At 70.8% G+C, this 56,320-nt stretch carries 52 protein-coding genes and 1 pseudogene (2 of these 53 only partly in view); 32 read left to right on the top strand and 21 right to left on the bottom strand.

Going from position 1 to position 56,320, the window contains the following annotated elements; all coding sequences use genetic code 11:
- A protein-coding gene (locus tag ACIO3O_RS12895; RefSeq protein ID WP_401744884.1) for a SpoIIE family protein phosphatase crosses the window boundary here: on the bottom strand, window positions 1-802 show its beginning. The gene continues 1,193 nt to the left of window position 1, outside the view; only the first 802 of its 1,995 coding nucleotides appear in the window; its start codon is at window positions 800-802; its stop codon lies beyond the left edge, outside the window.
- A 320-nt stretch (window positions 803-1,122) separates the two neighbouring features.
- Window positions 1,123-1,809: a DUF402 domain-containing protein gene (locus tag ACIO3O_RS12890; protein WP_401744883.1), complete on the bottom strand. Its 687-nt coding sequence runs from the start codon at window positions 1,807-1,809 to the stop codon at window positions 1,123-1,125.
- A gap of 127 nt (window positions 1,810-1,936) precedes the next feature.
- Here ACIO3O_RS12890 and ACIO3O_RS12885 point away from each other — a divergent pair, with 127 nt between their 5' ends.
- Window positions 1,937-2,110: a hypothetical protein gene (locus ACIO3O_RS12885; protein WP_401744882.1), complete on the top strand. Its 174-nt coding sequence runs from the start codon at window positions 1,937-1,939 to the stop codon at window positions 2,108-2,110.
- A 4-nt stretch (window positions 2,111-2,114) separates the two neighbouring features.
- Window positions 2,115-3,443: a hypothetical protein gene (locus tag ACIO3O_RS12880; protein WP_401744881.1), complete on the top strand. Its 1,329-nt coding sequence runs from the start codon at window positions 2,115-2,117 to the stop codon at window positions 3,441-3,443.
- A gap of 52 nt (window positions 3,444-3,495) precedes the next feature.
- Here ACIO3O_RS12880 and ACIO3O_RS12875 read toward each other — a convergent pair whose 3' ends face one another.
- Entirely contained in the window at window positions 3,496-4,401 is a 906-nt protein-coding gene (locus ACIO3O_RS12875; RefSeq protein WP_401744880.1) for an NAD(P)-dependent oxidoreductase, read from the bottom strand.
- Window positions 4,402-4,455: 54 nt separating this feature from the next.
- On the opposite strand from ACIO3O_RS12875, the gene ACIO3O_RS12870 reads away from it, so the two are divergent.
- A complete protein-coding gene (locus tag ACIO3O_RS12870; RefSeq protein WP_401744879.1) occupies window positions 4,456-4,806 on the top strand; it encodes a winged helix-turn-helix transcriptional regulator in 351 nt (116 codons plus the stop codon).
- 74 nt (window positions 4,807-4,880) lie between these two features.
- Here ACIO3O_RS12870 and ACIO3O_RS12865 read toward each other — a convergent pair whose 3' ends face one another.
- Window positions 4,881-5,780: a trypsin-like serine peptidase gene (locus ACIO3O_RS12865; protein WP_401744878.1), complete on the bottom strand. Its 900-nt coding sequence runs from the start codon at window positions 5,778-5,780 to the stop codon at window positions 4,881-4,883.
- A 16-nt stretch (window positions 5,781-5,796) separates the two neighbouring features.
- On the bottom strand, window positions 5,797-7,344 hold the full coding sequence (locus tag ACIO3O_RS12860; RefSeq protein ID WP_401744877.1) for a ricin-type beta-trefoil lectin domain protein: 1,548 nt from the start codon (window positions 7,342-7,344) through the stop codon (window positions 5,797-5,799).
- Window positions 7,345-7,449: 105 nt separating this feature from the next.
- On the opposite strand from ACIO3O_RS12860, the gene ACIO3O_RS12855 reads away from it, so the two are divergent.
- Entirely contained in the window at window positions 7,450-8,856 is a 1,407-nt protein-coding gene (locus ACIO3O_RS12855; RefSeq protein WP_401744876.1) for a class II fumarate hydratase, read from the top strand.
- Between the two features lie 739 nt (window positions 8,857-9,595).
- Here the strand turns inward: ACIO3O_RS12855 and ACIO3O_RS12850 are convergent.
- Window positions 9,596-11,266: a fumarate hydratase gene (locus ACIO3O_RS12850; protein ID WP_401744875.1), complete on the bottom strand. Its 1,671-nt coding sequence runs from the start codon at window positions 11,264-11,266 to the stop codon at window positions 9,596-9,598.
- A 176-nt stretch (window positions 11,267-11,442) separates the two neighbouring features.
- Here ACIO3O_RS12850 and ACIO3O_RS12845 point away from each other — a divergent pair, with 176 nt between their 5' ends.
- On the top strand, window positions 11,443-12,132 hold the full coding sequence (locus tag ACIO3O_RS12845; RefSeq protein WP_401744874.1) for a DUF1707 domain-containing protein: 690 nt from the start codon (window positions 11,443-11,445) through the stop codon (window positions 12,130-12,132).
- 138 nt (window positions 12,133-12,270) lie between these two features.
- The gene (locus ACIO3O_RS12840; RefSeq protein ID WP_189820779.1) at window positions 12,271-12,654 is read left to right on the top strand and encodes a WhiB family transcriptional regulator; all 384 of its coding nucleotides are present in this window, start codon (window positions 12,271-12,273) and stop codon (window positions 12,652-12,654) included.
- A gap of 83 nt (window positions 12,655-12,737) precedes the next feature.
- Here the strand turns inward: ACIO3O_RS12840 and glpX are convergent, their stop codons facing one another.
- A complete protein-coding gene (glpX, locus tag ACIO3O_RS12835) occupies window positions 12,738-13,769 on the bottom strand; it encodes a class II fructose-bisphosphatase (protein ID WP_401744873.1) in 1,032 nt (343 codons plus the stop codon).
- A gap of 174 nt (window positions 13,770-13,943) precedes the next feature.
- Between glpX and ACIO3O_RS12830 the strand changes: the two genes are divergently transcribed.
- Window positions 13,944-14,504, top strand: a complete 561-nt coding sequence (locus ACIO3O_RS12830; protein WP_401744872.1) for a DUF4245 domain-containing protein — start codon at window positions 13,944-13,946, stop codon at window positions 14,502-14,504.
- 91 nt (window positions 14,505-14,595) lie between these two features.
- Here ACIO3O_RS12830 and ACIO3O_RS12825 read toward each other — a convergent pair whose 3' ends face one another.
- Window positions 14,596-15,186: a malonic semialdehyde reductase gene (locus ACIO3O_RS12825; RefSeq protein WP_401744871.1), complete on the bottom strand. Its 591-nt coding sequence runs from the start codon at window positions 15,184-15,186 to the stop codon at window positions 14,596-14,598.
- Window positions 15,187-15,360: 174 nt separating this feature from the next.
- Window positions 15,361-16,275 (bottom strand): LysR family transcriptional regulator, encoded by a 915-nt coding sequence (locus tag ACIO3O_RS12820; RefSeq protein WP_401744870.1) that lies wholly within the window; start codon window positions 16,273-16,275, stop codon window positions 15,361-15,363.
- A 183-nt stretch (window positions 16,276-16,458) separates the two neighbouring features.
- Between ACIO3O_RS12820 and ACIO3O_RS12815 the strand changes: the two genes are divergently transcribed.
- The 10 genes and pseudogenes from ACIO3O_RS12815 (at window position 16,459) to ACIO3O_RS12770 (ending at window position 24,729) form a co-directional block, all read left to right on the top strand.
- Window positions 16,459-18,225 (top strand): amidohydrolase family protein, encoded by a 1,767-nt coding sequence (locus ACIO3O_RS12815; RefSeq protein ID WP_401744869.1) that lies wholly within the window; start codon window positions 16,459-16,461, stop codon window positions 18,223-18,225.
- Between the two features lie 40 nt (window positions 18,226-18,265).
- Complete coding sequence (locus tag ACIO3O_RS12810) at window positions 18,266-18,946, top strand: YitT family protein (protein ID WP_401744868.1); 681 nt, start codon at window positions 18,266-18,268, stop codon at window positions 18,944-18,946.
- A gap of 285 nt (window positions 18,947-19,231) precedes the next feature.
- The gene (locus ACIO3O_RS12805) at window positions 19,232-19,459 is read left to right on the top strand and encodes a type II toxin-antitoxin system VapB family antitoxin (RefSeq protein WP_401744867.1); all 228 of its coding nucleotides are present in this window, start codon (window positions 19,232-19,234) and stop codon (window positions 19,457-19,459) included.
- A complete protein-coding gene (locus ACIO3O_RS12800) occupies window positions 19,460-19,876 on the top strand; it encodes a PIN domain nuclease (protein WP_401744866.1) in 417 nt (138 codons plus the stop codon).
- A gap of 406 nt (window positions 19,877-20,282) precedes the next feature.
- On the top strand, window positions 20,283-21,566 hold the full coding sequence (locus ACIO3O_RS12795) for a DNA sulfur modification protein DndB (protein ID WP_401744865.1): 1,284 nt from the start codon (window positions 20,283-20,285) through the stop codon (window positions 21,564-21,566).
- Window positions 21,567-22,233: 667 nt separating this feature from the next.
- Complete coding sequence (locus ACIO3O_RS12790) at window positions 22,234-22,650, top strand: hypothetical protein (RefSeq protein WP_401744864.1); 417 nt, start codon at window positions 22,234-22,236, stop codon at window positions 22,648-22,650.
- 72 nt (window positions 22,651-22,722) lie between these two features.
- A complete protein-coding gene (locus tag ACIO3O_RS12785; RefSeq protein ID WP_401744863.1) occupies window positions 22,723-23,217 on the top strand; it encodes a hypothetical protein in 495 nt (164 codons plus the stop codon).
- 605 nt (window positions 23,218-23,822) lie between these two features.
- Window positions 23,823-24,035 (top strand): hypothetical protein, encoded by a 213-nt coding sequence (locus tag ACIO3O_RS12780; protein WP_401744862.1) that lies wholly within the window; start codon window positions 23,823-23,825, stop codon window positions 24,033-24,035.
- Between the two features lie 49 nt (window positions 24,036-24,084).
- Window positions 24,085-24,259: pseudogene (locus tag ACIO3O_RS12775) on the top strand (XRE family transcriptional regulator); the annotation flags it as partial.
- The gene (locus ACIO3O_RS12770; protein ID WP_401744861.1) at window positions 24,259-24,729 is read left to right on the top strand and encodes an NUDIX domain-containing protein; all 471 of its coding nucleotides are present in this window, start codon (window positions 24,259-24,261) and stop codon (window positions 24,727-24,729) included. The pseudogene ACIO3O_RS12775 and the gene ACIO3O_RS12770, both read left to right, overlap by 1 nt.
- A 154-nt stretch (window positions 24,730-24,883) precedes the next feature.
- On the opposite strand, the gene ychF is transcribed toward ACIO3O_RS12770, so the two are convergent.
- Window positions 24,884-25,972 (bottom strand): redox-regulated ATPase YchF, encoded by a 1,089-nt coding sequence (gene ychF / locus ACIO3O_RS12765; protein WP_401744860.1) that lies wholly within the window; start codon window positions 25,970-25,972, stop codon window positions 24,884-24,886.
- A 251-nt stretch (window positions 25,973-26,223) separates the two neighbouring features.
- On the opposite strand from ychF, the gene ACIO3O_RS12760 reads away from it, so the two are divergent.
- The gene (locus ACIO3O_RS12760; RefSeq protein WP_401744859.1) at window positions 26,224-26,856 is read left to right on the top strand and encodes a DUF6542 domain-containing protein; all 633 of its coding nucleotides are present in this window, start codon (window positions 26,224-26,226) and stop codon (window positions 26,854-26,856) included.
- Window positions 26,857-26,897: 41 nt separating this feature from the next.
- Here the strand turns inward: ACIO3O_RS12760 and ppgK are convergent, their stop codons facing one another.
- Both ppgK and ACIO3O_RS12750 read right to left on the bottom strand, forming a co-directional pair.
- On the bottom strand, window positions 26,898-27,635 hold the full coding sequence (gene ppgK / locus ACIO3O_RS12755; RefSeq protein WP_401744858.1) for a polyphosphate--glucose phosphotransferase: 738 nt from the start codon (window positions 27,633-27,635) through the stop codon (window positions 26,898-26,900).
- Between the two features lie 56 nt (window positions 27,636-27,691).
- A complete protein-coding gene (locus tag ACIO3O_RS12750; RefSeq protein ID WP_401744857.1) occupies window positions 27,692-28,681 on the bottom strand; it encodes a 4-hydroxy-3-methylbut-2-enyl diphosphate reductase in 990 nt (329 codons plus the stop codon).
- A gap of 80 nt (window positions 28,682-28,761) precedes the next feature.
- Between ACIO3O_RS12750 and ACIO3O_RS12745 the strand changes: the two genes are divergently transcribed.
- The 4 genes from ACIO3O_RS12745 (at window position 28,762) to ACIO3O_RS12730 (ending at window position 34,168) form a co-directional block, all read left to right on the top strand.
- Window positions 28,762-30,156 carry an APC family permease gene (locus ACIO3O_RS12745; RefSeq protein ID WP_401744856.1) on the top strand — a complete coding sequence of 465 codons (1,395 nt, stop codon included), beginning with the start codon at window positions 28,762-28,764 and terminating at the stop codon, window positions 30,154-30,156.
- A gap of 9 nt (window positions 30,157-30,165) precedes the next feature.
- Complete coding sequence (gene xseA, locus ACIO3O_RS12740) at window positions 30,166-31,386, top strand: exodeoxyribonuclease VII large subunit (protein ID WP_401744855.1); 1,221 nt, start codon at window positions 30,166-30,168, stop codon at window positions 31,384-31,386.
- 48 nt (window positions 31,387-31,434) lie between these two features.
- Entirely contained in the window at window positions 31,435-31,662 is a 228-nt protein-coding gene (locus ACIO3O_RS12735; RefSeq protein WP_401744854.1) for an exodeoxyribonuclease VII small subunit, read from the top strand.
- 790 nt (window positions 31,663-32,452) lie between these two features.
- On the top strand, window positions 32,453-34,168 hold the full coding sequence (locus tag ACIO3O_RS12730) for a sigma-70 family RNA polymerase sigma factor (RefSeq protein ID WP_401744853.1): 1,716 nt from the start codon (window positions 32,453-32,455) through the stop codon (window positions 34,166-34,168).
- A gap of 12 nt (window positions 34,169-34,180) precedes the next feature.
- Here ACIO3O_RS12730 and ACIO3O_RS12725 read toward each other — a convergent pair whose 3' ends face one another.
- Window positions 34,181-34,996 carry an isocitrate lyase/phosphoenolpyruvate mutase family protein gene (locus tag ACIO3O_RS12725; protein WP_401744852.1) on the bottom strand — a complete coding sequence of 272 codons (816 nt, stop codon included), beginning with the start codon at window positions 34,994-34,996 and terminating at the stop codon, window positions 34,181-34,183.
- 299 nt (window positions 34,997-35,295) lie between these two features.
- On the opposite strand from ACIO3O_RS12725, the gene ACIO3O_RS12720 reads away from it, so the two are divergent.
- The 6 genes from ACIO3O_RS12720 (at window position 35,296) to ACIO3O_RS12695 (ending at window position 42,713) form a co-directional block, all read left to right on the top strand.
- Entirely contained in the window at window positions 35,296-36,237 is a 942-nt protein-coding gene (locus ACIO3O_RS12720; RefSeq protein ID WP_401744851.1) for a DUF4190 domain-containing protein, read from the top strand.
- Window positions 36,238-36,376: 139 nt separating this feature from the next.
- Window positions 36,377-37,129, top strand: a complete 753-nt coding sequence (locus tag ACIO3O_RS12715; protein WP_401744850.1) for a GntR family transcriptional regulator — start codon at window positions 36,377-36,379, stop codon at window positions 37,127-37,129.
- Window positions 37,130-37,367: 238 nt separating this feature from the next.
- Window positions 37,368-37,547 carry an SPOR domain-containing protein gene (locus tag ACIO3O_RS12710; RefSeq protein ID WP_189820762.1) on the top strand — a complete coding sequence of 60 codons (180 nt, stop codon included), beginning with the start codon at window positions 37,368-37,370 and terminating at the stop codon, window positions 37,545-37,547.
- Between the two features lie 124 nt (window positions 37,548-37,671).
- Window positions 37,672-38,076, top strand: coding sequence for a (deoxy)nucleoside triphosphate pyrophosphohydrolase (locus ACIO3O_RS12705; RefSeq protein WP_401744849.1), 405 nt, complete (start codon window positions 37,672-37,674; stop codon window positions 38,074-38,076).
- A 284-nt stretch (window positions 38,077-38,360) separates the two neighbouring features.
- The gene (locus tag ACIO3O_RS12700) at window positions 38,361-38,798 is read left to right on the top strand and encodes an ATP-binding protein (RefSeq protein WP_401744908.1); all 438 of its coding nucleotides are present in this window, start codon (window positions 38,361-38,363) and stop codon (window positions 38,796-38,798) included.
- A gap of 1,383 nt (window positions 38,799-40,181) precedes the next feature.
- Window positions 40,182-42,713 carry a SpoIIE family protein phosphatase gene (locus ACIO3O_RS12695; protein ID WP_401744907.1) on the top strand — a complete coding sequence of 844 codons (2,532 nt, stop codon included), beginning with the start codon at window positions 40,182-40,184 and terminating at the stop codon, window positions 42,711-42,713.
- A 3-nt stretch (window positions 42,714-42,716) separates the two neighbouring features.
- On the opposite strand, the gene ACIO3O_RS12690 is transcribed toward ACIO3O_RS12695, so the two are convergent.
- A complete protein-coding gene (locus tag ACIO3O_RS12690) occupies window positions 42,717-43,427 on the bottom strand; it encodes a PspA/IM30 family protein (protein ID WP_401744848.1) in 711 nt (236 codons plus the stop codon).
- Window positions 43,428-43,545: 118 nt separating this feature from the next.
- On the bottom strand, window positions 43,546-45,507 hold the full coding sequence (locus tag ACIO3O_RS12685) for a TPM domain-containing protein (RefSeq protein ID WP_401744906.1): 1,962 nt from the start codon (window positions 45,505-45,507) through the stop codon (window positions 43,546-43,548).
- A 328-nt stretch (window positions 45,508-45,835) separates the two neighbouring features.
- Here ACIO3O_RS12685 and ACIO3O_RS12680 point away from each other — a divergent pair, with 328 nt between their 5' ends.
- Together ACIO3O_RS12680 and ACIO3O_RS12675 are read left to right on the top strand one after the other, a co-directional pair.
- Entirely contained in the window at window positions 45,836-46,072 is a 237-nt protein-coding gene (locus ACIO3O_RS12680; protein ID WP_401744847.1) for a type II toxin-antitoxin system VapB family antitoxin, read from the top strand.
- Entirely contained in the window at window positions 46,069-46,473 is a 405-nt protein-coding gene (locus ACIO3O_RS12675; RefSeq protein ID WP_401744846.1) for a PIN domain-containing protein, read from the top strand. Before ACIO3O_RS12680 ends, ACIO3O_RS12675 begins: the two co-directional genes overlap by 4 nt.
- A 43-nt stretch (window positions 46,474-46,516) precedes the next feature.
- On the opposite strand, the gene ACIO3O_RS12670 is transcribed toward ACIO3O_RS12675, so the two are convergent.
- The 6 genes from ACIO3O_RS12670 to ACIO3O_RS12645 all read right to left on the bottom strand — a co-directional run bounded on the left by ACIO3O_RS12670 (window position 46,517) and on the right by ACIO3O_RS12645 (window position 53,243).
- A complete protein-coding gene (locus ACIO3O_RS12670; RefSeq protein ID WP_401744905.1) occupies window positions 46,517-47,575 on the bottom strand; it encodes a LacI family DNA-binding transcriptional regulator in 1,059 nt (352 codons plus the stop codon).
- A gap of 107 nt (window positions 47,576-47,682) precedes the next feature.
- Window positions 47,683-48,621: an arylamine N-acetyltransferase gene (locus ACIO3O_RS12665; RefSeq protein WP_401744845.1), complete on the bottom strand. Its 939-nt coding sequence runs from the start codon at window positions 48,619-48,621 to the stop codon at window positions 47,683-47,685.
- Window positions 48,622-48,649: 28 nt separating this feature from the next.
- On the bottom strand, window positions 48,650-49,435 hold the full coding sequence (locus ACIO3O_RS12660; RefSeq protein ID WP_401744844.1) for a succinate dehydrogenase/fumarate reductase iron-sulfur subunit: 786 nt from the start codon (window positions 49,433-49,435) through the stop codon (window positions 48,650-48,652).
- Window positions 49,432-51,381, bottom strand: a complete 1,950-nt coding sequence (locus tag ACIO3O_RS12655) for a fumarate reductase/succinate dehydrogenase flavoprotein subunit (RefSeq protein WP_401744843.1) — start codon at window positions 51,379-51,381, stop codon at window positions 49,432-49,434. The genes ACIO3O_RS12660 and ACIO3O_RS12655 overlap by 4 nt, the downstream gene beginning before the upstream one ends.
- 2 nt (window positions 51,382-51,383) lie before the next feature.
- Window positions 51,384-52,217 carry a hypothetical protein gene (locus ACIO3O_RS12650; protein ID WP_401744842.1) on the bottom strand — a complete coding sequence of 278 codons (834 nt, stop codon included), beginning with the start codon at window positions 52,215-52,217 and terminating at the stop codon, window positions 51,384-51,386.
- A 711-nt stretch (window positions 52,218-52,928) separates the two neighbouring features.
- On the bottom strand, window positions 52,929-53,243 hold the full coding sequence (locus tag ACIO3O_RS12645; protein ID WP_401744841.1) for a hypothetical protein: 315 nt from the start codon (window positions 53,241-53,243) through the stop codon (window positions 52,929-52,931).
- Window positions 53,244-53,558: 315 nt separating this feature from the next.
- Between ACIO3O_RS12645 and ACIO3O_RS12640 the strand changes: the two genes are divergently transcribed.
- Complete coding sequence (locus ACIO3O_RS12640) at window positions 53,559-55,862, top strand: ABC transporter family substrate-binding protein (protein WP_401744840.1); 2,304 nt, start codon at window positions 53,559-53,561, stop codon at window positions 55,860-55,862.
- A gap of 327 nt (window positions 55,863-56,189) precedes the next feature.
- Window positions 56,190-56,320 carry the start of a translational GTPase TypA gene (gene typA, locus ACIO3O_RS12635; protein ID WP_401744839.1) on the top strand. The gene runs 1,774 nt beyond the window's last position, so only the first 131 of its 1,905 coding nucleotides appear in the window; it begins with the start codon at window positions 56,190-56,192; the stop codon falls past the right edge of the window.

The following is a 56,320-nucleotide window of genomic DNA, read 5'->3' as shown; positions in this document are numbered from 1 at the left end:
CGACCAGCAGGTCATTGGCCTCGAACGCGCCGCGCTCGGGCCTGCGCAGGAAGACGGCCGCACCGATCACCCGGCGGCGGCCCCGGAGCGGGGCGAGTATCGCCCGCCGCCCGTCGGGCAGCCCGCAGTCCGCGCCCAGCAGGTCCGGCAGGGCGACCCGCGCGGACGGTGCGTCGCCGAACACCGGCCGCACCCCGCGCAGCACCTCCGCCAGCGCGCCCCCGGACTCCACCTCGCACAGCTGCTTCGCCGGGGAGCCGTCGCCGACCACCGCGTCCAGCTCCTCACCGGCCGGGCCCTCGGCGGTGGTCCGCAGCCGGTCGGTGCGCCGCAGCCGCAGCACGAACGGCACGGCGGGCCGCTCGTCGCCGACCGGCAGCGGGTCGCGCAGATAGACCAGGATCGCGTCGGAAAACGTTGGCACGGTGGCCCGGCACAGGCCGAGCACGATCTCGTCCAGGTCGATGCCGCGCGCGATCCGCCGGGTCGCCGCGCCGACGAACCGCAGCCGGTCGCCCTCGGTACGGGCGGGCGGGCCCCCGGGACCACCGCCCGGCGGCCCGGCGGGCGGCGGCACGGTCGGTCCGCCCGGGGGCGGCACGACGGGCCCGCCCGGCGGGGGCACCGCCGTCTGCGTCTGCGGCTGCTCCGGGACCTGCGGCTGGGCCTGCGACGGAGCCTGGGACTGGGCCTGCGGGCGCGGCCCGGGGTCGTCCGGCTCCTGCCGCGGCCGGGTGCGTTCGTGCTGCCCGGCGGCCAGGGGCCGCCGGCCTTCGTGCGAGGTGGACTGCTGCTCCGTCACGCGTGGGGTTCCGTCCGTCCGGGGAGCTTGTGCGATGCAATCGCTTGGTGCGATATACCCGCTCTGCGGGCGGCGTCGACAGAACGGTGGCCTGCGAACGTTACAGAATCGTCCGCACCCGCGTGCGTATTCGACGTCATCCCCGACATCGTGCCCGACGTCTTCGCGCGACTCTTCACAGATCCACCCCCCTGTGGTGACATACGGTCAGGTCCAGCTCCGCGCCCGGTAGTTACCGCATTCTGCTCTGTGTGATCACGGGGTGCGCAGCCTTCCGGAGGACGATCCTACGTTTGGACCCAGGGGGCGCATCAAGAGTCTCACGTCGTCATGTGCGCCGGGGTGCGGTCCCAGTCATCCGGCAGCTCCGGTACGCCCCAGCGCGGGTCCGGACGCCAGTTCTCCCACCCGTCGGCGAACGGGGTGGCCCACGACTCGACCTCCCGGACCGCCGCGAGACCGGCCGCGCGGACCCGCCCGGCCTGCTCCTCGTCCAGCAGGCCGACCCGGCGGGCCTCGGCGAACTCGTCCTCGTCCAGCCACTGCCAGTGCCGGTCGGGGGCCACCGCGATGTCCAGGAAGTGGTCCCGGGAGTCCACGCCGTGCTCCCAACGGGCCCTGGGCTCCTCCAGATTCACGTACCAGTTCTTGAACCGCCAGCCGCGCTCCCAGAACAGCCACACCGACCAGGGGTCGCCGGGGCGGGCCAGCTTCAGCACCCCCGTGCCGAACCACCGCGAGGTGGTCGTCGTCCGTGGCTTCGTGTACCGGGTGGCGAGGGGCTCCTGGTGCACCGAAGTGCCGTCCGCCAGAACGGGCTTGACGCACCGCGTCCCGGGCGCCATCCACACGGCGAGCAGCTCGGGCGTGTCCTGGACGACGGTGACGGGCCGGCAGATGTGGAAGCTCTCCGAGGCGTTGTCCCGGTACCGCCACAGGATGTGCTCCCCGGGGGCCCATCTGTCCTCCCGGCTCCCGCCGGTCTCACTGGTCATCTGCTCTGTCATGACCAAATGTTAGAAGCACCCCCCTCCCGCCCCCTCCTCCCTTCCGCACGCCGCTCCCTACGGCATTCGGGGGCACCCCCCGCGCCGCCTCACCACCCCGCGCCCCCCGGGGTCCCAGTGTGGGCGGATGACCTCACGCCTCCCCCTCCTCGCCGCCGCCCTCCTCGCCGGGGCCTTCGCCCTGGCCCTCGCCCCGGCGGCGTACGCCCACGCCGACACCACCGAGCCCCACGCCCCAGGCGGCCGGGGGCCCGTCGTCGACCACAAGCTGGACAACCTCCTCGCCCTGATCCCGGGCTGACCGCATGGCGACGTCCGCCCCCCGCTGGGCCCGCACCGCCGCCCGGACGACGTACGCCCTGCTCGGACTGTCGCTCCTGGCCACGGCCTTCTTCGCGTACCTCTACCTGCACCGCGACCGGCCCCACCCCGGCCACACCGAGCGGGCCGGCTGGGCGCCGCTGCTCCTGGCCTGCTGCGCCACCGCGCTCTTCACCGCCGCCGCGGTGTTCAAGCCGTACCTGCTGACCGTCCGCCGCTGCGCCCTCATGGCGACGGCGGCCACCCTCGTCTTCGCCACCGGCATCGGCGTGACCTGGCACGTCGTGGCCCACGACCGGATCACGGACACGATCGTCGGCACCCCGCTGCTCACCCGGCGCGACGCGAGCGACTTCCTGACGAAGACCCTCCCCGGGGTGCCGCTGCGGCAGATCCCCACCGGCGTCTTCGTCCAGAGCTCGAAGTTCACCTCGCCGGAGGAGGTCGAGGTCAGCGGCTACGTGTGGCAGCGGTACGGCAAGGACATCCCCGAATCCAGCATGGGCGTCGTCTTCCCCGAGGCCACCGACGGGTACGACGAGGTCCAGGAGGCGTACGACACCAAGAGCACGGACGGCCGCCGCCTCAAGGGCTGGCACTTCAAGGTGACCCTGCGCCAGGACTTCAACTACAAGCACTACCCGCTGGACAAGCAGAACGTCTGGCTGCGGATGTGGTCGAAGGCCACCTTCACCAACGACGTCCTGGTCCCCGACTTCGCCGCCTACCCGCCCTGGGAGTACGGCCGCATCGGCCTCGACCAGGACACCGTGACCTCCGGCTGGACCCCGTACTACACGGGCTGGAGCTTCGGGATGCACGACTACACGATGACCCAGGGCCTCACCGACTGGGACAAACCGTTCAAGTCCGCGCCCGAGCTGTACTTCAACGTCGGCATGGAGCGGCAGTGGGCCGGGCCGATGGTGGGGCGGCTGATCCAGTCGTTCTTCATCTCCGCGGTGATGTTCCTGGCGCTGTTCGTGTTCACGAAGGACGACGGCAAGAACCCGCGCTTCGGCTTCTCCGCGTGGACGGCGATCTCGTTCGCGGTGACGCTGCTGCTGGTGGTCGTCGTCGACCAGCAGCAGATCCGGGAGATCGCGGGGGACACCTCGCTGACGTACCTCGAATACCTGGCGATCTCGCAGTACATCGTCATCACGGGGATCTTCGCCAACGCCATCCTGCTCGGCACCGACACCAACCGCCGCCTGCTGGAATGGCGGGACAACATGCTGGCGACGCTGCTGTACTGGCCGGTGCTGGTGGGGCTGTTCTTCGCGTTCACGGTGATGGTCTTCGCGGGCTGACGTTACGTGGAAGGGGGCGCCCGGCATCCGTGCCGGGCGCCCCCTCCTGCTGCTACTTCGCGCCCGCCGCGATGGTGGCGAGCATCCCGAGGGTGTTCTCGTGGCCGTGACCCGCCGCGATCGCGCGGTCGGCGACGGCCTGGGCGGCGCGCAGCACCGAGGCGTCGAGACCGGCCTCCTCGGAGGCGTGGGCGACGTGGGCGAGGGCGGTGGCGGCCGAGTTCAGGTCGGAGTCCGTGCCGGGGTGGACGCCCGCGTCGGCCTCGGCGGCGAACTCGTCGACGACGCTGGTCAGCAGGTTGCCGATGTTCTTGGCGAAGGGGGCCAGGTCGGTGGCGGAGACGCCCTGGGAGCGGGCCAGCGCGATGCTGTGCACCAGTCCGCTGACGGAGGTCCACCACAGGTCGAGGAGGGCGACCTCGTAGGAGGCGGAGCGGGCGGGGTCCTCGCCGAGGTAAGTGGCCGTTCCCGCGAGGGAGGCGAGGGTGGTGCGGTGGGTCTCGTACGCCTCCTGGGGGCCGCTGTGCAGGAAGACGGCGTGCGGGGTGCCGATGGTGGTGTTGGGGGAGAGGATCGAACCGTCGAGGTACGTGATGCCGTGCTGCTCCGCCCAGGCGGCGGCCTCGCGGGCGCGGCCGGGGGTGTCGGCGGTGAGGTTGACGACGGTGCGGCCCTTGAGGGCGTCCTGGGCCTGCCCGAGGACGTCGAGGGCGGCGTCGTAGTTGAGGACGCAGACGACGACCAGGTCGGAGGCCTGTGCGGCGTCGGCGGGGGAGGGGGCGAGGACGGCTCCTTCGGCGACCAGGGAATCGGCGCGGGAGGCGGTGCGGTTCCACACGGTGGTGGGGTGGCCCGCCGCGAGGAAGGTCCGGGCCAGGGCCTGGCCCATGGGGCCGAGGCCGAGGACGGTCACGGGCAGTTTCGGCGCGGAAGCGGTGTTGTCAGTGGGGGAGGTCATGATGGGCTCCAGGCGTGATGAAGGCATGCGGAAACGAGGGGCGGGTGTGCTGAGTTGAGGAACGTGCCGTACCAGTGCGGGCTCGACGCGGCCGTCGACGTCATCGACGGCAAGTGGAAGGTGCTGATCCTGTGGGCGCTGCACGAGCGCCCGCGCCGCTTCGGGGCGACGAGGCGGGAGCTGCCCGGGATCAGCGAGAAGGTCCTCGCGCAGCAACTGCGCGAACTGGAGGCCGACTTGGTCGTGCACCGCGAGGTGTACGAGGACGCGGCGGTGCCCCGCGTCGAGTATTCACTGACGGAGCTGGGCCGCGAACTGCATGACGCACTGGCCCCGTTGGGGGCGTGGGGGCGCCGGCGGATACAGATGCTTCAGGAAGGGGAGGACACCTCTCTGGCCGGGTAGGGGGAGCGGTTCGGGACGGCTCCAGCCTCCACCCGGCGAGAGGGGTGCTCAAGTACCCACTTTTTAGTGGGTGGTTACTTCTTGGTCAGTGCTTCCTGGGACGTGAAGAGGGCCTTCGCGGTCTTGTTGAACACCGCCCCCCAGGCCACGTCCTTGAACTTCTCGCCCCGGGGGCGGGCGCTGGTGACCGCGACCTGGACGTCCTCGCCGTCGGGCAGCGGGGCGTACCAGGGCCCGCCGCTGGCACCGTTGGTCATCCGGCAGGGCTTGAGCTGGGAGCCCCCCGCCAGGCGGTCGTCCTTGACCGGGGTCGCGTTGCCCGCACAGTACTGGAGCGCCTTGCCGTCGTACGGCGGCAGGAACGGGTAGCCGAGCGCGGTGCGCGTCCCGCCGGGCCGCGCGGTGAACACGGCCCGTGCGGAGCCCACCACGTCCTGGACGTGCCGCCCCCGGTCGTCGGTGTCCAGGGCGACGAAGGCGAAGTCGGCGGTGTGGTCCTCCCGCTCGGTCCAGGCGGGGGCGACGGCCACCGAGCGGGCCGGATAGCTGCCGTACGGGGCGTTCCCGTTGTCGTACCCGGGGACGAAGAGCAGCGACTTCATCGCCCCGCCCGCCGCCTCCAGGTGGACGCAGTGCCCGGCGGTGGCGACGACGTCGCGGTTGGCGGCGGTGACGACGGCGGCGGTGCAGGTGGCCTTCTGCCCGCCGGGCAGCACCATGAAGAGCCGCCCGATGTGCGAGACGCTGTCGGCGCTGCCCCGCCAGGGGACCCCGGCGGGCGGCCCGTCGTCGAAGGCCCGGTCGCGGCGTCCCTGGGTGTCCCGCGCGTCGGTCGCGGCGACCGCCTCGCGCATCCGCTCGGCGGTCCAGTAGGTGCGTACGGCATCGGCGTCCTCCCCCGTGGGGGCCGGGGAGGACGCCGGAGCCAGGGTCGCGGCGAGTGCCGCGACGGTGACGGAGAGTGCTGTGATCATGCTCCGAACGTAAGGGTTACGCGAACTGCTGGCTCGCCGAGCCGTCGCAGGCCCGCAGCTTCAGCGGGTCCCTGGCCGCCGACAGGGTGACGCACAGCCCGCTCGCGGCGGCCGGACGCAGGGTGCCCGCCTGCCGTACGAACTGCTGATTGGCCGCCCCGGAGCAGTTCCACAGCACGAGAGCGGCCCCCGCCTCGTACTTCGCGCCCGGCACGTCCAGGCACCGGTCGTGGCTCAGCTCGGTGCGGACCGACTTCTGCGCGGTGTCGTACCACCAGCCCTGATTGCGGCCCCCGTGGCAGTCCCAGCCGCCGACGGCGGTCCCGTTGCGGGTCACGGACCCCGGGGCGTCCACGCAGGTCCCCGTCGCGCCGTTCCTGAGCGGCCTGTATACGTCGTCCCAGGCGACCGGCGTCAGGACGGGCGTGCCGGTGGAGGCCGGATCGGCGCAACCGGCCTCCCTCAGGCCGGAGTTGTAGATCTGGGTCAGGCAGGAGGCGAAGGCGCGGTGGCCCTGGATGTTGGGGTGGAAGGACTGCCGGACGGAGTTCTCGTCGGGCGGGCCAGGCTTGCTCAGGTCGATGTACAGACCGCGCGCCCAGGTGTCCTCCGAGCAGACCTCGTGACCGTGGAAGAGCCGCGAGTTGTCGAGGTACGTGGCCCCGGTGGAGGCCGCCGCCTTCCGCATCCCGCGCTCGAAGGCGGGCACGGCGACGTTGCGCCCCCAGGCGGTGTCGGAGTCGTAGCCGAGACCGCCGCAGGCGAGCTTGCCGGGGAAGTTCGGGTTGTCCTTGAAGTCGGGCCCTATCGGGCTCGGGTACCCCATCACCACGAGCTTGTAGTCGGAGTCGGCGTACCCGGCTCCCGTCATCGTCGTCCGCAGGTCGCGGATCGTCTGCTCGACCTTCGGCACCAGAGCGTCCACCCGGGCCTGCCACCCGCCGGCGTACTTCGACTCGCACGGGCCCTGGAGCGTGAGATAGCGCGTCACGCAGTCCGTCATCACCGGCCCGAACTGGAGGTCGTCATTGGCCCCGGCGACCAGTACCACCATCTTGATCTTCGTGTTCCGCGCCTTGATCGCGAGGCTGTCGCTCTGCACCAGCTCGTCGGCGTACTGCTTGCTGCCGCCGATCCGGATGTTTCCGGTGTAGCCGCCGGAGCAGGAGACGTTGTACGTCACGTCCGCGCCGATGGAGGTCTTGTGGATCGCGGCATCCGGCGACCGGTGGCACCAGTTCGTCGGCCCGTTGGTCGGAGCCTCGTACGTCCCCGTGCCCTCCCCGGATATCTCGCTGTCCCCGAGCGAGATGAGCCCGGTCTTGCGCTGGGCCACGGGCCGTTCCTCGGGCGACCCGTACAGCTTGGTCGCCTCGGCGGCGCGGATGGCCTCCAGCTCGGGCGGCAGGGGGGTGGCCGCGGCCTTCGCCGGGGCGTCGGGGACTGCTGCCGAGGCCGTCGCGGTCATGCCGCCGACGGCCGCCGCGAGGGCGGCGGCCACGGCGAGGGTGCTGCGACAACTGCTGCGAAAGGTCCTGCGGGATCTGTGCCTGGTGCGCGTCATTGCGCCTCCCCGGTTGGTTGTTACCCGAGGTATTTACTGGCCGGTAGCGGACTTGGGAATAGCCAGAACCAGACAACTGCTCACCTTCCACAGGAGGTAGTGACGATGACCGAGAACGACGCCCCCGAGGGCTACCGGACCGAACACGACTCAATGGGAGAGGTGAGGGTCCCCTCCCACGCCAAGTGGCGTGCCCAGACCCAACGGGCCGTGGAGAACTTCCCGATCTCCGGGCAGCACCTGGAGCGCGCCCACATCGAGGCCCTGGCCCGCATCAAGGCGGCCGCCGCGAAGGTCAACGCCGAACTGGGCGTGCTGGACAAGGACATCGCGGAGGCGATCGCCCACGCCGCGGACGAGGTGGCCCGGGGCGACTGGGACGAGCACTTCCCGGTGGACGTCTTCCAGACCGGCTCCGGCACGTCCTCCAACATGAACATGAACGAGGTCGTCGCGACCCTGGCCACCGAACGGCTGGCGGACACCCCGGTCCACCCCAACGACCACGTCAACGCCTCCCAGTCCTCCAACGACGTCTTCCCGTCCTCCATCCACATCGCGGCGACCGCGGCCGTCACCCACGACCTCGTCCCCGCCCTGGACCACCTGGCGCAGTCCCTCACCCGCAAGTCAGAGGCCTTCGCCGACGTGGTCAAGTCCGGCCGCACCCACCTCATGGACGCGACGCCGGTCACGCTGGGCCAGGAGTTCGGCGGCTATGCGGCCCAGATCCGTTACGGCATCGAACGCCTCCGCGCCTCCCTGCCCCGCCTGGCCGAACTCCCCCTCGGCGGCACCGCTGTCGGCACCGGCATCAACACCCCGCCCGGCTTCTCCGCCGCCGTCATCGCCGAGGTCGCCCGCACGACCGGCCTCCCGCTCACCGAGGCCCGCGACCACTTCGAGGCGCAGGGTGCCCGCGACGGCCTGGTGGAGACCTCCGGCCAGCTCCGCACGATCGCCGTCTCCCTCACGAAGATCGCCAACGACCTCCGCTGGATGTCGAGCGGCCCCCGCACGGGCCTGGCCGAAATCAACCTCCCCGACCTCCAGCCGGGCTCCTCGATCATGCCGGGCAAGGTCAATCCGGTGATCCCGGAGGCGGTGCTGATGGTCGCGGCCCAAGTCACGGGCAACGACACCACCGTCGCCGTCGCGGGCGCGGCAGGCAACTTCGAGCTCAACGTCATGCTCCCGGTCATCGCCAAGAACCTCCTCGAATCCATCCGCCTGCTCTCCACCGCCACCCGCCTCCTCGCCGACCGCACGGTCGACGGCATCACGGCGAACGTGGAACGCGCCCTGGAATACGCGGAGTCCTCCCCCTCCGTGGTCACCCCCCTCAACAAGTACATCGGCTACGAGGAGGCCGCGAAGGTCGCCAAGAAGGCCATCGCCGAACGCAAGACGATCCGCGAGGTCGTGATCGAGGGCGGCTACGTCGAACGGGGCGACCTGACGGAGCCCCAACTGGACGCGGCCCTGGACGTCCTGAGCATGACCCACCCCTAACCCCCTGCGCGGGGCGCCCCTTTAGGGGCGCGGGACTGTACCGATCTGCGGCTCCGCCGCGCGGGCGCGTCCACTCTTCGTGCCGGGCTGCTCATCCGCGCCCCGTCAGGGGCGCGGGGAACTGCGCGACCAGCCACGACGCTCCCGCACGGGAACCGTGTGCAGCCGCGCGGCGAGCGCTTTAGGGAAAGGGGCGGGTCCGGGGCCTCTCCTGCCCGAGCCGGGCGGGGCTGACGTGTCCGGTACGGGGGCGGGCCGGGGCCCCTTTGGACGCGCGTCCGGTGTCGGGGCTGGGCCATGGGGCGGTACCCGGGTGGGCCGGGAGCGGGAGGGGCCGCCCCCTTGCCCGCCCGTTCCGCCCCCGGGGGGCGGCCCCGCCGCCCAAGGGGGCTAGGGGGAAGAGGGGGAGGGCGCCCCGCCGCCCAAGGGGGCTGGGGAAGCGGGGGGAAGGCGGCCCCGCCGCCCAAGGGAGCTAGGAGGAAGGGGCCCGGAGCCCATGGAGGCCGGGCGAGTGCAGGCTGCGCTGCTTCCGGTGCCCGCAGCGGAGACGACGGTCCGTCATCGAGGGAACCCCTCAGGCCAACCCCGCCCCCCGGAGGGAATCCCTCAGGCCATTCCCGCCCCCCCCCGAGGGGAACCCCCTCAGGCCATCCCCCCGAAGGGAAACCCTTCAGGCCAACCCCCGCCCCCCGGGGAGGGAACCCCCTCAGCCAACCCCCGCCCCCCAGAGGGAACCCCCTCAGACCATCCCCGGCCCCCGCACCGGAATGCTCGTGACCAGCGGAGCCCCCGCCGGCGCCGTGAAGAAGTCGTTGCCCTTGTCGTCGACCACGACAAACGCCGGGAAGTCCTCGACCTCGATCTTCCAGACCGCCTCCATGCCGAGCTCCTCGTACTCGACGACCTCGACCTTCTTGATGCAGTCCTGCGCCAGCCGGGCCGCAGGCCCGCCGATCGACCCGAGGTAGAACCCCCCGTGCGCGGCGCACGCGTCCGTGACCTGCTGGGACCGGTTCCCCTTCGCCAGCATCACCTTCGACCCGCCCGCCGCCTGGAACTGCTCGACGTACGAGTCCATCCGCCCGGCCGTGGTCGGGCCGAACGACCCCGAGGCGTACCCCTCGGGCGTCTTCGCCGGACCGGCGTAGTACACCGGGTGGTCCTTGAGGTACTGCGGCATCTCCTCACCCGCGTCCAGCCGCTCCTTGATCTTCGCGTGTGCGATGTCACGGGCGACGACCAGCGGTCCGGTCAGCGAGAGCCGGGTCTTCACGGGGTACTTCGTCAGCTCGGCCAGGACCTCGTCCATGGGCCGGTTGAGGTCGATCCGTACAACGTCCTCGTCGGACGACGAGAGGTGCTCGTCCGTCGTGTCCGGCAGGAACCGCGCCGGGTCCTTCTCCAGCTCCTCCAGGAACACGCCCTCGGCGGTGATCTTGGCAGTGGCCTGCCGGTCCGCCGAGCAGGACACCGCGATGGCCACCGGCAGCGACGCCCCGTGCCGCGGCAGCCGCACCACCCGCACGTCGTGGCAGAAGTACTTGCCGCCGAACTGCGCCCCGATCCCGATCTTCTGCGTCAGCTCGAAGACCTTCTGCTCCAGCTCCTGGTCCCGGAAGCCGTGCCCGGTCGGCGAGCCCTCGGACGGCAGCTCGTCCAGGTAGTGCGCGGAGGCGTACTTCGCCGTCTTCAGCGCGAACTCCGCCGACGTACCGCCGACCACGATCGCCAGGTGGTACGGCGGACAGGCGGCCGTCCCCAGCGAGCGGATCTTCTCCTCCAGGAACTTCATCATGGAGGCCTCGTTGAGGACCGCCTTCGTCTCCTGGAAGAGGAAGGACTTGTTGGCGGAGCCGCCGCCCTTCGCCATGAAGAGGAACTTGTACGCACCGCCGTCGGTCGCGTACAGCTCGATCTGGGCGGGGAGGTTGGAGCCGGTGTTCTTCTCCTCCCACATGTTCAGCGGGGCCATCTGCGAGTAGCGCAGGTTCAGCTTGGTGTACGCGTCGAAGATGCCGTGGGAGAGGGCCTTCTCGTCCTCGCCCTCCGTGAGCACGTTCTGCCCGCGCTTGCCCATGACGATCGCCGTGCCCGTGTCCTGGCACATCGGCAGCACGCCCGCCGCCGCGATGTTCGCGTTCTTCAGCAGGTCCAGGGCGACGAACTTGTCGTTCCCCGAAGCCTCCGGGTCGTCGATGATGCGGCGCAGCTGCGCGAGGTGCGCGGGGCGCAGGTAGTGCGAGATGTCGTGCATGGCCTCGGCGGCCAGCGTGCGCAGCGCCTCGGGCTCCACCGTCAGGAACGTACGCCCGTCGGCCTCGAAGGTGGAGACACCCTCGGCGGTCACCAGCCGGTAGGGCGTGGTGTCCTCTCCCAGTGGCAGCAGATCGGAGTACGCAAAATCTGGCATTTCGGCCATTCCTCACTAGGCAGGCAGACGGCGACGCATGCCTCCATTGGCAGCGCACCTCTCAGCGTATGACGCGGCCGTCCCGCCCCGCGGGTGAGGTCCGCCTCACCTGAAGCGGTCCGGAGAGCGCGCTCCGCCCCCTGTCGCGATCTATCGCGTTTCGGTACGGTGTTCTGGTGGACCTCGAGAAGAAGCCCCAGCAGCCCCTCCCGTACGCGGAGCCCGCGGACGCGGCCCCCGCCCTGCGCGCCTCCGACGCCGACCGCGACCGCGTCGCGGACATCCTGCGCGAGGCGCTGGCCGAGGGGCGGCTCGACGCCGAGGAGCACGGCGAGCGGATCGACGCCGTCTACCGCGCCAAGACCGTGGCCGAACTGGAGCCCCTGGTACGGGACTTGCCCGTGCCCGGCGGTGCTGCGGCTCCCGCGTCGGCGCCCCAGGCCGCTCCGTACGCGTACGACGCGAGTCAGACGGCCGAGCCCACCGAGAGCCTGGTGGCCGTCCTCAGCAGCACCACCCGCAAGGGCCGCTGGCGCATCGGCGCCCGGACGAACGCCTTCGCACTGTTCGGCAACATCGAGATCGACCTGACCGAGGCCCTCTTCTCGCAGCGCCTCACCACCATCAACGCGACCTCCGTCTTCGGCAACGTCGAGATCACCGTCCCGGAGAACATCACCCTGCGCGGCAACGGGAACGGCATCCTCGGCAACTTCGAGATCCGCACCCTGGAGGCCACCGACCCCGAGGCCCCGGTGGTCGTCATCAACGGCATGGCGGTGCTCGGCAACATCGAGGCGAAGCCCAAGCGCGGCAAGCTCATCGCCGACCTGCACGATCGCCTGCGCAAACACCTCGGGAGCTGACCTCCCGGCGCCCCGGCCGCCGACACGCCGGGGTGACGCGTACTGGACATGGTTCGAAACCCTGTGCATAGGCGTCGGCACAGCGGGTAGGGACTGCGCATCGTCGCTCGCTCGCGAAGCCGTCGTCAGGAGTAGACCGTGCTGCAACCGCCGCATCAGTCCTTGCAGGTCGCGTCCGTGCCCGCACAACGTGTTCCGGCACCGGTCCGTGATCAGCGGGACCAGGCCGGCCCCTGGCACACGGAGGCGGTGTGCCGCCGGGACGAAGCCGGGCTGTTCTTCGCCCCGTCGAAGGAGCCGACCGCATCCAGGCTGGCCCGCGAGGAGGCCGCGAAGCGGGTCTGCGCCCGCTGTCCGGTGATGATCGCGTGCCGCGAGCACGCCCTCCTCCAGCCCGAGCCGTACGGCGTCTGGGGCGGCCTGACCGCCGCCGAGCGCCGGGTGGTGCTGGCCAGGCGCCGCCGCCGCGAGATGGAGCTGAAGTCCGCGCCGGGGGCGGGGGACCACCGCATCGCGGGTTGATCCGTACGTCGAAGGGGCGGCCACCTCTCAGCAGGTGGCCGCCCCTTCGACGTACGGTTTCGACGTATGCGTCGTACGAGGAGCTACTTCGCGCGGTCGAAGTCGATCGCGCTGTACGCGCGCAGCTTCGACAGGCGGTGGGTCGAGTCGATCTGGCGGATCGTGCCCGACTTGGAGCGCATCACGAGCGACTGCGTGGTCGCGGTCGCCGAGCGGTAGCGGACACCGCGGAGCAGCTCGCCGTCGGTGATGCCGGTGGCGACGAAGAACACGTTCTCGCCGCTGACCAGGTCGTTCGTGTGCAGGACGCGGTCCAGGTCGTGACCGGCGTCGATGGCGCGCTGGCGCTCGGCGTCGTCCTTGGGCCACAGCTTGCCCTGGATCGTGCCGCCCAGGCACTTGATCGCGCAGGCGCTGATGATGCCCTCGGGGGTGCCGCCGATGCCCATCAGGAGGTCGACGCCGGTGCCCTCGCGCACCGCCATGACCGAACCGGCGACGTCGCCGTCGGAGATGAACCGGATGCGGGCGCCGGTCTCCCGGATCTCCTTGACTATCCCCTCGTGGCGGGGACGGTCCAGGATCATCACGGTGACGTCCTCGGGCGTGGAGTTCTTGGCCTTGGCGACGCGGCGGATGTTCACCGCGACGGGGGCGTTGATGTCGACGAAGTCGGCCGCCTCCGGGCCGGTGACCAGCTTGTCCATGTAGAAGACGGCCGACGGGTCGAACATCGTCCCCCGGTCGGCGGCGGCCAGTACGGCGATGGCGTTGGGCATGCCCTTGGCGTTGAGCGTGGTGCCGTCGATCGGGTCGACCGCGATGTCGACCTCGGCGCCGGTGCCGTCGCCGATGTGCTCCCCGTTGTAGAGCATCGGGGCTTCGTCCTTCTCGCCCTCGCCGATGACGACGACGCCGTTCATCGACACGGTCGACACGAGGGTGCGCATGGCGTTGACCGCCGCGCCGTCCGCACCGTTCTTGTCGCCGCGGCCCACCCAGCGGCCGGCGGCCATCGCGGCGGCCTCCGTGACGCGTACGAGCTCAAGGGCGAGGTTGCGGTCGGGAGCCTCGGCGGGGACTTCGAGCTGCGACGGGAGCTGGTGCTCGGTCATCGGTGAGCAACCCTTTCTGTTCTGCCTGTGTGGCTGCACGGGTGCGGTGGCGGTAGTGCGACTCTATCCGTACATCGACAAAATGAGCAGAGGGGGTGCACGTATGAGCGGCATATCGGTTACGTCCCCGCGGCGCCGGGGTCGCGACCGAGCCCGTGAACCCCATGAGGGACCATGGAGGGCGTGGCAGCGAAGCGTGGCAATCAGAAGATCCGGGACATGGTGCTCTCGATGGTGGTCATCGGGGCCGTGGTCGCCCTCGTCTACACCGTCATCCCGCACGACGAGGACGCCGACCCGATCAAGCCGGTCGACTACCGGGTCGAGCTCAGCACGGCCCAGCGGTCCGCCCCCTACCCGGTGCTGGCCCCGCAGGGCCTGCCGAAGGAGTGGCGCGCGACCTCGGTGACGTACCGCGGGAACGAGGGCAAGGCCTGGCACCTGGGCTTCCTCGACCCCGAGAAGGAGTACGTGGCGGTCGAGCAGTCGACGAAGGACCCGGCGAAGTACGTGCCCGAGGTCACCCTCCAGGCGAAGAACACGGGTACGACGCAGGCGGTCGGCGGCGCGGACTGGCAGGTCTGGAAGGGCGAGAAGTACGACGCCCTGGTGCGCACCGACAAGGGCGCGACGACGGTCGTCCTCGGTACGGCGAAGGACGAGCGGCTGACGGAGATGGCGAAGGCCCTGAAGCCGAAGGCGGCGGAGCCGTCGGACCAGCCCTCGGCGAAGTAGCTTCCCGCGTGCATGCGGAATTCCCCCGTGCATGCGGAAGGGGCCGTCGCACCTGCCCGGTGCGACGGCCCCTTCTTCCTGCCCTTTTGGCTCAGACGGTCGTGATGACCTCGTCCAGCGCCAGACGCGGGGAGCGCGGGAACCAGGCGTCCTCGCCCGGCTTGCCGATGTTGATGACCATCAGCGGGGTGTGGTCGTCGTCCAGGAACTCCTTCTGGACGGCAGCGAAGTCGAAGCCCGTCATCGGACCGGCGGCCAGACCGGCGGCGCGGACGCCGACGATGAAGTAACCGGCCTGGAGGGTGGCGTTGACCAGCGCGGCCTGCTCGCGGACCGGGCGCTCCGAGAAGAAGAGGTCCTTGGCCTGCGGGAAGTGCGGGAGCAGCGCCGGGAGCTCGTCGTGGAACTCGTTGTCGGCGGAGAGGATCGCGACCAGCGGAGCGGTGCGGGTCTTCGGCTGGTTGCCCTCGGCCATCAGGTTGACGAGGCGCTCGCGGGCCTCCTCGGAGCGGACCAGCGTGATGCGCAGCGGCGACTGGTTGAACGCGGTCGGGCCGAACTTGACCAGGTCGTAGATCGCCTGGACCTGCTCCTCGGTCACCGGCTCGTCGGTGAACGTGTTGGCGGTGCGGGCCTCGCGGAAGAGGAGGTCCTGGGCGGCGGGGTCAAGAACGAGGGACATGCGTCGTGCCTTCCAAACGTGCGGAGGATCAAGCGATGACCTCACCGTAGAACAGCTTTAGGTTAAGTTTCAACTAAACCGGTGTGATCGTGGCGGGGCTCACATCCTCCCACCGGTCCGAAAGGGCTGGTGCGCAGGGGGCACCGGGCGACGCGGGGGGCGGTCACGGCGGTCTCATGCGGCCGGGCGGGACACGACGGACTCCAGGGTGCGCAGGACCTCCTCGGCGAAGAGCAGCCCCGCCGGGCCGTGGCCGTGCTTCTCGCGGCGGACCAGGGAGAGGATGTTGTTGCTGAACGCGCGGTCGCTCACCGGCCGGAAGGCAAGCGTTCCGCTCTGCCGTTCCTCGGCGATGTCGAATTTGCTGAGGAAGGCGATGGCGTCGCCCGACACGGCGAGCCGTTTCATCGTCTCGATGGAATTGGTGTGGAAAGCGGGCTCGATCTTGATCCCGGCCTCGACGAAGGTGTCCGCGATGATTCCGTGAATCACCATCGACCGGTCCGCGAAAACCAGCGGGTGCGCCGCACAATGGGCCAGCGGAATGGACTCCATGGCGGCCAGCGGATGCGTCGGCGCGAGGACGGCGCCCAGCCGGGTCGCGAACTGCCAGCAGATTTCCAGCTGCATCGAGGAAGGGACGTTGAACCCCAGCCCGAGATCGGCCTCACCGTCCAGTACGGCCCGCAGAATGTCGTGCCCCGACATCGCCCGTATCGAAATCCGCACCTCGGGATAACGGGCGGAGAAATCCGCCGTCGCGGCGGCGACGATGCCGCTCGCCAGACCGGTCATCGTGGCGATCACCACCTCCCCGCTCGGCAGCGCGTGGAGATCGCGCATCGCGGCCACGGCCTCGCGGTAGTCCTGCATGGTCCGGCGCGCGTGCGCCAGCAGCACCTCACCGGCGGGCGTCAGCCGCATGCCGCGCGGCATGCGCTCGAACAACGCCTCGCCCAGCTCCTTCTCCAGCAGCAGGAGTTGCCTGTTGATGGCCGACGGGGCGACGTGCAGCCGCGCCCCCGCCGCCCGGATGGACCCGCAGCGGGCCACCTCGTCGATGTAGTGCAGCAAGCGTGAGTGCAGCATGACGGCCTCCCGGTCCGGACCGTATCGGACCGTGCACAAAATGAGTACGGTCCGTGCGAAAACGGCTGCTTGTCAGCAACGGTCTCCTGCAATTCCATGTTCTCGACGCACAGGAACACATACGGCCGACTGCCTTCTGCGGAACGGCAGTTGACGCCGTACGAGCGACGGAACGAGGAAATCATGGCCCAGGTGGACCAGGCGAACCGGCCCAGCGGCACGGACACCGTACCGATGCACGACGAACACGTCCGCACCATCTTCGGAATCCTGCACGGGGAAAAGACGGCCGATCTCCTCCTGCGGAATCTGCACATTCTGGATGTCCACAGCGAGACGGTGTTCGAGGGCTCCATCCTGGTCCACGGACAGCGCATCATCGCCCTGAATCCCGACGAGTCGATCGTACGGACCCGCGAAGTCTTCGACGGCCAGGGCCTGTACGCGATTCCCGGACTCATCGACGCACACCTGCACTTCGACGCCCAACTCGCCCACCCCGCCGCTTTCGGCGAAGCAATCGTCCCCAGCGGTACGACGACGATATTCGCCGAAACCCTGGATTTCGCGAGCGCGGCCGGCGACGAGGCGATCGAGGCGGCCCGGGCCCTCTTCAAGGACCACGAGAAACTCCCGTACCGGATCTACGCCTTCGCCCCCGGCAAGAAGACCTCGGTCGAGGTGACCGAGGCCATGCTGGAGATGGACCCGGTGATCGGTCTCGGCGAGCTCGCCCACCTCTCGTACATGACGGGCAACGACGACGACTTCCGCCGCTCCGCCCTCGGCCGTGCCAACGGCGGCTGGGTGAACAGCCATTGGGGCGTCACCGCACTCTCGGACATGCTCCTCAACTACATGCCCGCGATCGGCGCGCACAACAACCACGACGTCTGGAACGAGGACGACATCGAGCGGAGCGTCCGCTACGGCCTGAACACCCAGATCAAATTCGGCGTCGGCAGCCCCGAGGTCATCAAGACGATGCTGCGCGCCATCGTCAAGCGCCGCTGGCCCGCCGAGAACTTCCAGCTCTGCGCGGACAACATCTCCGTCGACCGCGTCCTGACCAAGGGCCACATCGACTGGGTGATCTCCCTGGCCGTCGAGATGGGCATGAACCCCCTCCACGCCATCAAGATGGGCACCCTCTACGCCGCCCGGTCCTTCGGCATGGACAACGAGTTCGGCTCCCTCGCCCCCGGCCGCTACGCCGACATCGTCCTCACCGACAGCCTCTCCACCATCAACCCCCGGTACGTCTTCAAGGGCGGCCAACTCGTCGCCCAGGACCGCAAGCTGCTCACCACCACCTCCGACCTCGACTACTCCGGCATGGTCAAGCAGCCCCACCCGGGCCTCACCGACCTCACCCCCGCCCAGCTGGACCTCACCCCGATCGAGATCTCGGCCGACGGCAGCCGCGCCAAGGTCCTCCTCTTCGACGTCTACGGCCGCGGCCACCTCAAGTTCGCCCAGGAGATCTGGGTCCCCTTCCGCGACGGACGCGTCGTGCCCGAGGCGGACGGCACCCCCCTCAACCGGATCTCCGTCGTCCAGCGCTACGCGAAGGACGGCGAACGCCACGTCGTCAACGGCCTCTTCAAGGGCGTCTCGATCTCCCGCGGTGCGGTCTCCACCTTCTGGCCCGCGCCGTACCCCTACTTCGTCGTCGTCGGCTCCGACAGCACCGAGATGCACGCCAACCTCACCCGGCTGGACACCCGCGTCGGCGGCTGCCTGGTCACCGAGGACGGCCGCCCCCGGGCCGAACTGGACCTGCCCATCTACGGCGTCATGGCCGACACGGACCTCACGGGCCTGGTCACCGCCACCCGTGACATCGACGCGGCCCTGGCCGACCTCGGCCACCACAACGAGGGCGAGCCGGTCGTCAACAAGCTCCTGACCCTCTTCATCTCCCTCGACCGCTTCGGGTTCATGGTCTGACGACCGCTTCCCGTCCGGTCAGTAGCCACAGGAGAAGCCCGTGTTGCAGAACGAAGCGGAAACAGGAGTCGTCGACACCGGAAGCCTGACGCGACGGTGGATCACCTACGCCGCCGGAATCTACCTGCTGACGTTCGGTGTCAGCCTGGCCATCAGGGCCGGCATCGGCATCTCACCGCAGAGCAGCCTCACCCGCACCATGACCCTGGTGTTCCCCGGGATGAGCCAGGGGACGTTCAACTTCCTCCTCGAACTCCTCATGCTCCTCCTCACCTACCTGGCCATGCCGAAGGCCTTCAAGCTCAGGAACTTCCTCTCCCTGATCCCGGCCCTCGCCCTGGCCTCCTTCCTCGACCTGAACCTCAAGCTGACGCAGTGGATCGCACCGGACGCCTACGCCGCCAAGTTCGCCCTGCTGGTCCTCGCGGACGCGACGCTCGCCTTCGGCCTCTTCCTGATGATCCGCGCCAACCTCGTCCTCATGCCGGTCGACATGTTCGTCAACACCGTCTTCCACCGCACCGGCTGGAAGTGGGGCAACCTCAAGACGTCCTTCGACTGCACCCTGCTGCTCATCTCGGCCGCCGTCGGCCTGCTCTGCCTCGGCTCCCCGCACTTCATCCGCGAGGGCACCATCATCAACGGCATCCTCGTCGGCCAGTACATCCGCCTCTACTTCTTCCTCTTCCAGCGCTTCTCTCCTCAACCCGACCGGGCGTGACCCCGCTGCCCGACCCCCGAAAATGCCCCGGGCCCCGTGCACTCAGTGCACGGGACCCGGGGCGTTTCCGGTTCCGACGTTGAAGCGGAACACCGGAACCGGATTTTGGCCAGCCGAATGCCGGAGCAGCGGTGTAGATCCAGCCAGGATCCAGCTGCCGGGAACGGTGGAGCGACCAGCCGCCCCCGGCCGCTGCCGCGCCCTCCAGTAGCAGGACTCCCAACGAGAACGACACCATTCAGTGCTACCGTTTGGTGTCGTTTGTTTCGCTGAGAGGAGTTGTGGATGTCCCGGACAATGATCGACCTGGACGACGAGATGGTCGCGCAGGCCAAGGAGATATACGGCACGAAGACCAAGGCGGCCGCCGTGCGTGCGGCTGTGGAGGATGCCGTGAAGCGCCGTCTCCGTCAGCAGTTCATCGACGCCGTCAAGTCGGGTGAACTCGACTTCGGTGAGATCGTCGAGAACACGAAGGTGACGGACCCCGACCGGGGCACGAGGGCAGTCTGAGTGAGCGCTCCGTTCCTGGTCGACAAGTCCGCCCTCGCCCGCTGGCACCTGCCCCTGGTCGCGGCAATCCTCGATCCGCTGCACGAGCGAGGACTGCTGGCGATCTGCCCTGCCGTCGAGTACGAACTCATATACAGCATTCGCGGAAAGAGCGAGGCCCCCGCCGTCGCGGCGTGGCTCCGGGGCTTCGACTACCTCTATGGCGACGACCGGGTCTTCGATCGCGCCCTGGAGATTCAGCGTGCCGCTGTCGAGCGCGGCTTCCACCGCGCACTGTCCCTCCCGGACCTGCTCGTCGCCGCGACTGCCGAACTGAGCGGCGCAATCGTCCTCCACCACGACGCCGACTACGACATGATCGTCGGCATCACCGGGCAGCGCTGCCAGTGGGTCGTGGAGCCGGGAACAGCCGACTGACGCACGGCACTTCGTCGTTGTGCCCCACGCGCGAGTAGAGGTCTCCGCCGTTGTGGCCTGGCTGCCAGCAACCCGCGGCCCGTCATTGAGTGAACCGGCGGGGGCGGGCAAACCCGTGCGGCGCGGCTGCGTCGCACGGCGTGATGCCGCACGCGGGCAGCGAGGCCGACCGCCCCCTCCCGGCCGCAGAATGCCACCACCCACGAAGATCAGTGGTCACTCGGACGGTTGGTCAGTGGCAGTCAGCCGGATGGTCGGCGCGCACCTCAATTGCCGGGCACTGCGGACACTTATCGGCTACGCCGTGAAATTAGCGCACTAATTTGACGATCGGGATGCAATGTGGGTAGCTTTCGGGCTTGCGTGGGCCGAGTGGCGGCCTAGCTCGCCGAAAAGGATGCTATCTGTGGCCATCACTGTCGACTCGTCGCGCCTCTCCCTGGTGCGTGAGGAGTCCACCTACCTTGCGCTCCGCACTAGCCAGGGCGGCCGGATCGTTTACACGACGCGCATCCCGCTCGCGGACCTCTCAACCATCCTCACCATCCCTGACCCGGCCAAGCCCGACCCGGATAACCGCAAGGTGGACATCAACCATGCCAAGGGATTCGGCCAGTATCTCGCCGATAACCCCGGCTGGGTGGCCCCGACGCTCCTCATCCGAGACACCGGCGGCTGTCGCTTCGAGCCGATCAGTGAAGATGGCTCGGTCGGCTACCTCACCGTCCCGTGGTCCATCGGCGGCATCGGTCGCCTGATCACGATCGACGGCCAGCACCGCATCCTCGGGGTCCACCTGGAAAAGAAGCGCATTACGGACGAGGTTTCCCGCATCGACCGGGAGATCCACCGTGCCAACGAGGCCAAGCGGGCGAAGCTGGAGCAGGAACGCGAGGCCATGATCGCCCGAATGCAACGGCTCAAGGACGAGTTCGTCGGCATCGACATCTACGTGGAGCCCGACGGTGTCAGTGGCCAACAGATGTTCGTCGATGTCGCGGACAACGCCAAGGGCATTTCCGGTGCTGTACGGGCACGCTTCGACACCTCACGCATCGCCAACCGCACACTCACGGATATCGTCCAGCACCCCCTCTTCCTGGGCAAGGTTGACGTCGAACGGGACCGGATGACCCTGACCAACCGCAACTTGATGGGCGCCAAGCACGTCGCCGATATCACGCGGGCCGTCATCGCTGGTCCTGGTGGCCGCGTCAGCAAGAAGGTCGAGTCACTCACCGACAACGAAGTCATCGAGAGCGTCCGCGGCTTCCTGGATGTCATCTCCGTCGCCTTCACCGCGCTCGCGGAGATCACCGAAGAGGACGTGGACAATTACGACCCTTCGCTCTCGGACAAGAAGAAGAACGAGATGCCTGCGCCCCCCACCAAGGCCATGCAACTGCGCGAGTCTTCTCTCCTGGGTTCAGTGGGCATGCTCCGCGTCTTGGGTGGCGTCTACCGAAATCTGCGGGAGGACGGAGCCGAGGACGGTGACGTCCAGGAGTTCTTCAAGCGGCTTGACCGGCACATGGTCGCCCCAGTCACCGAGGACAGCATCTGGCGCACTACGGCCGCGAACGCGGACTTCGAGCCGAACGCCTCCGCCCCGATCATGCGTCAGCAGAACGTCGTGCACCTGACCAAGGTGATCACGGACTGGTACAAGAAGGCCCCGGCCGCTATCTGATCCACCAGCAACGCCGGAGCCTCCTCCCAGTCTTATGCGGAGGGGGCTCGTTGCGTGCCCCCTCGATCCGCACTACTGGGCCCGAATGCCGCGCCTGGTACGTGCGTGAACGTCGTCTGCTACGCGGTGGCGGATGTGCCTCACGTGGCCGTCGGGACCGTCGGGGATCGCGCCTGCGGTGGTGTGGCTGCGGACTACCTAGCGAGTGTAGAGAGATCCACGCAGCACGAGGGCGGGAGCAAGGTTCGGCAGGGCCAGAGATCGGTGCCGATCGAAACGCCCCCGCAGCGAACTTCGATCGATCGTGTAGACCCAGTCGGTTGGGCGGGGCCGCACTGGGTCGATGTCGGCCCAGTGCGTGCTGCGCATCAGCATGGATGCCAAATCGGCCCCGGTGGCCACGCTGTTCGCATCGAAGCCGACGTGGGGGGAGCGTGAGAGTGATCCGTGATGTGCTTCTTCGGGAGAGGTGGATACGACCGCCTCAGACCAGAGCCGAGCTCCGGCGCGGGCCGCCTCGTAGATCTGGGTATGTTGCGACTTGCCTGAACGCCGTTGAAGGTGCAACTGAGTCTGCTTCATGCGGAGTTGTGGCCGACCGCTCTATAGTCGCGACTGTAGCGATTGGCTGTGATGAAGTGTCTGGCCGCCTTCTCCAGGAGGAAGAATGGACCCGCAGATCGTCGCCATTGCCGGTACGGCCGGAACAGCCATCGTGACCGCGATGGCCACGGACAGCTGGGAACGGGCGCGCGAGGGGGTTGTCACGGTATGGCGTCGCTTCCGCCCCGAGGCGGCCGATACGGTCGTCCAAGACTTCGACAGCGCGCGTGACACCCTCGCCGACGCACTTCGTGACGAAGACCATCAGACAGAGTCCGCTCTGGTTTCCGCCTGGCAGGGCCATGCCCTCTCCCTGCTTCTCGCTCAACCTGGGGCAGCCGAGGCGATACGGGAGCTGTCCGACGTGCTCTGCGCCGAAGCGGCCCGCGAAGACCGCCCCCGGATAAGCCTGCATGCCTCCGCAACAGGCCACGGGCGCATCTATCAGGCGGGACGCGACCAGCAGATCACTGAGCGATGAGCGATGAGCCCTGAGCCTCACGAGTCCGAGGAATCATGGCTCCTGTATGGGAGCGCCTCGGACCAAGCGTCCGTGACGCAAGCCGGCCGTGACCAGTACATCGAGCATCATTACCACTTCACTGGGACGTATTCCCCGGAGGATGGTGCAGGTCCCAGCGATGATGACGCAGACGAGGACGACGGCGGCGACTACGGTTACACGTACACGGTCGGGCCGTGGTATACCCCCCTCACCTACGTGCTCTTCCTCCTCGCACCTCTTCCGCTGCTCATCGGAGGAACCAGCCTGCAGATGGTCTTCAAGGCGGATCCCGGGCCGTCGGTCTGGTGGGAGATCGTCTACGCGGTCTGCGTGATGGGCGTCAGCCTCTACCTTGAGTACCGCATACTCTTCCAGGCTCTCGCCCGAACCCCGTGGTCGTACGGCACCGAACGGGTCGCAGCGGTACTCCATTTCCTAGCCGCAGCCGCCCTGTTCATCTACGCGCTCAGCCGCGACCCCATGAACGCTGGCTCTGTCGGACGCCTCGCCCTGGACTTCGCCGAGATCCTGGGCCCGCTGTAGTACCAGCCTGTGCGACGGCACCCGGCCGACGGTACCTGGAAGCGCGGTGTGAGATAGCGAGTAGGAGATCCTCGCCGGGCAGACGTATGCAGATTGGGGCACCTGCCTGGTGTCGGTATGGGGCCTGTCCCGGTCCGTCGGAACAGAACTCGGCCCGGCCGCTACCAGACTTTCGACCTGTGGAACGGCGGGTCGGCGACCGGCTGTTCACGCGGGGTCCAGCGGGCTGCCGGGGGTTCCTGGCGTCCCGCTGGGCGGAGTGCCCGGCCGTAGGGCGTTCTGCATGATCGTGCGGCAGCGGTCCCAGGAGGCGGGGACGAGGTGTCCGTAGACGTCGACGGTGGTCTTGATGGAGCAGTGGCCGAGCCAGCGGAGACCTCGTGGAGGGGGGTGCCGTGGGCGAGGGCGGTGGAGGCGAAGAAGCGCCGTAGGCCGTGGGGGGTGTACTTGGGTCTGCCGTCGGGCTTGGTGATGCATGCGTCTTTGAGGGCTTTGCGGAAATGGTGGCTGTAGGTGTTGGCGGTGGGCATGATTCCCTTGCCGCGTTCGCGCGGGGCGAAGAGGGCCTGGATGTCGCCGACCGCCGTGGTGCCCCAGTCGCGCAGATGGGTGTCGATCTCTTCGGCGAGGAAGGCTGGGGTGGGGACGTCGCGGTACCTACCTTCGGCCCGGTGCTTGAGTGGGATGAACCGGGTGATGCAGTCATCGCGGTGCGCTTTGGTACTGACCTGTCGGCGGATGCGGGCGAAGCCGTCGCGGTGGCAGTCGGCGGGGAAGGCGAGGGTCTCGCTGATGCGCAGGCCGAGTCCGGCCTGTAGGTAGATCGTGAGCCGGTACTGCGGGGAGATCTTTTTTGCGATGAGGTTGCTCTACAACAACTTGTACCGGGTCGATGATCAAGTGTTGGTGGATGCCCACGTTTGGGGCGTGAATGCCTACGCGGCCCTTGTGGCACCTTCGCCGGGCGGAGGGTGGCCGGATGTTCGACGGGTACGCGGGCAGCTTCGACGCAGTGTGGGCAACCGGCCAGGAGGTCACCTGATGGCACGGACTGAGTTCTACGACGATCCCGATGCACCTGAGCCGAACAGTCTCGTGGTGGCGGTCTCTGCTGTGGTCACGGATGACCAGGGCCGCATCCTGCTACAGCGGCGCTCTGACTCTGGTCTGTGGGCTCTGCCGGGTGGTGGCATAGAGATGACGGACTCCCTACCGGGGACGGCCGTCCGGGAGGTGAAGGAAGAGACCGGCCTAGACGTGGAGATCACGGGTCTCGTCGGCACGTACACCGACCCCCGGCATGTCATCGCGTACACCGATGGGGAGGTACGCCGACAGTTCAACGTGTGCTTTCGGGCCCGACTTGTCGGCGGGACCCTCGCTATCTCGGATGAGTCGACAGAGCTTCGCTGGGTTGCCCCTGCGGACGTCGAGAAGCTGGACATGCATCACACGCAACGGCTCAGGCTGCAGCACGCGACGGAGTGGCGGGAAGCCCCGTACCTGGGCTGAGTGCCTGTCAGGTGGGTCACCACCAAGTCACCACCAGGGCCTGTAAGACGCAGAAACGGCCCGAACCACTCCGAAGAGTAGCCGGGCCGTTAGTGCTCTGACCTGGGAGTTTGTTCCTATCTACCTGGGGCGATAGAAGCCCCCGGATTCAGGGCTACACGTTGAAGCGGAACTCCACCACGTCGCCGTCCTGCATGACGTACTCCTTGCCCTCCATGCGGGCCTTGCCCTTGGCGCGGGCCTCGGCGACGGAGCCGGTTTCGACCAGGTCGGCGAAGGAGATGATCTCGGCCTTGATGAAGCCCTTCTGGAAGTCGGTGTGGATGACACCGGCCGCCTCGGGGGCCGTGGCGCCCTGGGGGATCGTCCAGGCGCGGGTCTCCTTGGGGCCTGCCGTGAGGTAGGTCTGGAGGCCGAGGGTCGCGAAGCCGACGCGGCCGAGGGTGGCGAGGCCGGGCTCTTCCTGGCCCATGGACTGGAGGAGTTCCAGGGCCTCGTCGTCGTCGAGCTCGATGAGCTCGGACTCGATCTTGGCGTTGAGGAAGATGGCCTCGGCGGGGGCGACCAGGGCGCGCTGCTCGTTCTTGAAGTCCTCGTCGACCAGCTCGTCCTCGTCCACGTTGAAGACGTAGAGGAAGGGCTTGGTGGTGAGGAGGTGCAGCTCGTGGAGGAGGTCGCCCTGCTCGGTTCCCTTGGTGATGCCGGCGGAGAAGAGGGTTTCGCCGGATTCCAGGATCTTCTGGGCCTTCTCGACGGCCGCGAGGACGGCGACCTTCTCCTTCTGGAGGCGGGACTCCTTCGTGAGGCGGGGGACCGCCTTCTCGACGGACTGCAGGTCGGCGAGGATCAGCTCGGTGTTGATCGTCTCGATGTCGTCCTTGGGGGACACCTTGCCGTCGACGTGGACGACGTTCTCGTCCTTGAAGGCGCGGATGACCTGGCAGATCGCGTCGGACTCGCGGATGTTCGCGAGGAACTTGTTGCCCAGGCCCTCGCCCTCCGAGGCGCCGCGGACGATGCCCGCGATGTCGACGAAGTCGACCGTGGCCGGGAGGATCTTCTGGGAGTCGAAGATCCCGGCGAGGACCGTCAGGCGTGGGTCCGGGACGCCGACGACGCCCACGTTCGGCTCGATGGTGGCGAACGGGTAGTTGGCCGCCAGCACGTCGTTCTTGGTCAGGGCGTTGAACAGGGTCGACTTGCCGACATTCGGCAGACCGACGATTCCGATCGTGAGCGACACGTTGGCGACTTCCCGTAGCGGAGAGAGGAGAGCTGGTTGCGGCCCGGGGCGGGCCGACCGATCTCCCAGTTTACGGGCGGGTGGGCAGGGGTGTCGTACGGGGAGGAGAGCGGGAGGGGAGGGGGAGGAGCGGGGGAGGAGGTGCCCGGGGGGTGGTCGGGGTGTGTGGATGCGTCGAACTCAGTGCCAAGGTCGGCCAAAGGGCGTGTCCAAGCCCGGAATCCGCCAGTCCGGCGACCTACGTTGGTCCGGTGGAGCAACCCAGGACCCGACCCCGTCCCCCGCAGCGCAGGCCGCACGTCGCCGCGCAGGGGGTCACAGCCGAGACCTCGGCCGTTTACCGGAGTGCCGGGGGAGGCAGGACCGCGCGGCCCGTCGCGCCCGTGGTCCTCGCGCTGCGCAGGCTGCCCAACCCCCGGCTGACCGGGCTCGGCGGCGGGCTCTTCGCCGTGGCGGCCATGGTGCTGGTGGGGATCCTGGACCAGGTGCTGGTGGGCGGCTCGCCCGTCGTGTACGGGGTGCTGTTCCTGCCGGTCAGCCTGTTGACGGCGCTGTGGGTGCGGCCTGCCGACCTGGTGACCGCGCCGATCAGCGTGCCGATCGCCTTCGCGTGCGGTCTGGTGCCCATCGCCGGGGGATCGGACGGGTTCGGGAGCCGGCTGATGGCCGTCGTCACCGCGCTGGCCGTCCATGCCGGATGGCTGTACGGGGGGACGCTCGTCGCCGGCCTGGTCGCCAGCGTCCGCAAGGTGCGGCGGATGGCGCGCAGGCAGGCGGAGCGGGCCGCCGCGGCCGTCGCCCCCGCCGCCGTACGACCGCAGACACCGGCGCGGGCGGGCGCCGGCGGTGGCGGCGTACGACGGCAGCGGCCGCGCGCCGAGTAGCCGGGGCCGAGCAGCCGGGGGCGCGGGGGGCGCAGGCGCGCTCAGCGTTTGGCGGCGGCCATGGCGGCTCCGACGATTCCCGCGTTGTTCTGCAACTGGGCCGGGACGATCTCCGCGCGGATGCCCTCGATCAGCGGGAGGAACTTCTCGGCCTTGCGGCTGACGCCGCCGCCGATGATGAAGAGGGACGGGGAGAAGAGCATCTCCACGTGCGCCAGGTACTTCGTCACGCGCTTGGCCCAGTGTTCCCAGCTCAGGTCCTCGTCCTCCTTGGCCTTCGTGGAGGCGTGCTTCTCGGCGTCCTGGCCGTGCAGCTCCAGATGGCCCAGTTCGGTGTTGGGGACCAGCTTGCCGTCGAGGAAGAGGGCGGAGCCGATGCCCGTACCGAAGGTGAGCAGGAAGACCGTGCCCTTGCGGCCCGCGCCCGCGCCGAAGGTCATCTCGGCGACGCCCGCGGCGTCCGCGTCGTTCAGCACGGTGACCCGCGTGCCCAGGCGTTCGCAGAGCAGGTCCTGCGCGTTCAGGTCCACCCAGCCCTTGTCGACGTTGGCGGCCGTGCGGGTGATGCCGTCCGTGACGACGCCCGGGAAGGTGATCCCGACCGGGCCCGACCAGCCGAAGTTGTCGACGACTTCCTTGACGCCGTCGATCACGCTGTCCGGCGTCGCGGGATGCGGGGTCAGTACCTTGTGCCGCGGCTCGGCAAGGTCGCCCCGCTCCAGGTCCACGGGAGCACCCTTGATGCCCGAACCGCCGATGTCCACTCCGAACACGTTCATGGACACCACGGTACGACGCACCACCGACAGTGGTGCGTCGTCACGCTGCGAGAGCCCTACTTGCTGCCCAGTGCCGCGGCCTCCGCGCGCAGGTCGCGGCGGAGCTCCTTGGGGAGGGAGAAGGTGATCGACTCGTCGGCGGTCTTGACCGTCTCGACGTCCGCGTAGCCGCGCTCGGCCAGCCATTCCAGTACGCCGTCGACCAGGACGTCGGGGACGGAGGCGCCGGAGGTCAGGCCGACCGTGGTGACGCCCTCCAGCCAGGCCTCGTCGATCTCGGAGGCGAAGTCCACCAGGTGGGCGGCGGGCGCACCGGCGTCCAGGGCGACCTCGACCATCCGGATCGAGTTCGAGGAGTTCTTGGAGCCCACGACGATGACCAGCTCGGCGTCCTCGGCCAGCTTCTTCACCGCGATCTGGCGGTTCTGGGTGGCGTAGCAGATGTCGTCGCTGGGCGGGGAGAGGAGGTTGGGGAACTTCGACTTCAGGGCGTCGACCGTCTCCATCGTCTCGTCGACGGAGAGCGTGGTCTGGGAGAGCCAGACGACCTTCGACTCGTCGCGCACGGTGACGTTGGCGACGTCCTCGGGACCGTCGACCAGGGTGATGTGGTCGGGGGCCTCGCCGGAGGTGCCGATGACCTCTTCGTGGCCCTCGTGGCCGATCAGGAGGATGTCGTAGTCGTCCTTGGCGTAGCGGACGGCCTCCTTGTGCACCTTGGTGACCAGGGGGCAGGTCGCGTCGATGGTGGCGAGGTTGCGCTCGGCGGCCTCGGCGTGGACGGTCGGGGCGACGCCGTGCGCGGAGAACATCACGATGGAGCCCTCGGGGACCTCCGCCGTCTGCTCGACGAAGATCGCGCCCTTCTTCTCCAGGGTCTGCACGACGTACTTGTTGTGGACGATCTCGTGCCGGACGTAGATCGGCGCACCGTACTGCTCCAGGGCCTTCTCGACGGCGATGACGGCGCGGTCCACGCCCGCGCAGTAGCCACGGGGGGCGGCAAGCAGGACACGGCGGGCGGAGGTGGAAGTCATGTCTCCCATCGTAAGGCCGTGCTCAAGAGGCTAAAGATCGCGCTCGGGGCAACACTGGGAGGGTTGATCGACATGCGTACGGAGGAACGATGGCGGGGAGTGCTGACGGGGCGACAGTGACGGCGGGGGAGGGGACGGGGCTGAAGAGGAGCCTCGGGTTCCGGGACCTGGTCGTGTACGGGCTGCTGTTCATCGCGCCCATGGCCCCGGTCGGCGTCTTCGGCACCCTCGACGCCAAGTCGCACGGCTCCGTCGCGCTCGTCTACCTCGTCGCGACGGTGGCCATGGGGTTCACCGCTTTCAGTTACGCGCAGATGGTGCGGGTCGTCCCGAGGGCCGGTTCCGTCTTCGCGTACGCGCGGGCCGCGCTGGGGGAGGGGCCGGGGTTCGTCGCCGGGTGGATGGCGATGCTGGACTACCTGCTGATCCCGGCGGTGGCGTACCTGTTCTCCGGGATCGCGCTGCACGCACTGGTGCCGTCGGTGTCGCAGTGGGTGTGGACGGCGCTGGCGGTCGTGGTGACCACCGCCCTCAACATGTGGGGCGTGCGCACGGCCGCCAAGGTCGGCTTCGCCGTGCTGGCGCTGGAGATCGCCGTGCTGGTGGTGTTCGTGGTGGCCGCCCTGGTGGTGCTCGTACGGGACGGGGCGCACCGGGACTGGCTGTCGCCGCTCACCGGCGACGGGTCGATGGGCTCCTTCTCGCTCGCGGCGGTGCTGGGGGCGGTGTCGGTGGCCGTGCTGTCGTACCTGGGCTTCGACGCCATCGCCTCCTTCGCGGAGGAGGTGACCGGGGGTTCGGCGAAGGTGGCCAGGGCGGTGCTGCTGTGCCTGGCGATGGTGGGTGTGCTCTTTGTCGTACAGACGTATCTGGTGGCACTTCTGTCACCGGTGTCGGCGGCTGATCTGGCGGCCGATCCGTCGCAACAGGGGACTGCTTTCTACAACGCCGTCGACGGGTCGGTCGGGCAGTGGCTGCACGACCTGGTCGCGGTGAGCAAGGCGATCGGGGCGGCCTTCGCGGCGCTCGCGGGACAGGCGGCGGCCGGGCGGCTGCTGTTCGCGATGGCCCGGGAGCGGCGGCTGCCGAAGCTGCTGGCCCGGGTGGACGAGAAGTCCGGGGTGCCGAGGGTGGCGCTCGGGCTCGCGGCCGCGGTGACGCTGGTGGCGGCCGTGTGGGCGGCGTCGCGGGGTGACGGGATGGACCACCTGGTGTCGGTCGTCGACATCGGTGCGCTGACCGCGTTCGTGCTGCTGCACGCGTCGGTGGTGGGCTGGTTCGCCGTACGGAGGATGGAGGGGCCGCCGGTGTGGGGGAAGCACCTGGTGGTGCCGGTGCTGGGTGCGGTGATCGCGGTGGCGGTCATCGTGGAGGCCAGCCGGACCGCGCAGGTGGTGGGGGTGGTGTGGCTGCTGGTGGGATTGATGGTGCTGGTCGCCCAGCGGGGGCGGCGGGCGGGGGTCGATGTCGGACCCTCCCGTTAGCCTCGGGACATGGCTCTCAATACGTCAGCGGACGCGCCTTTGCCGGTCGGGCAGGTTTCCCGGTTGATCGGGGGATGGATCGACCGGCTCGGCGCCGTGTGGGTCGAGGGACAGATCACGCAGTTGTCGCGGCGGCCGGGGGCGGGGGTCGTCTTCCTGACGCTGCGCGATCCGTCGAACGACATCTCGGTGGCGGTGACCTGCTACCGGCAGGTCTTCGACGCGGTGGCCGACGTGGTCGCGGAGGGCGCCCGGGTCGTCGTCCACGCGAAACCGGAGTGGTACGCGCCGCGTGGACAGCTGTCGCTGGGGGCGAGCGAGATCAAGCCGGTCGGCATCGGGGAGCTGCTGGCGCGGCTGGAGCAGCTGAAGAAGTCGCTGGCGGCGGAGGGGCTCTTCGCGCTGGACCGGAAGCGGAGTCTGCCGTTCCTGCCGCAGTTGATCGGGCTGGTGACCGGGCGTGCGAGCGCCGCCGAGCGGGACGTGCTGGAGAACGCGCGGCGGCGCTGGCCCGCGGTGCGCTTCGAGGTGCGCAACGTCGCGGTGCAGGGGGTGCACGCGGTGCCGCAGGTCGTCCAGGCCGTGAAGGAGCTGGACGCGCTGCCCGAGGTGGACGTGATCATCGTGGCGCGGGGCGGGGGGAGCGTGGAGGACCTGCTGCCGTTCTCCGACGAGTCGTTGGTGAGGGCGGTGGGGGAGGCGCGGACGCCCGTCGTCTCCGCCATCGGGCATGAGCCGGATTCACCGTTGCTGGATCTGGTGGCGGACGTGCGGGCGTCGACGCCGACGGACGCGGCGAAGAAGGTGGTGCCCGACGTGGGGGAGGAACTCGACCGGGTGCAGGGGCTGCGCGACCGGGCGCTGCGGACGGTGCAGGGGCTGCTGGACCGGGAGGAACGGGGGCTGGCGTACGCACTGGCCCGGCCGGTGATGGAGCGGCCGCAGCGGATGGTCGAGGACCGGGAGGACGAGGTGGACGCGCTCGTGGCGCGCAGCCGTCGCACGCTGAGGCATCTGCTGGACCGGGCGGACTCCGAGCTGTCGCACACGCGGGCGCGGGTGGTGTCGCTGTCGCCCGCGGCGACGTTGGAGCGGGGGTATGCGGTGTTGCAGAAGGGGGACGGGGCCGTGGTGCGGTCTGCGGAGGATGTGGGGGAGGGGGACGTGCTGCGGGCGAGGGTGGCGGAGGGGGAGTTCGAGGTGCGTGTCGCTGGTGGGGGTGGCCGGTGAACCGCGTCTGAGTCGGAGTTGTCGGACCTCGTACATAGGGTGGAACGCATGGCCAAGACGGATGAAGCGGCGACGGCATCGGGTGCCGAGGTCGGGTACGAGCAGGCGCGGGACGAGCTGATCGAGGTGGTGCGGCGGCTGGAGGCGGGGGGCACGTCGCTGGAGGAGTCGCTGGCGTTGTGGGAGCGGGGGGAGGCGTTGGCGAAGGTGTGCAGGGGGTGGTTGGAGGGGGCCAGGGCGCGGTTGAACGCGGCGTTGGAGGCGGAGGGGGAGTAGGTCCCTGCGGGGCGGCTGTCGTGGCCCTGGGCTTGTTGGGTCCTCCGTGCTCTTGGGGGACAGCACGTGCCGTCCGCTGGTTGCGCCTCTCTGCTCCGGCCCCTCTCCGCCGAACCTGCTTGGGGCAACGCCCCGCTTTTCCCTTAGCCCTGTTGGGCTCTGCCTTCTCCTCCGCCCCCTCGGGCTCCGCCCCCTCCCCAGCCCTCTCGGGCTCCGCCCCCTCCCCAGCCCCCTCGGGCTCCGCCCCCTCCCCAGCCCCCTGAGGCTCCGCCCCCCCCACCCTCCCCCGTAGCCCCCTTGGGCGGCGGGGCCGCCCCCCGGGGGCGGGACGGGCGGGCAAGGGGGCGGCCCCTCCCGCTCCCGGCCCACCCGGGTGCCGCCCCTGGCCCAGCCCTGGTACCGGGTGCGCGTCCAAAGGGGCCCTGGCCCGCCCCCGTGCCGGGCACGTCAGCCCCGTCCGGCTCGGGCAGGAGAGGCCCCGGACCCGCCCCTTTCCCTAAAGCGCTCGCCGCGCGGCTGCCCAGGGTTCCCGTGCGGGAGCGTCGTGGCTGGTCGCGCAGTTCCCCGCGCCCCTGACGGGGCGCCCGGCGCGGCGGAGCCGCACGTGCAGCACAGCGCCGCGCCCCTGGTAGGGGCGTTTTCGGAGAGGTGGGGAAGTTGGGGGTGGGGTTTTTGTTATGGCGGGGGGTGGGGGCGGTCTCCTGGGTGTGGAGCAAGATGCGTGTGCGTGCGGCGCGTGCGTGTGCGTAGACGCGTATCGGGCAAACCGGCGGAGAAGGGGCGGGGAACCGTGAACAGGGAACACGGAGTCGCGAGGGTTCTTGCCGCGCAGAGTGGGGACCCCCAGGCGCAGGACGCCCTCGTCGCCGCGTATCTGCCGCTCGTGTACAACATCGTGGGCCGGGCCCTGCACGGGCGGCCCGCGGATGTTGACGACGTGGTGCAGGAGACCATGCTGCGAGCCCTGGACGGGCTGCCCGGCCTGCGGATACCCGAGGGCTTTCGGTCGTGGCTGGTGGCCATCGCCATGAACGAGGTGCGCCGGTACTGGCAGCGGGGGCAGGTGGAGAGCGGGCCGGTGGAGCGGGAGGTCGCCGATCCGGCGGCCGATTTTGTCGGGTTGACCCTGGTGCGCATGGGGCTGTCGGGGCAGCGCAGGGAGACCGTCGAGGCGACGCGCTGGCTCGATGACGACGACCGGGCGCTGTTGTCGCTGTGGTGGCTGGAGGCCGCGGGGGAGCTGACCCGGGCCGAGGTGGCGACCGCGTTGGAGTTGCCGCCCGACCACACCGCCGTCCGCGTGCAGCGCATGAAGGCGCAGTTGGAGACGTCCCGGGTGGTGGTGCGGGCGTTGGCCGCCGTGCCCCTGTGCGGGGTGCTGCGGGACGTGGTCGGGGCGTGGGACGGCGTTCCCTCCGCGCTGTGGCGCAAGCGGATCGCCCGGCACGCCAAGGAGTGCCCCGCCTGTTCCGGGCACCGTGCCGGGCTGGTGCCCGCCGAGGGGCTGCTCGCCGGGTTCGGGCTCGTCCCGGTGGGGGCCGCACTGGCCGCCGCCGTGAGTTCCGCCGTGCAGCGGGGGAGCGGCGGGGGCGGGTTCGTACCGGTCGGGTACGGGACGCAAGCGGGACAAGCAGGACAAGCAGGGCAAGCGGGAGAGGCCCCGATGGTCGGGGCGTACACATCAGAGCAGGGGACGCAGGAGCACGACGTGGCGTACGGCGACGCAGCAGACGGTCAGCAGCACAGCGGCAGCATCCCGCACCAGCCCTCCCGGGCCGAGCGGCGGCAGCGGGAGCGCACCCGCAGGAAGCGGCAGGTCGTGGGCGGCGTTGTCGTGCTGGCGGTGATAGGCGGGGGGTTCGGGGCGTTCCGGATGTTCTCCGGCGGGGAGCAGGGCGGTGCCAGTACGAGCGTCGCCGACGCCCCGCGGACCGGTGCGCCGGTCGTACCGGCCGACCCCGCCACCAGCCCCGCCGTACCGACCCCCACCCCCACCGCTTCGGCCAGTGCCACCGCCAAGCCCAGGCCGACGAAGACCGCCGTCACCAAGCCGCCCCGGCCCAGCAGGAGTTCGTCGAAGCCCGCGCCGCCGCCGAAGCCGCCCCGTACCACCAGGCCCGCCCCGCCCGCACCGCCCGCCGGACCCGCGCAGGAGGTCGTGCGGCTGCTCAACGCCGAGCGGGCCAAGGCCGGTTGCTCGGCGCTGAGCACCAACTCCCAGCTCCGTACGGCCGCCCAGCGGCACTCCGCGGACATGGTCGCCCGCGGCTTCTTCGACCACACCAACCCCGACGGCGACGGCCCCGGCGAGCGCGTCACCGCCGCCGGGTACCGATGGTCGACGTACGGCGAGAACATCGCGGCGGGTCAGCAGACCCCCGCCGCCGTCATGGAGGCCTGGATGAACAGTTCCGGGCACCGCGCCAACATCCTCAACTGCGCCTTCAAGGAAGTCGGGATCGGGATCGCCGACAACCACTGGACCCAGGTGTTCGGGGCCCGGTAGTCCCCGGGCGGATCAGCGGGGGAGCAGGCCGTTCAGGTCGCCGTACGGGATGGCGTCCTTCACCGCGTCGTACGTTCCCTGCTCCAGCAGCTCGCGGGTCGCCCGGCGGGCCACCGCGTACGCCGCGGCCGCCACGTCCGAGCCCAGGCTGATCCGCGCCACGCCCAGCTCCGCCAGCTCGGCGACGCTCGGGGCGCCCGGGCCCACCAGGACGTTCAGCGGGGCGTCGACGGCGGCGACCAGCGCGGCGACCGTCTCCGGGTCGGTCACTCCGGGGACGAAGAGGCCGGACGCGCCCGCGTCCAGGTACGCCCGCATCCGCCCGATCGTCTCCTGGAGGCGGCCGGACTCCTCGCCGAGCCCGAAGAGGAACGTGTCGATGCGGGCGTTGAGGTAGAGGGGGACGCCGGTCTTGTCGGCGGCGGCCCGCGCGGCGGCGATCCGGGCGGTCTGCTCCGCCGGGGCGCGGTTGCCGTCCTCCAGGTTGACGCCGACCGCGCCCGCCTCGATCACCTTCGTGACGGTCTCGCCGACGCCCTCGGCGGTCTCGGCGAACCCGCCCTCGATGTCGGCCGTCACCGGGACCTTCACCGCCGCCGCGACCCGGCGGACCAGCTCCAGCGCGCGGCCTTGGTCCAGTACTTCGCCGTCCGGCGCCCCCAGGCTCCACGCGACACCGGCGCTGGTGGTCGCCACGGCGGGCGAACCGGCGTCCTCGATCACCAGGGCGCTGGCGACGTCCCAGGCGTTGGCGAGCAGGAGCGGGGTGCCGGGGCGGCGGTGGAGGGAGTGGAGGAGGGTGGCCTTGTCGTGCTGCGTCGTCGTCATGGGGACAGTGCATCAGGTCGGGGTGGGGCAGGGCTGGCGGATTTCCGACATGGCCGTAGGAAGTTTTCCGACACGGCCCCCGGGGTTTTCCGGCGCGGCCGCCGGGTGGTGTCCTGTGTGACCGCCCGGTGTCCTTCGAGCCGCCTGCCGGGTGGCTTCCGCCGCGCCTGTCAGGTGTTTCGTACGATGCCCGGCTTGTCCGCGGAGTGCCGTCGCCGAGCCCCCGGCACGTACGATGCGCCGGGCACCCCCGCGCCCGCCACCCCCCCCCCGCACCGCCGACGAGGAGCACCGTACCGATGGCGATACCGCCGCCGCCCGAGCAGCCCTGGAACCCGCCCCAGGAGCCGACCCCCCAGGGTCCGCCGCCCCACCAGGCGTACGGGCAGTCCCCCTACGGGCAGGCCCCGGGAACGTACGGGCAGGCCCCGGGCTCGTACGGACAGTCCCCGTACGCGGCCCAGCCCTACGGCATCGGTCCCTACGGCATGCCGCCCGCGCCGCCGGCCACCAACGGGCTCGCCATCGCCTCGCTGATCACCGGCATCGTGTGCTGCCTGCCGCCGCTCGGCCTGGTCCTCGGCCTCGTCGCGCTGTCGCAGATCAAGAAGCGCGGCGACAGCGGCAAGGGGATGGCGATCGCGGGCATCGTGCTGTCCTGCCTGAGCATCGTGCTCACCCTGGTGATGATCTTCACCGGCGGGTTCAGCGCGTTCATGCGGGGCGTGGAGAAGGGGGCGAACGGGACCAGCCGTTCCGTCACGGACCTCCGGGTCGGGCAGTGCTTCAACTCCTCCGACGGTTCGCTGGAGGGCACCACGTACGACGTGGACGTCGTCGGCTGCGAGGAGGAGCACGACGCCGAGGTGTTCGGCACCTTCGACCTGGCGGACTCGCGCACGTACCCCGGCGACGAGAAGATCAGCACCATCGCCGACAAGCGCTGCGCCACCGCGCAGGAGACCTACACCGGCGGCTCCGAGATCGACACGGACTTCTACTACCTGATGCCCGACGAGCCCGGCTGGCGGCTCGGCGACCGGGGCGTCACCTGCGTCTTCGGCAACGAGTCAGGCGAGAAGCTCACCGGCTCGCTGCGCGGCGGCGGAACCGGCGGAACCGGCGGCACGGGTGGGCCGGACGGGAGCAGTGGTACGGGCGGGAGCGGCGGCACCGGTGGGGACACCGGGGGCACCGGGAACAGCGAGAGCGCCGGGACGGGTGCGAAGGAAGAGGTGTAACGCCCTCGCCCCCTTACCCAAGGGAACATGCCTGCGTAAAGCCAAATCATCACTTCGAGTGAAACCCTGGCCTTTGCTTGTGTTCCACAACCCACGGTTGCCAGGCTGTAGCTGTCTGTCAACCTGATGGGAGTGGCCAGTGACATTCGGTGAGCAGCCGGCCTATCTGCGCGTGGCAAGGGACCTGCGGCAGCAGATCGCCGACGGGAAGCTGCCGCCGCACACCCGGCTCCCCTCGCAGGCCCGCATCCGCGAGGTCTACGGCGTCTCGGACACCGTCGCGCTGGAGGCGCGCAAGGTGCTGATGGCGGAGGGCCTGGTCGAGGGCAGGTCCGGCTCGGGGACGTACGTCCGCGAGCGCCCGGTGCCGCGCAGCGTCACCCGCTCCGCCTACCGGGGGGCGGGGTCGTCCACCCCCTTCCGGCAGGAGCAGGCGGCCGACGGCACGCGGGGCACCTGGGAGTCGCGCAGCGAGCAGGTCGAGGCGTCGGCGGTGGTGGCGGTGCGGCTCGGCATCGAGCCGGGCGAGCGGGTGATGCGCACGAAGTACGTCTTCCGGGACGCGGGGGAGCCGATGATGCTCTCCACCTCCTACGAACCTCTGTCCGTCACCGGGCGCACCCCGGTGATGCTGCCCGAGGAGGGACCGCTCGGCGGCTGCGGGGTGGTGGAGCGGATGGCCGCCATCGACGTCGTCGTGGACAACGTGGCCGAGGAGGTGGGCGCCCGGCCCGGACTCGCCGACGAACTGGCGGAGTTGGGCGGCGTGCCGGGGCATGTGGTGCTGGTCATCGAGCGGACGTACTACGCCTCAGGGAGGGCCGTGGAGACCGCCGACCTGGTGGTCCCGGCGGACCGCTACCGGGTGTCGTACCACCTGCCGGTGAGGTAGCGCGCCGGGGTGAGGGGTGTGCCAACTCCCTTCGTACGACGGTAGATTGACGTTCCCGAGGGGGCGCATCCAGTGGGATGCGCCCCCTCTCCGTCTCCCCGTCGGCGTCAACTCCCCAGTCTTTCTTGGCCAGATCGGTGCCTCTTTGTGAAAACTCATATCCGGTGCGTAAAGGTCAGGCGTAAGGTCGGGCATATGCGTACTGAGGTTTCCTGGGGACCCCTGACGGAGGCGCGCGATGAATGACGGTGGCGACCGGCTTCCGTGGTTGGTGGTGCGGCAGGACGACAACGGCAACCGCTATCGCGTGGGGGCGTACGCCACGCGCGCGGAGGCCGAGCAGAAGGCCGACCAGCTCGACGCCCACGGACACAAGCAGCTCTATCTGATCGAACAGGCTGCGGCGAAGCAGCAGTGAGGGAATGAGGGGGGAGTGAGGGGGAGGGGCGTGGCAGGCCTGCGGCGGTGAATCCGATCAGTTCCCCGGCGCACGCTCCACGCCCGTGATCCCACCGGGTGGGCACACCCGTAGGCTCCGCACCATGACGGAAACACTTGTCGTGGGCGGAGCCCTGTGCCGTGACGGGCGGCTGCTGGCCGCGCGCCGCAGCGCCCCGCCGGAGCTGGCCGGCCGCTGGGAGCTGCCCGGCGGGAAACGGGAGCCGGGCGAGACGCCCGAGCAGGCGCTGGTGCGCGAGCTGCGTGAGGAGCTGGGCGTCGAGGCCGAGCCGGTCGAGCGGATTCCGGGGGAGTGGCCGCTGAAACCCGGGTACGTACTCCAGGTGTGGACGGCCCGGCTGCTCTCCGGCGAGCCGCGTCCCCTGGAGGACCACGACGAGCTGCGCTGGCTCGGCCCCGACGAGAGCGACACGGTGGACTGGCTCGACCAGGACCGGCCGGCGGTCGCGGAGGCGGTGCGGAGGCTGCGGGCCGAGGGCGGGGGCTGAGGGCGAGAGGCTGGGGGGGCGTGCGCCGAGGGCTGCGGGGGTTCCGTCCCGGCGGGCCCCGGATTCGTACGACCGCGTGCCGAGGCTTTTCGTACGGGCTAACGCCGCCGGTCCGCGCGGGTCCGAACGGGGCAAGGGGACCCAGCGCACGGGCGACCTCGTACGCCGTTCGTGCCACAGTGCGCCTGTTCCCGGGATAGCCGGAGTCCGATATCGGGTATGTGCTGATTAACCCCCCGAAAAAGGACGCTCCTCTTTGGGGTCCGCTGCTGCTGTTCTGGGATGTGGTCGGCGTGCTGGACATGGAAGGCGCGTGCGCCGAGTGGACCTTCCCTGCCGAGCCCAATGCGGTGCGCACCGCACGGCACGCGGTGCGCGACGCGCTGGCCGACTGGGGGCTCGACGAGCTCAGCGACGTCAGTGTCCTGCTGGTCAGCGAGCTGGTGACCAATTCCCTGCGGTACGCGTCCGGGCCCATCGGTGTTCGGTTGGTGAGGCTCGCCACCCCGAGGGCCCTGACCGGAACCGCCGCCGCCGCGCCCGCCGTCCTGCGGGTGGAGGTCTCCGATCCGCTTCCGGACCCACCGCGTGAACGGGCCGCGGGACCCGACGACGAAGGGGGGCGTGGAATCCAGCTGGTCGCGTGCTCCGCACGGCGCTGGGGGACGCGGCGCGGAAAGAGCGGCAAGACGGTGTGGTTCGAGCTGGCTCTGCCCGGTTAGAAGTGTGAAGGGACTTTCGATCACGACGGCATCCGGAAAGCCTCGGCCGCTAGGTGCATTACGGCCGAAAAGGGCCGGGGAAAGCCCGGGAGGACGTCGCGATCGTGAACGCCGTGCCGACTGGGGCCGCAGTGCTGAATACTGCGGGCAAGGCCGGTTCCGGTGAGGTGAGCTGGAGGGGACGGTCGTGTGAACGAGATACCAGCGAAGGCGCAGACGCCCGGCGAGGCAGCGGGCGGTGCTCGCGGCGCTTCCGGCGCGGTCGGCGGCGCTGGCGGTGCCATGGGCACCGGAGGACGGACCGGGGTCCCCGCTGTGCCCGGCCCCGCCGCGGCGGACCGCGCTGCGGGGGCTGACGCTCCGTACGGCGCGGCTGCCGATGGCCCGTACGACGCGGGCGCTGACGCTCCGTACGGCACGGCTGCCGATGCCCCGTACGGCGCGGGGGGCGATGCTCCGTACGGTACGAGGGTCGATGCTCCGTGCGGTACGAGCCCGGGCGCGAGCGGCGCGGCCCCCGGCGACGATCGGCCCGGCATGCGGAACGACGCCGACGCGGGTGGCAGGCATCGTGCCGGACGCCCCGCCCCGGGACCCACCGACGCCCGCCCCGTCTCGGGGACGGCGGCCGGTGCGGGCCCCGAATCGGGCAGGACCGGTGTAGGTGTGGGCTCCGACTCCGGCACGAGTGGTGCGGGCGTGGGTTCCGGCTCGGGCGCGAGTGGTGCGGGCGTGGGCTCCGACCCGGGCACGAGTGCGGGCGCGGACCCCGAATCGGGCAGGTCCGGTGCGGGTGGCGGCCCGGCCGGGGCGGCCGCGCAGGCGGCCGGTGCGACGGGTGCGGACGCGTCCGGCGCGGGGCACCGAGCCGGTGACGGCGCGGACGATCCGTACGGTACGGGTCGGAGCGGTGCGGGCCGAGGCACGGGTGCATCTGGTGCGGGCCTGCCTGCGGCTGCGCACGGCTCCGGAGCGACCGGCGCGGGAGATTCCGGTTCCGGACCGCCGGGCGCGCGAGCAACCGGCTCCGGGCCGACCGGCTCCGGGCCGACCGGCGCAGGAGCGACTGGTTCCGGGCCGACCGGCGCAGGAGCGACCGGCTCCGGACCGGTCGGCGCGCGAGCAACCGGCTCCGGTGAGACCGGTGCGGGCTCCGGGCCCGGTGCGACCGGCCCGGCCCACGGTCCCGGTGTGCCCGGCACGACCGGCCCGGCCCACGGTCCCGGCGGCTCCGGTGAGACCGGTGCGGGCTCCGGGCCCGGCGCGACCGGCCCGGCCGACGGTCGCGGCGGTCCCGGCGCGACCGGATCGGCCCACGGTCCCGGCGGTCCCGGGGTGGCCGGGGTGAGTGCGGCCGGGGTGGGGTCCCTCGGCGGGGGGCCGTTGTGGCAGTCCAGTCCGCCCGGGTCGATCTACGACTACATCAAGGTCGCGTCCTTCTCGCTCGGCGCCGACGGGCGCGTCGAGCAGTGGAGCCGACGGGCCGAGGAGCTCTTCGGCGTCCCGGCGGGCGAGGTCGTGGGCCGGGACCCGGTCGAGGTCTTCATGCCCGAGGAGTACCGCGGCCGCGGGCACCGCGAGGTGGCCGAGATCCTCGACGGCAAGGAGTGGACGGGCCTCGTCCCCTTCCGGATGCCCGACGACGCCGTGGGAACGGGCGGTGGCGGCGTGGTCGAGGGGATCGCCGAGATCTATGTGATGCCCAGCGAGACCCAGGCCGGGGAGCGCGGCGCGCTCTGCCTGGTCGTGGACGTGCGGGCCTTGCGGCGGATCGAAACCGACCTCGCCGCATCACAGGCCATTTTCGGTCAATCTCCCTTCGGCTTCCTGCTGTTCGGCACCGACCTCACCGTGCAGCGCACCAACCGCCGCTTCGCCGAGGTGTTCGGCGGCGACGCCGACGCCCACCGGGGCCGTACCGTCCACGACTACCTCGCCGCCCCCGAGGCCGAGCGCGTCACCGCCGCCCTGCACCGGGTGCTGGACACCGGCGACGCCATGACCGACATCCAGATCACCGGCACCGAGCCCGGCAGCGCCGAGCGCCGCCACTGGTCGGTCAACCTCTACCGGGTGCACAGCGGTTCCGGCCGCCCGGTCGGCGTCGCGGGCCTGGCCACCGACGTCACCCGCCGCCACCGCGCCGCCCGCGATGCCGCCGACGCCCGGCGCAACCTCGCCCTCCTCAACGAGGCGGGCGCCCGGATAGGGAATTCGCTGGACCTGGAGACCACGGCCCGCGAGCTGCTCGGGGTCGCCGTGCCGGGATTCTGCGACGTGGCCTCCGTCGACCTCTACCAGGGGCTGCTGACCGGTGACGAGGCCCCGCCCGGCGTCACCGACGGCAGCGCCGAACTGCGCCGGGTCGCGTTCGCCTCGGCGGTCTCCGACGCCCCGCTCGCCGCGCCCGGCTGCGTGGGCCCGGGGGAGGACCCGGCGGACATCCAGGTCGGCTCGGTCCACCGCTACCCCTTCACCACCCCGTGCGCGAAGGCGCTGCGCACCGGCCGCGCCCGCGTCGTACCCGGTGAGGACGGCGACCTGGTGCACTCCACGCTCGCCGTGCCGATGGTCGCCCACGACACGGTGATCGGGCTCGTCCAGTTCTCCCGCACCAAGGGCAGCGAGCCCTTCGGCGAGCGGGACCGGGCGCTGGCCACCGAACTGGCCTCCCGGGCCGCCGTCTGCATGGACAACGCCCGGCTCTACCGCAGGGAACACGAGCGCGCACTGATCCTCCAGCGCAGCCTGCTGCCGCCCGGCGACCCCGAGGCCGCCGGGCTGGACATCGCCTGCCGCTACCTGCCGGGCAACACGGCCACCGAGGTCGGCGGCGACTGGTTCGACGTCATCGAACTCCCCGGCCACCGCACCGCGCTGGTGGTCGGCGACGTCATGGGCCGCGGACTGCGCGCGGCCGTCGCCATGGGCGAACTACGCACCGCCGTACGCACCTTGGCGCTGCTGGACCTCGAACCGGCCGAAGTGCTCAGCGCGTTGGACGAGATCGCACGCGGCCTCGGCACACCCAGCGGGGCCCAGCAGGCCTCCCGCGCCGCGCACAAGTCCCGCGAGGCCGACCTCTCCGAGGTGTACCTCGCGACCTGCGTGTACGCGGTCTACGACCCGGTCACCCGCCGATGTACGTTCGCCAACGCCGGTCACCTGCCGCCCGTGGTGGTGGAGCCCGGGGAGGAGCCGCTCCTGCTCGACGTACCGCCCGGCATGCCGCTGGGCGTCGGCGGCGAACCCTTCGAGGAGGTCGAGGTCGAGCTGCCCGAGGGATCCCTGCTCGCCCTCTACACCGACGGCCTGGTCGAGTCCCGCGAACACCCCCTGGAAGAGGGCCTGCGCGACTTCCGCGCCGCGATGAGCGGGCCGGTCAGGCCCCTGGAGGACGTCTGCGACCACGTCCTGAACACCCTCGACACCCGCCACGGCGAGGACGACATCGCCCTGCTCATGGCCCGCATCCAGGGCCTCCCGGCCGCCTCGGTCGGCGACTGGCGACTGCCGCGCGAACCGCGCTCGGTGGGCCGGGCCCGCGAACTGGCCCGCGCCCAACTGGTCTCCTGGGACCTCGAAGACCTCGTGGACACCACGGAACTGCTGGTCAGTGAGCTGGTCACGAACGCCCTGCGGTACGGCGAGGGCGAGGTGCGCCTGCGTCTGCTGCTCGACCGCACGCTGGTGTGCGAGGTGTGGGACGCGGGCCTCGTCCAGCCCCGGCGCAGGCGCGCCCGCGACACCGACGAGGGCGGCCGCGGCCTCCAGCTCGTCGGGCTGCTCAGCGCGGCGTGGGGGGCCAGGCGCACGCCGCGCGGCAAGACGGTCTGGTTCGAACTGGCCCTGCCGGACGGCGAGTCGACCGAGCCCGCCGAGCTGACGGTGGATCAACTGCTGAGCATGTACTGAGACTCACGTGTTCTTCAGGGCGGCCAGCCTGGCTTCGATCTCCGCGTCGTCGCCCAGGCTGTCCAGCTTCTCGAACTGGGCGTCCAGCGAGGAGGCGGCCAGCTCCTGCTTGCCCATCGCCCGCGCCTCCTCGCGCCGCACCTTGTCCTCGAAGCGGCTCAGCTCGCTCGTCGGGTCCAGGACATTGATGTTCTTCACCGCGTCCATCATCGAGTTCTGCGCCTGCGCCGACTTCGCGCGCGCCACCAACTCGTCCCGCTTGGAGGTCAGTTCGGTCAGCTTGGCCTTCATCTTCGTCAGGCCGTCCTTGAGCCCGTTCACCACCTCGGTCTGCGCGGCGATCGTCGGCTCGGCGGTCTTCGCCTCCTTCTCGGCCTGGAGCTGGCGCTGCAACGCCACCTTCGCGAGCCCGTCGAAGGTGTCCGCCTCCGCCGCCGAGCCGCCCGTCCGCAGCTCGTCGGCCTTCTTGCTGGCGGCCAGCGCCTTCCCGCCCCACTCACGGGCGGCGTCGACGTCCTCGCGGTGGTCCTGCTCCAGCAGCCGCAGGTTGCCGATGGTGGTGGCGACCGCCTCCTCGGCCTCGGCGATGTTGCCGGTGTAGTCGCGGATCAGCTGGTCGAGCATCTTCTGCGGGTCCTCGGCCTGGTCGAGGAGGGCATTGATGTTGGCCTTGGCGAGCTGGGTGACACGGCCGAGGATGGACTGCTTGGACATGGTCTGCTCCTGTCATGAGTGGTCATGGGTGGTCATGGGTGGGGATGTACGTGTCGTGGGTGCGGAGGTACGTGTCGTGGGTGCGGCGGTACGGGGCCGACGCCACCGGTGCGGGGGCCTAGAACCGCCCCCCGCCTCCCCGGCGGCCCCGGGTGTCGCCGCCGCCGAAGCTGCCGGGGCCCGCGCCGCCGCCGAAGCCCCCGCCGCCGAAACCGCCGCCGTAGCCGCCGCCCCCGTAACCCCCGCCGCCACGGCCGCCGTTGAGGATGCCGCCCAGGATGATGCCGCCGAGCACGGCCCCGTTCAGGCCGCCCCCGCCGCCGCTCCCGCCCCCTGAGTACGGGCCGCCGAAGCCCCGTACGTCCTGCTCGGCGAGGCTCTGTGCCTCCCGGGCGAGGGAGTCCGCGCGCTGGGCCTCGGCGAGGGCGGCCGGGGCGTCGTCCGTCAGCGCCGCCGACTGCTCCAGGTGCCGCTGGGCCTCCGCGAGGCGGGTGCGGGCCTGGCTGCCGACGGCGCCCCGGTGGGTGGTGATGTAGTCGGCGGCGGCGCCGATCGCGGCCCGGGCGGTCAGGGTGGCCTGCCCGAGGAGGTCCCGGGCCCGCCGTCCGGCGCTCTCCCGCTCCCGCGCCCCGGCCAGGGCCTCGTCGAGCGCGGCATCGGCCTCCTCGATCCGGCGCAGGGCGTCGATCGGGTCGAACTTCCCCGCCCGCAGCTCCTCCCGTACGTCGCGTACGACGGCCTCCGCGCGCGCGATGCGCCCCTGCAGGTCGGCGGTGCTGGTGCCCGCCGCCGTACCGCCGAGGAGACCGCGGGCGTCGGCGAGGTCGGTGTCGGTCTCGGTCAGCGCACCCGCCAACTCCTGCTCGGCGTCGGCGAGTTCACGGGCCCGGCGCTCGACGGCCGCCACCAGGGTGCCGGCCTGGTCGACGGCGCCCTCGGCGGCCCGTACGAAGACGGCGGCCTGGCTGTTGTCACCGGCGACCAGCACCTGGCGGGCCTGGTTGAGGTTGGCGGTGGCGAACACGAGCCGGTCCGTGGCCTGCTCGACGTGCCCGGCCACGGGGGCGGCGGCGGACGCGGCGTACCGCTCGCGCATCGTGGCGAGGGCGGCCTCGGCGGTGCTGGTGCGGCCCGTGAGGCTGCGGAAGGCGGCCTCGGCGGTGTCGAGGGCGGCCGGGGCGTTGCGCTCCAGCTCGCGCAGGTGGTCGAAGGAGTCGGCCTCGGAGTCGAGACGGCGGTTGGCCTCGGCGCACCGGGCGAGGATCTCGTCCAGCATCCTCCGCTTCGTCGGATCGTCCTCCGGGAACGCGTCGTCCAACTGCTGCCGGATCTTGAACGCGGCGGTCAGCTCCCCCTTCGCGTACGCGAGCGCCTCCGCGAAGGGCCGGGCCGCCTCCTCCCCGAACTGGGCGGTGGCGAAGCCGAGTTCCTCCTCGCTGGTGCGGATCGCGTCGTCCGTCTCGACCAGGGCCTGCTTGGCGCGGCCGTCCAGCTCGGGCAGGGGGGTGAGGACGGGGGCGGCCTTCTCGGGCACGGGGGCGGCGCGCTTCCGCTTGCGGCGGCTGTAGGCGTACGCGGCGAGCGCGCCCGCACCGCCGACGGCGACGACGGGCAGCACGAGGTCACCGGCGGTGCCGTCCTCCGAACCGGGGTCGTGGACGCCGGGAGTGATGGTGGGGGTGGGCACGGGCTGCCCGGCCAGCACGGCGGCGTAGCCGTTCGCGGCGCCGACGGCGGCCCCGGCCCAGTCGTTCTCGCGCAGGGCGGGTTTGACGGCGGTGCCGGAGACCTCGGCGAGCTGGGCGTCGCTGAGCCGGGAGTCCTGGTCGACGGAGTACGCGAACTGCCGGTCCTTGGTCGCCACGGCCAGCAGGACGTCGTCCCGCCCCAGCCCGTTGCGGGTGGCGGTGGTGTCGGCCCAGCTCTGGGCGGAGCGGCCGGAGAAGTCACGGACGTAGACGACGAAGAGCTGGAGGCGGTGATCGGCGTAGAGCCGGTTGAGGGCCTTGGCGACCTCGCCGCGCTTGGCACCGAGGGCACCGGCCTTGTCGGTGATCTGCCCGTCGGAGGACAGCCGCAGGGGGTCCTCGGCGGGGGCGGCGGCGGGGGGTGCGGGGTGGTGCTGCGGTGCGGCGGCGGGGGGTGCGGGGTGCTGCTGCGGTGCGGCGGCGAGGGACCAGCCGCCCAGCCCGAGGAGGACGGCCAGCAGGGCGGCGGGGCGCGCGGCGGGCGGGCGGCGGGGGGTGGTGGCCCGGCCACCGGATGTCCGGGTACGACTCTCGGGAGGCGTCACATTTCGGAGGCTATGCCGAGGTGATCCGGGTCGCGACCGGAGGAGGCGACCGCCGGAGGGCCGCGTTGTATGCTGGATACGCAACCTTCATACATGACCCACAAGGAGGTCTCCGGTGGCCGTGACGCAGATCGAACTCGACGACGAAGCCCTGGCGGAGGCCATGCGGCTGCTGGGCACCAAGACCAAGAAGGACACGGTCAACACGGCACTGCGCGACATAGTGGCCGGGCTGAAGGCGCTGGAGGCCTTCGACCGGCTCGCCGCACGCGGTGCGAGCGGTGAGTTCGACCGGGCCGCCGAGGCGCACGCCGCCGCCAAGCGGGCACGTGCGGAGGCCTGGGACAAGTGACGTATCTGCTCGACACCTCCGCGCTGTGGTACCTGCTGCGCAACGCGGGGACCCGGCAGGAGTGGGCGGGGCACATCCAGGCGCGCGTCTTCTACCTGGCGGAGCCCACCCGGGCGGAGTTCCTGTACTCGGCGACCGGCCCCGCGCACCGTGACGCGCTCGCGGAGGACCTCGACGCGCTCTGCCGCGCGGCCCCGGTGCCGAAGAACGCGTGGCGGTGGGTCGATACGGCACAGTACAAACTGACCCAGGCCGGCCGGCACCGCAGTGCCGGGGTGCTGGACCTGCTCCTCTGCGCCACGGCCGTGCACCACGGGCACACGGTGCTCCACGTCGACAACGACTTCGCGGCGGTGGCGTCCGTGCTGAAGGACGTGCAGCAGCGCGACGTGCGGAGGTGACCGGGGCGGCGCCCCTTTCCCGGAGGAGGGACGGCGCCCCCGCTCAACTCCCGCAGCCGCAGCTGGCGCGGCGGACCACCGTCACCGGGAGCATCAGGGAGGCCGGTTCCAGGGTGCGGTCGCCCAGGCGGCGGACCAGGAGTTCCACCGCCTCCTCCCCGAGCCGCCGCATCGGCTGACGGACCGTCGTCAGCGACGGGCGGACCACCCGCCCCAGGGGTATCCCGTCGAAGCCCGTGACAGCCATGTCCTCGGGCACCCGCACCCCCCGCCGCTCCAGCGCGTGCAGCGCGCCCACCGCCATCTGGTCGTTGGCGAAGAGCATCGCCTGGGGGGCGGGGCCCTCCCGGTCCAGCAGGGTCTGTGCCGCCCGTGCCCCCTCGGCCTGGGTCATCGGCTCGGCCCGCAGGTCCGGCGCGGCGGGGACCGGCAGGCCCGCCTTCCGGCAGGCCTCCTGGAAGCCCCGGAAGCGGGCCCGGGCGTCCGGCGACGACTCCTGGCCGCCCACGAACGCGAGCCGCCGCAGCCCGTGGTCCTCGACGAGGTGGCGGGTCAGCTCCCGTACGCCGTCGGCGTTGGCGACCTCGATGTGGTCGAGGTGGTCGATCTCCCGGGGGCCCGCCAGCATCACGATCGGCAGCCGTTGGGCGATGACCTCCAGGTCGGAGGTGGGGACGGTCTGGGCGAGCACGGCGAAGCCGTCCACCCGGCCCGCCACCTGCGCGACGAGGCTCTCGGGGCCGCCCTCCAGGGAGGCCGCGATCAGCAGTGCGTACCCGTGCCGCCGGGCGGCCCGCTCCATGCCCCGGATGATCTGGTCGGAGTACAGCATCACGACCGCGCCGTCGTCGTCCTCGTCCGTACCGCCAGGACCGGCCCCCTCCGCGTCCACGTCCGGGTCCGCGTAGTCGGGGAAGCAGAGCCCGAGCACGCCCGTCGTCCGGCTGGCCAGGCCGCGTGCGTTGCCGCTCGGTACGTAGCCGAGGGTGCGCGCGGCCTCCAGGACGCGGTCGCGGGTGGGTTCCCGTACGGACTGGGGGCTGCGGTAGACCCGCGAGACCGTGGCGATGGAGACGCCCGCCCGGTCCGCGACGTCGTACACCGTGGGCACAGGAGCACTCACCTGGAACCGTCCGATCCATCAGGCCCGCGCCCACCCATGTAAGCGCTTTCAGAGCGCCGTCATAGTAGCGCGCGCCCGCCCGCCCCTCAGGCGCCCGCCCGGGACGCCTCCTCGGCGTTCGCCCGGGACGCCTCCTCGGCGTTCGCCCGGGACGCCTCCGCGTTGGCGGCCAGCCGCGCGACCAACAGCTCTGCCTCCTCCTCACTCTGCTCGATCTCGAAGATCTCCGCCAGCACCTTCGGCACTTCGGTCGGTTCCAAGTCCCTTGAGAGCGGAGGAAGTTCGCCGCCCGGGTGGGTGGTCGTCCAGGTCAGCTCGTCCAGGATGTGCAGCGTGCCGGGCAGGACGCGCTGCACGTACAGCCGGTGACTGAAGGGGGAGTGCGTGCTGGTCGCCACGAAGTGGTTCGACATCCGGAAGTCGACCGGGTACTGCGGGGTGAGGGTGAAGTTGTGCCGCACCGTCCAGCCGTCGCCGTCCCGGTCGGTCTCCGGCCCGAAGGCGGGCTGCTGGAGCTCCCAGCCGTGCGCGCCCGGGGTGATGTCGTCCCGCTCGCGCAGCCGGTAGCGCCAGCCGTCCTGCTCGACCTCGCTGCCCTTTGCGCCCGGGACCAGCTCGACGGGCTCCAGCATGGACGCCCCGAAGCCGACGTCGCACAGCCACCGCCGCCCGTCCAGCTCCACTACCAGCAGCGCGTGCGTGGTGGGCAGCAGCTTCTCGCTGCCCATCACGACCCGCCCCTGCACGGCGAAGAACTCGAACCCGAGCGCCTCCAGCACGGCCGCGAACAGTGAGACGTGCTCGAAGCAGTACCCGCCCCGCCCGCCGGTCACCAGCTTCGCCTGGAGCGACACCAGGTCGAGCGGCACGTCGTGGTGGAGCATCGCGTCGATGGTGCTCCACCGCAGCCCCAGCACATGCCCCCGGTGCAGTGCGCGCAGGGTGTCCGGCGAGGGGGTGCGCTCCCCCTCGTAACCGATCTTCTTCAGGTACGTGTCGAGATCAAGCGCTCCGCTGTTCCACATGCTTGATCCAGCACGCGGCGCCCCGGGGCTATTCCGGCCGCCGCCGGATCTTGTTGCCGAGCCAGACCAGGGGATCGTACTTGCGGTCAACCGCCCTTTCCTTCAAGGGGATCAGCGCATTGTCCGTGATCTTGATGTGTTCGGGGCAGACCTCCGTGCAGCACTTGGTGATGTTGCAGTAGCCGAGCCCGTGCTCCTCCTGCGCGGTGCGCTTGCGGTCGAGCCCGGCCTCCGCCGCCGCGTCCAGGGGGTGCATGTCCAGCTCGGCGACCCGCATCAGGAAGCGCGGCCCGGCGAAGGCCGTCTTGTTCTCCTCGTGGTCGCGCACCACGTGGCACGTGTCCTGGCACAGGAAGCACTCGATGCACTTGCGGAACTCCTGCGACCGCTCCACGTCCACCTGCTGCATCCGGTACTCGCCGGGCGCGACCCCCTCCGGCGGCACGAAGGCGGGCACCTCGCGGGCCTTCTGGTAGTTGAAGGACACGTCCGTCACCAGGTCGCGTACGACGGGGAAGGCGCGCAGCGGCGTCACGGTGATCGTGTCGGACGGGGTGAAGGTCGACATGCGGGTCATGCACATCAGCCGGGGCCGCCCGTTGACCTCCGCGCTGCACGAACCGCACTTGCCCGCCTTGCAGTTCCAGCGCACCGCGAGATCGGGGGCCTGGGTGGCCTGGAGTCGGTGGATGATGTCGAGGACGACCTCGCCCTCGTTCACGGCGACGTTGAAGTCCTCCAGCCCGCCGCCCTCCGCATTGCCGCGCCACACACGGAAGTTGGCCACATATTTTGCAGACGGCGAGGTGGTCACTCGTACAGCTCCTCTTCGGCGAGGTACTTGACCAGCTCCTCCTTCTCGAAGAGGGCGAGCAGGTCCGGGCGGATGGGCTCGGTCGTGGTGGAGACGAGTTCGATCTGACCGCGTACGGGATCGGTGGCGGCCAGCCCGCCGGTCGGGTCGGCGGGGCGGCACAGCAGGTTCACCGGCCGCCAGGCGCGGTCCATGGCGGGGAAGTCCTCACGGGTGTGGCCGCCGCGGCTCTCGGTGCGCTCCAGGGCGGCGCGGGCGATGCACTCGCTGACCAGCAGCATGTTCCGCAGGTCGAGCGCGAGGTGCCAGCCCGGGTTGAACTGCCGGTGCCCCTCGACCCCGGCCCGCCGGGCCCGTACCCGCAACTCGGCCAGTTTCTCCAGGGCCTGCTCCATCTCGGCCTCCCGCCGGATGATGCCGACGAGGTCGTTCATGGTCTGCTGGAGCTCCTGATGGAGCGTGTACGGATTCTCCGGCGGCCGCCCCGGCTCGTCGGAGCCGGGCTCGGGGCCCTCCGCGCTGAACGGGCGCAGGGCCTCGGCGGCCGCCGCGTCGATCTGGGCCTCGTCGATGAGGGGCCGCGCGGCGCCCAGGTGCTCGGCAGCGTGCTGGGCCGCGTACAGCCCGGCCCGGCGGCCGAAGACCAGCAGGTCGGACAGGGAATTGCCGCCCAGCCGGTTCGACCCGTGCATCCCGCCCGCGACCTCACCGGCCGCGAAGAGTCCCGGCACCCCGCGGGTGGCGGCGGTGTCGGAGTCCACGGCGATGCCCCCCATCACGTAATGGCAGGTGGGCCCGACCTCCATGGCCTCGGCGGTGATGTCGACGTCCGCCAGCTCCTTGAACTGGTGGTACATCGACGGCAGCCGCCGCCGGACGGTCTCGGCGGGCATGCGCGTCGAGACGTCCAGGAACACCCCGCCGTGCGGCGATCCGCGTCCGGCCTTGACCTCGGAGTTGATGGCGCGGGCGACCTCGTCGCGGGGGAGCAGCTCGGGCGGCCGCCGGTTGTTGTCGGGGTCCTCGTACCACCGGTCCCCCTCCTCCTCGGACTCCGCGTACTTCTCCTTGAAGACGTCCGGCACGTAGTCGAACATGAACCGCTTGCCGTCGGAGTTGCGCAGCACGCCGCCGTCGCCGCGCACCGACTCGGTGACCAGGATCCCCTTCACGGACGGCGGCCAGACCATCCCCGTCGGGTGGAACTGCACGAACTCCATGTTCAGCAGCGGCGCCCCGGCGAGCAGCGCCAGCGCGTGCCCGTCGCCCGTGTACTCCCACGAGTTGGACGTCACCTTGAAGGACTTGCCGATGCCGCCGGTGGCCAGGACCACGCTGGGCGCCTCCAGCACGAAGAACCGCCCGGACTCCCGCTCGTAGCAGAAGGTCCCCGCGACCCGCTCGCCGTCCTTGAGGACGCGGGTGACGGTGCACTCCTGGAAGACCTTGAGCCGGGACTCGTAGTCCCCCGACTGCCGGAAGTCCTCCTGCTGCAACTGCACGATCTTCTGCTGGAGGGTGCGGATCAGCTCAAGCCCGGTCCGGTCGCCCACGTGCGCCAGCCTCGGATACTCGTGCCCGCCGAAGTTGCGCTGCGAGATCCGCCCGTCGGCGGTCCGGTCGAAGAGCGCACCCCACGTCTCCAACTCCCAGACGCGCTCGGGAGCTTCGCGCGCATGCAGCTCCGCCATCCGCCACTGATTGAGGAACTTCCCGCCCCGCATCGTGTCCCGGAAGTGCACCTGCCAGTTGTCCCCGGAGTTGACGTTCCCCATGGACGCGGCGATGCCGCCCTCGGCCATCACGGTGTGCGCCTTGCCGAACAGCGACTTGCAGATCACTGCCGTACGCGCCCCCTGCTCGCGCGCCTCGATGGCGGCCCGCAGACCCGCCCCGCCCGCGCCGACCACGACGACGTCCCACTCCTGCCGTTCCAACTGAGTCATCTTTAGAAGAACCTCGGATCTTCGAAGGCGCCGGAAGCGACGAGATAGACGTAGAAGTCGGCGAGGGCGACACTGATCAACGACGCCCAGGCCAGCAGCATGTGACGGTCATTCAGCTTCCCCACCCACCCCCACAGCCGGTACCGCACCGGATGCTTGGAGAAGTGCTTGAGCCGCCCGCCGATGATGTGCCGGCAGGAGTGGCAGGAGAAGGTGTACGCCCAGATCAGGACGATGTTGACCAGGAAGACGAGGGTGCCGAGCCCCATGTGCCCCCACGCGTAGGTCTCGTCCCGGAAGGCCAGGACGGTGTCGTACGTCAGAATCCCGGCGACCGGGACGGCGGCGTAGAAGAAGTACCGGTGGATGTTCTGGAGCACCAGCGGGAAACGGGTCTCCCCGGAGTACTTCTTGTGCGGCTCGGCGACGGCGCAGGCGGGGGGCGAGGCCCAGAAGCCCCGGTAGTAGGCCTTGCGGTAGTAGTAGCAGGTCAGCCGGAAGCCGAGCGGGAAGATCAGGACGAGCAGGGCGGGGGAGAGGCCCCACCAGCTGCCGAAGATCTCCCAGTTGGGGCCGCCCTTCATGGGGATGCAGTTCTCGGCGAGGCAGGGGGAGTAGAAGGGCGAGACGTAGGGGGCGGAGTAGTAGTCGCTGTTGCCGAAGGCCCGCCAGGTCGAGTACACGACGAAGGCGAGGAGGCCGGCGGCGGTGAGGGCGGGGGAGAGCCACCAGCGGTCGGTGCGGAGGTGGCGGGCGGCGATCCGCGCCCGCGTGGCACCGTGCACACCCCCCTCCGTACCTGCCGTACGCGCTTCGGGCTCAGTGCCTGTGGCCAACGGGGGCTCCAGGGGTGTCGGGAACGGTATGGGTTGCCGTGCCCCGTCAGGGGCGCGGTGCTGCGCTCAATCTGCGGCTCCGCCGCGCTGGGCGCCCCTTCAGGGGCGCGGGGCTGTGCTTGATCTGCGGCTCCGCCGCGCGGGCGCGACCGCTTCGTGCCGGGCGGCTCGTCCGTGCCCCTTTAGGGGCGCGGGGAACTGCGCGACCAGCCACGACGCGCCTGCACGGGGACCGTGCAATTGCCCCGCGGGTTTAGGTGAAGGGGCGGGGTTGGGGACCTGCCTTTCCGGTACGGGAGGTGCCGGGCTCCTCCTGGACGGGCGTCCGGCGTCGGGGCCTGGCTGGGACCCCTCTGGACGCGCGCCCGGCGCAGGTGCTGGGCCAGGGGCGGTACCCGGGTGGGCCGGGAGCGGGAGGGGCCGCCCCCTTGCCCGCCCGTCCCGCCCCCGGGGGGCGGCCCCGCCGCCCAAGGGGGCGGAGGGGAGCTGCGCCGCCCAAGGGGGCTACGGGGAGGGGGAGAGGGAAGGCGGCCCCGCCGCCCAAGGGGGCGGGACGGCAAGAGGCGGAGCCCACGGGGCCCGGGGCGGCACTCCAGCGGGAGCAGGCTCGGCCCGCCCTGGCGGGAGCAGGCCCGGCCCGCACCGGCAGGAGCAGGCCCGCACCGGCGGGAGCAGGCCCGCCCCGGCAGGGGCAGCCCCGCCCCGAGAGGATCAGGGTGCGTGGCGGTCGCGGGCGCCGAGCCCCTCGTCGTCGGAGTCGGTCCACAGCGTGCTGTCGTACGGCGCGTCGGGAATGGTGATGAGCTCCGGCCGCGGCGCCGCCGGCCGCCCCGAAGAACCGTCCGCCGCCGCCAAGGCACTCAGCATCGCCACGCTCTCCCGCAAGTGCGCCGCATCCGTTCGCACCCGCCGCACGTCCAGCGGATGGCTCTCACCGAGCCCGGGCCGCCCGGTCAGCCTCAGCACCGACCGTTCCAGCCGGTCCAGGCATTCCTGAAGCTCCGTCAATTCCTCGTGCAGGGACATGGTTTGGCCTCACTTCCACCGTGCGCTCACGCAACGCCCATGCGCCTGGAGTGTCGCGCGTCACATCCCCCCTTGTGAAGGGTGCGTACGCCGGTACGCGAAGCACGCCCGCCCCGCGCGCCCCACCCGGAGCGCGGATTGGGCCGCACGGGTGCCCTTCCCCGAATGCCCGACGTGTCGTCACCACCCCCCGCGCGAGGTCCCTTTCAGTGGGCCGGCAAGGACAACAAGTGTGATCACCTCAATAAGCCCCCACATGTGAATCTAACGGCCCATTCCGGTAGGAACGGCCGGGTCAGCCTGGAGGTACCAGCCATGTCCGACGCCGCGATCCCGCGCGCGCCCCGCGCCAGGCGCACCCGGCGTGCCCTGCGCCCCGCGACCCTCCTGGTCTGCGGAGTGCTCGCGCTGCCCTCGCTGACCGGCTGCGGCGGAGCGTCGGACGAGCAGCACGGCGAGGCGGTCCCCGTCGCCGCCGACCTCGCCGCAGCCGACCGCGAACAGGTCGCCGACGGCGGCACCCTGAACTGGGCCGTCGATTCCGTCCCGGCCACCTTCAACGCCTTCCAGGCGGACGCCGACAGCACGACCGCCCGCATCGCGGGCGCGGTCCTGCCCGCCCTCTTCGTGCTCGACACGGCGGGCAGGCCGCAGCGCAACCCCGACTACCTGGAGGACGCCTCGATCGTCGAGCGCGAGCCCAAGCAGGTCGTCCTCTACAAGATCAACCAGGAGGCCGTGTGGGGCGACGGCCGCGAGATCGGCGCCGCCGACTTCGTCGCCCAGTGGCGCGCCCTGCGCGGCAAGGAGTCCGCGTACTGGACCGCCCGCAACGCCGGTTACGAGCGCATCGAGAAGATCGAACGCGGCGCCAACGACCTTGAGGTGAAGGTCACCTACGCCCGCCCCTACGCCGACTGGCGCTCCCTGTTCACGCCGCTGTACCCCAAGGAGGTCATGGGCACGCCCGACGCCTTCAACGACGGCGCGCGCACGAAGCTGAAGTCGACGGCGGGCCCGTTCCGCCCGATGAAGCTGGACCGCGAGGACGGCTCGGTCGTCCTGGAGCGCAACCCGCGCTGGTGGGGCAAGCCCGCCAAGCTGGACAAGGTGGTCCTGCGGGCCGTGCCGCGCGACGAGCGCGCCGCCGCCCTGGCCGCCGGCCGGATCGACATCGCCGAGATCGACCGGCAGGACGCCGACCGCATCGCCCTCGCCGCCAAGGACGCGGGCAGTCCGCCCGCCGCGCACGGCCCCGGCTCCACCACCAGCGCCGCCGACGCCCTGCGCTCCTGGGCCCGGGCGCACGGCGCGGTCGACGAGGAGAGCGCCGAGGCCGAGCAGGAGGCCCGGAAGAAGAAGCAGGCCCAGGTCCAGTCGTACGCGAAGGAACAGCGCGCCCTGCGCGGATTCACCGTACGGAAGTCCCTGGAGCCCGCCTACACGCAGCTCGCGCTGAACGGCACCTCGGGGCCGCTCGCCGACGAGCGGGTGCGCCGGGCGGTGGCCCGCGCCCTGGACCGCAAGGAGCTCGCCGCGTCCGTGCTGGCCCCGCTGGGCCTGCCGGCCGCCCCGCTCGGCAGCCACCTCGCGCTCGCCGGGCAGGAGGCGTACACCGACGGCAGCGACGCCCTCGGCGCCCAGGACACCCAGGCCGCGCAGGCCCTCCTCGCCGACGCGGGCTTCACCCCGGGCGGCGCGGGCAGCCGTACCGCCGGGAGCAGCGCGGACACGAAGAAGGCCGAGAAGAAGAAGCAGAAGGACGACGAGGCCTCCGACGAGGGCATGTACATCGTCGGCGACGACAAGCCCGGCGACGGCGGCCCCGCGGAGTCCGGCAGCTACGTCCTGGCCCCGGCCGCCGGACCCGCCTCCCTGGTCTCCGCCCGCAAGGTCCTCTCGTACCAGAAGGAGGAGAAGCGGGAGTACCGCGACCACAAGGACCAGGCGGACGGCAAGACCGAGGCCAAGGAGAAGAAGAAGGGCGGCATGGCCGGGGCCTACGCCCCGCGCGGCACCGCGGCCCCCGCGGCGGCGGGAGCCCTCGCCGCCCCCCGGGTCGTCGGCAAGAACGGCAAGCCGCTGACCCTGCGCTTCGTGCTGCCCTCCGACCCCGGCTCGGCCGCCCTGCGCACGGTCGGCGAGCAGATCTCGCGGATGCTGGAGTCCATCGGCGTCCGCACCGAGATCACCAAGGTCGCCGACGCGAGCTACTTCAAGGACCACATCGCCTCCGGCGACTACGACCTGGCGCTCTACTCCTGGCCCGGCACCGCCTACCCGGCCACCGACGACCGGCCGATCTTCGCCAAGCCGGAGCCCGCGGCCGACGGCTCCCTGTTCGTCGAGCAGAACTACACCCGGGTCGGCACCGACCACATCGACCAGCTCTTCGACCGTGCGGCGGCCGAGCTGGACGAGGAGGTGGCCCGGGAGCTGGTGAAGCAGGCCGACGAGCGGATCTGGGCGGCGGCCGGTTCGATTCCGCTCTACCAGCGCCCCGAGCTGGTCGCGGTGAAGCCGGAGCTGGTGAACGCGGGAGCTTTCGGCTTCTCCGCACCCCGTTACCAGGACATCGGCTTCAAGAAGACCGATTCAGCCAAAGATGAGCGCAAGTAACGGGAAATAACCGCTGCATCGCAGGTCAGAGGCCATCTCGGAGTCTGAGAACCCACTGTGAATCGGCCCCGATTCCTTGCCCGCCGGGCCCCCGGCGGGCAAGGTCGTACCCGACTCCTTGACCCGGAGGCTCGCCTTCCACCCCTTGTTCGCGCAGGTCACCCCCACCTCGCCGCGCGAACCCCCGCAAAGCGCTGTACCGATCGGCCCGGGAAGCCCGTCCCGCGTCCGCCCCGTACCATGGGGTAAGCCGTGGCGCGTCCGCCCGGTGGGCGTACGAGGAACGAGACGCCGCATCCCACGATCGAGAGAAGCGTTTAGCAACCCATGCCCACGCGCCACGACATCCGTAACGTAGCCATCGTCGCCCACGTCGACCACGGCAAGACGACCATCGTCGACGCCATGCTCAAGCAGGCCGGCTCCTTCGCCGCGCACGCCTCTGAGTCGCTCGACGA

This window comes from Streptomyces sp. NPDC087440 (assembly GCF_044744005.1).
GTDB lineage: Bacteria > Actinomycetota > Actinomycetes > Streptomycetales > Streptomycetaceae > Streptomyces.
The sequence above is the reverse complement of the archived record's forward strand: the minus strand, read 5'-3'. Positions and strand labels throughout refer to the sequence as shown.

Coding starts and splice junctions, on each gene's coding strand:
- ACIO3O_RS12890 (WP_401744883.1), bottom strand. CDS start 1,809: ATGACAGAGCAGATGACCAGTGAGACCGGCGGGAGCCGGGAGGACAGA.
- ACIO3O_RS12885 (WP_401744882.1), top strand. CDS start 1,937: ATGACCTCACGCCTCCCCCTCCTCGCCGCCGCCCTCCTCGCCGGGGCC.
- ACIO3O_RS12880 (WP_401744881.1), top strand. CDS start 2,115: ATGGCGACGTCCGCCCCCCGCTGGGCCCGCACCGCCGCCCGGACGACG.
- ACIO3O_RS12875 (WP_401744880.1), bottom strand. CDS start 4,401: ATGACCTCCCCCACTGACAACACCGCTTCCGCGCCGAAACTGCCCGTG.
- ACIO3O_RS12865 (WP_401744878.1), bottom strand. CDS start 5,780: ATGATCACAGCACTCTCCGTCACCGTCGCGGCACTCGCCGCGACCCTG.
- ACIO3O_RS12860 (WP_401744877.1), bottom strand. CDS start 7,344: ATGACGCGCACCAGGCACAGATCCCGCAGGACCTTTCGCAGCAGTTGT.
- ACIO3O_RS12855 (WP_401744876.1), top strand. CDS start 7,450: ATGACCGAGAACGACGCCCCCGAGGGCTACCGGACCGAACACGACTCA.
- ACIO3O_RS12850 (WP_401744875.1), bottom strand. CDS start 11,266: ATGCCAGATTTTGCGTACTCCGATCTGCTGCCACTGGGAGAGGACACC.
- glpX (WP_401744873.1), bottom strand. CDS start 13,769: ATGACCGAGCACCAGCTCCCGTCGCAGCTCGAAGTCCCCGCCGAGGCT.
- ACIO3O_RS12830 (WP_401744872.1), top strand. CDS start 13,944: ATGGAGGGCGTGGCAGCGAAGCGTGGCAATCAGAAGATCCGGGACATG.
- ACIO3O_RS12825 (WP_401744871.1), bottom strand. CDS start 15,186: ATGTCCCTCGTTCTTGACCCCGCCGCCCAGGACCTCCTCTTCCGCGAG.
- ACIO3O_RS12820 (WP_401744870.1), bottom strand. CDS start 16,275: ATGCTGCACTCACGCTTGCTGCACTACATCGACGAGGTGGCCCGCTGC.
- ACIO3O_RS12815 (WP_401744869.1), top strand. CDS start 16,459: ATGGCCCAGGTGGACCAGGCGAACCGGCCCAGCGGCACGGACACCGTA.
- ACIO3O_RS12805 (WP_401744867.1), top strand. CDS start 19,232: ATGTCCCGGACAATGATCGACCTGGACGACGAGATGGTCGCGCAGGCC.
- ACIO3O_RS12790 (WP_401744864.1), top strand. CDS start 22,234: ATGGACCCGCAGATCGTCGCCATTGCCGGTACGGCCGGAACAGCCATC.
- ACIO3O_RS12780 (WP_401744862.1), top strand. CDS start 23,823: ATGGGTGTCGATCTCTTCGGCGAGGAAGGCTGGGGTGGGGACGTCGCG.
- ACIO3O_RS12770 (WP_401744861.1), top strand. CDS start 24,259: ATGGCACGGACTGAGTTCTACGACGATCCCGATGCACCTGAGCCGAAC.
- ppgK (WP_401744858.1), bottom strand. CDS start 27,635: ATGAACGTGTTCGGAGTGGACATCGGCGGTTCGGGCATCAAGGGTGCT.
- ACIO3O_RS12750 (WP_401744857.1), bottom strand. CDS start 28,681: ATGGGAGACATGACTTCCACCTCCGCCCGCCGTGTCCTGCTTGCCGCC.
- ACIO3O_RS12745 (WP_401744856.1), top strand. CDS start 28,762: ATGGCGGGGAGTGCTGACGGGGCGACAGTGACGGCGGGGGAGGGGACG.
- xseA (WP_401744855.1), top strand. CDS start 30,166: ATGGCTCTCAATACGTCAGCGGACGCGCCTTTGCCGGTCGGGCAGGTT.
- ACIO3O_RS12735 (WP_401744854.1), top strand. CDS start 31,435: ATGGCCAAGACGGATGAAGCGGCGACGGCATCGGGTGCCGAGGTCGGG.
- ACIO3O_RS12725 (WP_401744852.1), bottom strand. CDS start 34,996: ATGACGACGACGCAGCACGACAAGGCCACCCTCCTCCACTCCCTCCAC.
- ACIO3O_RS12720 (WP_401744851.1), top strand. CDS start 35,296: ATGGCGATACCGCCGCCGCCCGAGCAGCCCTGGAACCCGCCCCAGGAG.
- ACIO3O_RS12710 (WP_189820762.1), top strand. CDS start 37,368: ATGAATGACGGTGGCGACCGGCTTCCGTGGTTGGTGGTGCGGCAGGAC.
- ACIO3O_RS12705 (WP_401744849.1), top strand. CDS start 37,672: ATGACGGAAACACTTGTCGTGGGCGGAGCCCTGTGCCGTGACGGGCGG.
- ACIO3O_RS12690 (WP_401744848.1), bottom strand. CDS start 43,427: ATGTCCAAGCAGTCCATCCTCGGCCGTGTCACCCAGCTCGCCAAGGCC.
- ACIO3O_RS12665 (WP_401744845.1), bottom strand. CDS start 48,621: ATGTGGAACAGCGGAGCGCTTGATCTCGACACGTACCTGAAGAAGATC.
- ACIO3O_RS12655 (WP_401744843.1), bottom strand. CDS start 51,381: ATGACTCAGTTGGAACGGCAGGAGTGGGACGTCGTCGTGGTCGGCGCG.
- ACIO3O_RS12645 (WP_401744841.1), bottom strand. CDS start 53,243: ATGTCCCTGCACGAGGAATTGACGGAGCTTCAGGAATGCCTGGACCGG.
- ACIO3O_RS12640 (WP_401744840.1), top strand. CDS start 53,559: ATGTCCGACGCCGCGATCCCGCGCGCGCCCCGCGCCAGGCGCACCCGG.